At 72.4% G+C, this 57,671-nt stretch carries 44 protein-coding genes, 1 tRNA gene and 4 pseudogenes (2 of these 49 cut by a window edge); 22 read left to right on the forward strand and 27 right to left on the reverse strand.

Annotation, left to right across the window (positions count from 1 at the left end):
- From glmS to AC3EUJ_RS05295, 6 genes are all read right to left on the reverse strand, one after another.
- Nucleotides 1–490, reverse strand: the beginning of a protein-coding gene (gene glmS / locus AC3EUJ_RS05270) for a glutamine--fructose-6-phosphate transaminase (isomerizing) (protein WP_431959751.1). It extends 1,325 nt beyond the left edge of the window; 490 of the gene's 1,815 nt are visible here — the first part of the coding sequence; the start codon lies at nt 488–490; the stop codon falls past the left edge of the window.
- A gap of 43 nt (nt 491–533) precedes the next feature.
- Nucleotides 534–809, reverse strand: coding sequence for a hypothetical protein (locus tag AC3EUJ_RS05275; RefSeq protein ID WP_431959752.1), 276 nt, complete (start codon nt 807–809; stop codon nt 534–536).
- A gap of 73 nt (nt 810–882) precedes the next feature.
- Nucleotides 883–2,049 (reverse strand): acyl-CoA dehydrogenase family protein, encoded by a 1,167-nt coding sequence (locus tag AC3EUJ_RS05280; RefSeq protein ID WP_431959753.1) that lies wholly within the window; start codon nt 2,047–2,049, stop codon nt 883–885.
- Between the two features lie 8 nt (nt 2,050–2,057).
- On the reverse strand, nt 2,058–3,011 hold the full coding sequence (locus tag AC3EUJ_RS05285; protein WP_431959754.1) for a hydroxymethylglutaryl-CoA lyase: 954 nt from the start codon (nt 3,009–3,011) through the stop codon (nt 2,058–2,060).
- Nucleotides 3,011–5,011, reverse strand: coding sequence for an acetyl/propionyl/methylcrotonyl-CoA carboxylase subunit alpha (locus AC3EUJ_RS05290; protein ID WP_431959835.1), 2,001 nt, complete (start codon nt 5,009–5,011; stop codon nt 3,011–3,013). Before AC3EUJ_RS05290 ends, AC3EUJ_RS05285 begins: the two co-directional genes overlap by 1 nt.
- Before the next feature lie 22 nt (nt 5,012–5,033).
- Nucleotides 5,034–6,662 (reverse strand): carboxyl transferase domain-containing protein, encoded by a 1,629-nt coding sequence (locus AC3EUJ_RS05295; RefSeq protein WP_431959755.1) that lies wholly within the window; start codon nt 6,660–6,662, stop codon nt 5,034–5,036.
- A 140-nt stretch (nt 6,663–6,802) separates the two neighbouring features.
- On the opposite strand from AC3EUJ_RS05295, the gene AC3EUJ_RS05300 reads away from it, so the two are divergent.
- The 3 genes from AC3EUJ_RS05300 to AC3EUJ_RS05310 are packed head-to-tail and all read left to right on the forward strand — an operon-like array spanning nt 6,803 to nt 9,535.
- On the forward strand, nt 6,803–7,426 hold the full coding sequence (locus AC3EUJ_RS05300) for an SACE_7040 family transcriptional regulator (protein ID WP_431959756.1): 624 nt from the start codon (nt 6,803–6,805) through the stop codon (nt 7,424–7,426).
- Nucleotides 7,427–7,464: 38 nt separating this feature from the next.
- Nucleotides 7,465–8,622, forward strand: a complete 1,158-nt coding sequence (locus AC3EUJ_RS05305) for an acyl-CoA dehydrogenase family protein (protein WP_431959757.1) — start codon at nt 7,465–7,467, stop codon at nt 8,620–8,622.
- 31 nt (nt 8,623–8,653) lie between these two features.
- Complete coding sequence (locus AC3EUJ_RS05310; protein ID WP_431959758.1) at nt 8,654–9,535, forward strand: acyl-CoA thioesterase; 882 nt, start codon at nt 8,654–8,656, stop codon at nt 9,533–9,535.
- A 284-nt stretch (nt 9,536–9,819) separates the two neighbouring features.
- Here AC3EUJ_RS05310 and AC3EUJ_RS05315 read toward each other — a convergent pair whose 3' ends face one another.
- Nucleotides 9,820–10,629 (reverse strand): phosphatase, encoded by an 810-nt coding sequence (locus AC3EUJ_RS05315; RefSeq protein WP_431959759.1) that lies wholly within the window; start codon nt 10,627–10,629, stop codon nt 9,820–9,822.
- Between the two features lie 103 nt (nt 10,630–10,732).
- Nucleotides 10,733–12,229 (reverse strand): PucR family transcriptional regulator ligand-binding domain-containing protein, encoded by a 1,497-nt coding sequence (locus AC3EUJ_RS05320; protein WP_431959760.1) that lies wholly within the window; start codon nt 12,227–12,229, stop codon nt 10,733–10,735.
- A gap of 128 nt (nt 12,230–12,357) precedes the next feature.
- On the opposite strand from AC3EUJ_RS05320, the gene AC3EUJ_RS05325 reads away from it, so the two are divergent.
- The 5 genes from AC3EUJ_RS05325 (at nt 12,358) to AC3EUJ_RS05345 (ending at nt 22,038) form a co-directional block, all read left to right on the forward strand.
- Nucleotides 12,358–13,830: a sodium:solute symporter family protein gene (locus tag AC3EUJ_RS05325; RefSeq protein WP_431959761.1), complete on the forward strand. Its 1,473-nt coding sequence runs from the start codon at nt 12,358–12,360 to the stop codon at nt 13,828–13,830.
- Between the two features lie 52 nt (nt 13,831–13,882).
- Nucleotides 13,883–14,845, forward strand: coding sequence for an agmatinase (gene speB, locus AC3EUJ_RS05330; RefSeq protein WP_431959762.1), 963 nt, complete (start codon nt 13,883–13,885; stop codon nt 14,843–14,845).
- Entirely contained in the window at nt 14,842–16,449 is a 1,608-nt protein-coding gene (locus AC3EUJ_RS05335; RefSeq protein ID WP_431959763.1) for a thiamine pyrophosphate-binding protein, read from the forward strand. Before speB ends, AC3EUJ_RS05335 begins: the two co-directional genes overlap by 4 nt.
- Before the next feature lie 266 nt (nt 16,450–16,715).
- Nucleotides 16,716–20,492 carry an ABC transporter ATP-binding protein gene (locus AC3EUJ_RS05340; RefSeq protein ID WP_431959836.1) on the forward strand — a complete coding sequence of 1,259 codons (3,777 nt, stop codon included), beginning with the start codon at nt 16,716–16,718 and terminating at the stop codon, nt 20,490–20,492.
- A 136-nt stretch (nt 20,493–20,628) separates the two neighbouring features.
- On the forward strand, nt 20,629–22,038 hold the full coding sequence (locus AC3EUJ_RS05345) for a S28 family serine protease (protein WP_431959764.1): 1,410 nt from the start codon (nt 20,629–20,631) through the stop codon (nt 22,036–22,038).
- A 328-nt stretch (nt 22,039–22,366) separates the two neighbouring features.
- On the opposite strand, the gene AC3EUJ_RS05350 is transcribed toward AC3EUJ_RS05345, so the two are convergent.
- From AC3EUJ_RS05350 to AC3EUJ_RS05360, 3 genes are all read right to left on the reverse strand, one after another.
- Nucleotides 22,367–24,160 (reverse strand): glycoside hydrolase family 3 protein, encoded by a 1,794-nt coding sequence (locus AC3EUJ_RS05350; protein ID WP_431959765.1) that lies wholly within the window; start codon nt 24,158–24,160, stop codon nt 22,367–22,369.
- 83 nt (nt 24,161–24,243) lie between these two features.
- On the reverse strand, nt 24,244–25,227 hold the full coding sequence (locus AC3EUJ_RS05355; RefSeq protein WP_431959766.1) for a hypothetical protein: 984 nt from the start codon (nt 25,225–25,227) through the stop codon (nt 24,244–24,246).
- 70 nt (nt 25,228–25,297) lie between these two features.
- On the reverse strand, nt 25,298–26,203 hold the full coding sequence (locus AC3EUJ_RS05360) for a LysR family transcriptional regulator (protein WP_431959767.1): 906 nt from the start codon (nt 26,201–26,203) through the stop codon (nt 25,298–25,300).
- 113 nt (nt 26,204–26,316) lie between these two features.
- Here AC3EUJ_RS05360 and AC3EUJ_RS05365 point away from each other — a divergent pair, with 113 nt between their 5' ends.
- A complete protein-coding gene (locus AC3EUJ_RS05365) occupies nt 26,317–27,318 on the forward strand; it encodes an EamA family transporter (protein WP_431959768.1) in 1,002 nt (333 codons plus the stop codon).
- On the opposite strand, the pseudogene AC3EUJ_RS05370 reads toward AC3EUJ_RS05365, so the two are convergent.
- The 10 genes and pseudogenes from AC3EUJ_RS05370 to AC3EUJ_RS05415 form a co-directional block, all read right to left on the reverse strand.
- A pseudogene (locus AC3EUJ_RS05370) lies at nt 27,302–27,982 on the reverse strand (sugar phosphate isomerase/epimerase family protein); the annotation flags it as partial. The gene AC3EUJ_RS05365 and the pseudogene AC3EUJ_RS05370 overlap by 17 nt on opposite strands.
- Before the next feature lie 10 nt (nt 27,983–27,992).
- Nucleotides 27,993–28,904, reverse strand: a complete 912-nt coding sequence (locus AC3EUJ_RS05375) for a bifunctional helix-turn-helix transcriptional regulator/GNAT family N-acetyltransferase (protein WP_431959769.1) — start codon at nt 28,902–28,904, stop codon at nt 27,993–27,995.
- 122 nt (nt 28,905–29,026) lie between these two features.
- A complete protein-coding gene (locus AC3EUJ_RS05380) occupies nt 29,027–30,133 on the reverse strand; it encodes a LacI family DNA-binding transcriptional regulator (RefSeq protein WP_431959770.1) in 1,107 nt (368 codons plus the stop codon).
- Nucleotides 30,134–31,011: 878 nt separating this feature from the next.
- Nucleotides 31,012–31,455, reverse strand: a complete 444-nt coding sequence (locus AC3EUJ_RS05385; RefSeq protein WP_431959771.1) for a DUF937 domain-containing protein — start codon at nt 31,453–31,455, stop codon at nt 31,012–31,014.
- A gap of 64 nt (nt 31,456–31,519) precedes the next feature.
- Nucleotides 31,520–31,909, reverse strand: coding sequence for a D-ribose pyranase (rbsD, locus tag AC3EUJ_RS05390; protein WP_431959772.1), 390 nt, complete (start codon nt 31,907–31,909; stop codon nt 31,520–31,522).
- Nucleotides 31,906–32,808 (reverse strand): ribokinase, encoded by a 903-nt coding sequence (rbsK, locus tag AC3EUJ_RS05395; protein ID WP_431959773.1) that lies wholly within the window; start codon nt 32,806–32,808, stop codon nt 31,906–31,908. Before rbsK ends, rbsD begins: the two co-directional genes overlap by 4 nt.
- Before the next feature lie 44 nt (nt 32,809–32,852).
- A pseudogene (locus AC3EUJ_RS05400) lies at nt 32,853–33,725 on the reverse strand (D-ribose ABC transporter substrate-binding protein); the annotation flags it as partial.
- 101 nt (nt 33,726–33,826) lie between these two features.
- A pseudogene (locus AC3EUJ_RS05405) lies at nt 33,827–34,828 on the reverse strand (ABC transporter permease); the annotation flags it as partial.
- Nucleotides 34,818–36,338, reverse strand: coding sequence for a sugar ABC transporter ATP-binding protein (locus tag AC3EUJ_RS05410; protein ID WP_431959837.1), 1,521 nt, complete (start codon nt 36,336–36,338; stop codon nt 34,818–34,820). The pseudogene AC3EUJ_RS05405 and the gene AC3EUJ_RS05410, both read right to left, overlap by 11 nt.
- A 26-nt stretch (nt 36,339–36,364) precedes the next feature.
- A complete protein-coding gene (locus tag AC3EUJ_RS05415) occupies nt 36,365–37,378 on the reverse strand; it encodes a LacI family DNA-binding transcriptional regulator (protein ID WP_326575975.1) in 1,014 nt (337 codons plus the stop codon).
- Nucleotides 37,379–37,570: 192 nt separating this feature from the next.
- Here AC3EUJ_RS05415 and recD2 point away from each other — a divergent pair, with 192 nt between their 5' ends.
- The 5 genes and pseudogenes from recD2 to AC3EUJ_RS05440 form a co-directional block, all read left to right on the forward strand.
- The gene (recD2, locus tag AC3EUJ_RS05420; protein WP_431959774.1) at nt 37,571–39,790 is read left to right on the forward strand and encodes an SF1B family DNA helicase RecD2; all 2,220 of its coding nucleotides are present in this window, start codon (nt 37,571–37,573) and stop codon (nt 39,788–39,790) included.
- Nucleotides 39,791–39,921: 131 nt separating this feature from the next.
- A complete protein-coding gene (locus tag AC3EUJ_RS05425) occupies nt 39,922–41,211 on the forward strand; it encodes a citrate synthase (RefSeq protein ID WP_431959775.1) in 1,290 nt (429 codons plus the stop codon).
- A gap of 425 nt (nt 41,212–41,636) precedes the next feature.
- The gene (locus AC3EUJ_RS05430) at nt 41,637–42,383 is read left to right on the forward strand and encodes an SDR family NAD(P)-dependent oxidoreductase (protein ID WP_431959776.1); all 747 of its coding nucleotides are present in this window, start codon (nt 41,637–41,639) and stop codon (nt 42,381–42,383) included.
- A gap of 218 nt (nt 42,384–42,601) precedes the next feature.
- On the forward strand, nt 42,602–43,339 hold the full coding sequence (locus tag AC3EUJ_RS05435) for a DedA family protein (RefSeq protein ID WP_431959777.1): 738 nt from the start codon (nt 42,602–42,604) through the stop codon (nt 43,337–43,339).
- Between the two features lie 61 nt (nt 43,340–43,400).
- Nucleotides 43,401–43,580 (forward strand): annotated as a pseudogene (locus AC3EUJ_RS05440) (hypothetical protein); the annotation flags it as partial.
- 18 nt (nt 43,581–43,598) lie between these two features.
- Here the strand turns inward: AC3EUJ_RS05440 and AC3EUJ_RS05445 are convergent.
- Nucleotides 43,599–43,802 carry a MarR family transcriptional regulator gene (locus AC3EUJ_RS05445; protein ID WP_431959778.1) on the reverse strand — a complete coding sequence of 68 codons (204 nt, stop codon included), beginning with the start codon at nt 43,800–43,802 and terminating at the stop codon, nt 43,599–43,601.
- A gap of 194 nt (nt 43,803–43,996) precedes the next feature.
- On the reverse strand, nt 43,997–44,422 hold the full coding sequence (locus tag AC3EUJ_RS05450; protein ID WP_431959779.1) for a TetR family transcriptional regulator C-terminal domain-containing protein: 426 nt from the start codon (nt 44,420–44,422) through the stop codon (nt 43,997–43,999).
- A 255-nt stretch (nt 44,423–44,677) separates the two neighbouring features.
- Here AC3EUJ_RS05450 and AC3EUJ_RS05455 point away from each other — a divergent pair, with 255 nt between their 5' ends.
- Together AC3EUJ_RS05455 and AC3EUJ_RS05460 are read left to right on the forward strand one after the other, a co-directional pair.
- A complete protein-coding gene (locus AC3EUJ_RS05455) occupies nt 44,678–46,699 on the forward strand; it encodes a M3 family metallopeptidase (RefSeq protein ID WP_431959780.1) in 2,022 nt (673 codons plus the stop codon).
- 217 nt (nt 46,700–46,916) lie between these two features.
- Nucleotides 46,917–47,435: an FxLYD domain-containing protein gene (locus AC3EUJ_RS05460; RefSeq protein WP_431959781.1), complete on the forward strand. Its 519-nt coding sequence runs from the start codon at nt 46,917–46,919 to the stop codon at nt 47,433–47,435.
- 709 nt (nt 47,436–48,144) lie between these two features.
- On the opposite strand, the gene AC3EUJ_RS05465 is transcribed toward AC3EUJ_RS05460, so the two are convergent.
- On the reverse strand, nt 48,145–49,398 hold the full coding sequence (locus AC3EUJ_RS05465; RefSeq protein WP_431959782.1) for a hypothetical protein: 1,254 nt from the start codon (nt 49,396–49,398) through the stop codon (nt 48,145–48,147).
- Between the two features lie 118 nt (nt 49,399–49,516).
- Nucleotides 49,517–49,852 (reverse strand): hypothetical protein, encoded by a 336-nt coding sequence (locus tag AC3EUJ_RS05470; protein ID WP_488180942.1) that lies wholly within the window; start codon nt 49,850–49,852, stop codon nt 49,517–49,519.
- A gap of 242 nt (nt 49,853–50,094) precedes the next feature.
- On the opposite strand from AC3EUJ_RS05470, the gene AC3EUJ_RS05475 reads away from it, so the two are divergent.
- Both AC3EUJ_RS05475 and AC3EUJ_RS05480 read left to right on the forward strand, forming a co-directional pair.
- Nucleotides 50,095–50,229, forward strand: a complete 135-nt coding sequence (locus tag AC3EUJ_RS05475) for a hypothetical protein (RefSeq protein WP_431959784.1) — start codon at nt 50,095–50,097, stop codon at nt 50,227–50,229.
- Complete coding sequence (locus tag AC3EUJ_RS05480; RefSeq protein ID WP_431959785.1) at nt 50,190–50,648, forward strand: hypothetical protein; 459 nt, start codon at nt 50,190–50,192, stop codon at nt 50,646–50,648. The genes AC3EUJ_RS05475 and AC3EUJ_RS05480 overlap by 40 nt, the downstream gene beginning before the upstream one ends.
- Nucleotides 50,649–50,821: 173 nt before the next feature.
- Here AC3EUJ_RS05480 and AC3EUJ_RS05485 read toward each other — a convergent pair.
- A tRNA-Arg gene (locus AC3EUJ_RS05485) sits at nt 50,822–50,894 on the reverse strand.
- Nucleotides 50,895–51,197: 303 nt separating this feature from the next.
- On the opposite strand from AC3EUJ_RS05485, the gene AC3EUJ_RS05490 reads away from it, so the two are divergent.
- From AC3EUJ_RS05490 to AC3EUJ_RS05505, 4 genes are all read left to right on the forward strand, one after another.
- Nucleotides 51,198–52,871: a dynamin family protein gene (locus tag AC3EUJ_RS05490; protein ID WP_431959786.1), complete on the forward strand. Its 1,674-nt coding sequence runs from the start codon at nt 51,198–51,200 to the stop codon at nt 52,869–52,871.
- 4 nt (nt 52,872–52,875) lie between these two features.
- Nucleotides 52,876–54,474, forward strand: coding sequence for a GTPase (locus tag AC3EUJ_RS05495; protein WP_431959787.1), 1,599 nt, complete (start codon nt 52,876–52,878; stop codon nt 54,472–54,474).
- Nucleotides 54,475–54,589: 115 nt separating this feature from the next.
- Entirely contained in the window at nt 54,590–55,036 is a 447-nt protein-coding gene (gene ssb / locus AC3EUJ_RS05500; protein WP_431959788.1) for a single-stranded DNA-binding protein, read from the forward strand.
- 233 nt (nt 55,037–55,269) lie between these two features.
- On the forward strand, nt 55,270–56,682 hold the full coding sequence (locus AC3EUJ_RS05505) for an LAETG motif-containing sortase-dependent surface protein (protein WP_431959789.1): 1,413 nt from the start codon (nt 55,270–55,272) through the stop codon (nt 56,680–56,682).
- Between the two features lie 229 nt (nt 56,683–56,911).
- Here the strand turns inward: AC3EUJ_RS05505 and AC3EUJ_RS05510 are convergent, their stop codons facing one another.
- Nucleotides 56,912–57,671 carry the 3' portion of a DNA-directed RNA polymerase subunit alpha gene (locus tag AC3EUJ_RS05510; RefSeq protein ID WP_431959790.1) on the reverse strand. It continues 257 nt past the right edge of the window, so the window shows 760 of its 1,017 coding nt (coding positions 258–1,017); its start codon lies off the right edge, out of view; it ends in the stop codon at nt 56,912–56,914.

A 57,671-nucleotide genomic window follows, 5' to 3' on the forward strand; every position in this document is an offset into this window, starting at 1 on the left:
CGGCGTGCATGACGGCGATGCCGTACGTGCCCTCGATGACCTTCAGCGCCTCGCGGACCTTCTCCTCCAGGGACCCGGCCTGGGAGCGGGCGACCAGGTGGGTGATGACCTCGGTGTCGGTCTCCGAGGCGAAGACCACGCCGTCGGCCTCCAGCTTGGCGCGCAGCTCGGCGGCGTTGTCGACGATGCCGTTGTGGACGACGGCGACCTTGCCCTCGGTGTCGAGGTGCGGGTGCGCGTTCTCGTCGCTCGGGGCGCCGTGGGTGGCCCAGCGGGTGTGGGCTATGCCGGTGGTCCCGGCGAAGCGCTTGGGGATCCGCGCCTCCAGCTCACGGACCCGGCCCTTGGCCTTGACGGCCTTGAGCCCGCCGGATTTGCCGGCGACCACGACGCCCGCGGAGTCGTAACCGCGGTACTCCAGTCGCTGCAGCCCCTCCAGCAGCAGCGGGGCGACATCACGCTTCCCGATGTAGCCGACGATTCCACACATGTTTCCGTCCCTCCCGGTCGCACGCGGCGGCCCGGTCTCGCTGTCAGCCGTAGACGATGCGGCGCAGCTGCCGCAGTGAGTACTCGGGCGGGGTGACCGCCCGGCGCGGCAGCTCGGCCGTGATCCGTTCGAAGATCTCCGCGTTCTGCAGTCCCATGGCTTGCAGCTCACGGTGGCGGCGCCGTACGAAGTCCTCGGCTGTCTCGTCGAAGTACGCCAGAACGTCGAGGACCACCCGGGCGGCCTCGCCGCGTTGCAGCGGCGTGGTCCGCATCAGGTGGTCGACGAGGTCGTCATGGGCCGTCCGGCGTTCGAGCACCGGTCGATACTGAGGGAAGGAGGAGGCTGAGTGCAAGATTCCTGCCCGATATCGGGCAGAGGAGTGGCGAAAACTACGCCGGAAGGCCCAGCTCGCGTGCGATCAGCATGCGCTGCACCTCGCTGGTGCCCTCGCCGATCTCCAGGATCTTGGAGTCCCGCCACATGCGGGCGACCGGGTACTCGTTCATGAAGCCGTAGCCGCCGTGCACCTGGGTGGCCTCGCGGGCGTTGGTGACCGCGATCTCCGAGGAGTAGAGCTTGGCCATCGCCGCCTCCTTCTTGAAGGGCTCGCCGGCGAGCAGCCGGGACGCCGCGTCCCGCCAGGCGAGCCGGGCGGTGTGGGCGCGCATCTCCATGTCGGCGAGCTTGAAGGCGATCGCCTGGTTGCCGCCGATCGGGCGCCCGAAGGCCGTGCGCTCCTTGGCGTAGGCGACCGACTCGTCCACGCAGCCCTGCGCCAGTCCGGTGGCCAGCGCCGCGATGGCGATCCGGCCCTCGTCCAGGATGCGCAGGAACTGGGCGTAGCCCCGGCCCCGCTCGCCCAGCAGGTTGGCGGCCGGCACGCGGCAGTCGGCGAAGGACAGCTCCCGGGTGTCGGAGGCGTTCCAGCCGACCTTGCTGTACTTCTTCGAGACCGTGAAGCCCGGGGTGCCGGAGGGCACGATGATCGAGGAGATCTCCGGGCGGCCGTCCTCCTTCCGGCCGGTGACGGCCGTGACCGTGACCAGGGCGGTGATGTCGGTGCCCGAGTTGGTGATGAAGCTCTTGGTGCCGTTGATCACCCACTCGCCGCTCGACTCGTCCAGCCAGGCCGTGGTGCGGGTGCCGCCGGCGTCGGAACCGCAGTCCGGCTCGGTCAGCCCGAACGCGCCCAGCTGCTCGCCGGAGGTCAGCCGGGGCAGCCAGGCGCGCTTCTGCTCCTCGGTGCCGAAGCGGAAGACCGGCATGGCGCCGAGCGAGACCCCCGCCTCCAGGGTGATCGCCACGGAGGAGTCCACCCGGGCGAGCTCCTCCAGGGCGATGCACAGGGCGAAGTAGTCGCCGCCCATGCCGCCGTACTCCTCCGGGAAGGGCAGGCCGAACAGGCCCATGCGGCCCATCTCGCGGATGATCTCGTAGGGGAACTCGTCGTGCTCGTAGAACTCGCCGATCTTCGGCGCGACGACGTCATGCGCGAACTCCTCCACCGTGCGGCGGAGTTCCTCATACTCGGCGGGGAGCCGGTGGGCGGTCGTCATGGCTGTGGTCACTCCTGGTGGGAGAGGGCGCGGACGGTACGGGACGGGCTCGGTCGGCCCAATTGCTCCGCCATCCACACGCTGGTGGCGGTGAGGCGGCTGAGGTCGACCCCGGTCTCGACGCCGAGGCCGTCGAGCATCCAGACCAGGTCCTCGGTGGCGAGGTTCCCGGTGGCGCTCTTGGCGTAGGGGCAGCCGCCGAGGCCGCCGGCGGAGGCGTCGACGACGGTCACGCCCTGCCGGAGGGCGGCCAGCGTGTTGGACAGCGCCTGGCCGTAGGTGTCGTGGAAGTGGACGGCGAGCCGCTCGACGGGCACGTCCAGGCCGGTCAGGGTGTCCAGCAGCGCCACGACGTGGCCGGGGGTGGCGACGCCGATGGTGTCACCGAGGCTGAGCTCGTCGCAGCCGAGGTCGTACAGGCTGCGGGCCACCGCGGCGACCTGCGGGACGGGCACGGGGCCCTCCCAGGGGTCGCCGAAGCACATCGACAGATAGCCCCGCACCCTCGCTCCCGCCTCCTTGGCGGCGGTGACGACCGGCGCGAACATCTCCAGCGACTCGTCGATCGTGCGGTTGAGGTTGGCCTTGGCGAAGGACTCGGTCGCACTGCCGAAGACGGCGACCTCGCGCACCCCCAGGGCCAGCGCCCGCTCCAGCCCGCGCCGGTTGGGCACCAGCACGGGCAGCCGGACCGCGTCGCCCAGGTCGTCCAGCAGCGGCATCAACTGCTCGGCGTCGGCGAGCTGGGGCACCCACGCGGGGTGCACGAAGCTGGTCGCCTCGATGGTGGTCAGCCCGGCGTCGGCCAGGCGGTGCACGAACTCCGCCTTGACCTCGGTCGGCACCGTGGCCTTCTCGTTCTGCAGCCCGTCGCGGGCGCCGACCTCGTGGATGCGCACCCGCCGCGGGAGCCCGGCCAGCGGCACGGACATGGGCAGCCCGGGGATTCGCTCGACGGCCATCACTGGGCCTCCTCCTGGTGCGGGGCGACGACGGCGAGCACCTGGTCCATGGCGACCGTGCTGCCCGGGGTCACGTCGATCTCGGTGACGGTGCCGTCGTGCGGGGCGGTGATGACGTGCTCCATCTTCATCGCCTCCACCACGAGCAGGCTCTGACCCGCGACGACCTCGTCGCCCTTGGCGACCTTGACCACGGTCACCGTGCCCGGCATGGGCGCGGCCAGGGTGTCCACCCCGCCCGCGCCGGTTCCGCCGCGCAGCGCCGCCTCGACCGGGTCGTACGGCTGCAGGTGCCAGCCGTCACCGTCCCTGCCCAGCCAGTCGCCGGCGTGGTCGAAGGCGTGCGTGACGCCGTCCCACTCGACGGTGATCCGCTGCCCGGCGCCGGGGAGCAGCCGGGCCCGCACCGGCGCGGCGTCGTCCACACGCACCTCCGCGTCTTCGGCACGGCCGCGGACGCGGACCAGCACGGCCTGGCACCCGGACACGCGCAGCCAGTGGCCGGTCCAGGCGGGCTCCCCGCCGAGCCGCCACCCGCTCGGCACGGAGAACGGGTCCTGCCAGCCTCCGCCGGCCGCCGCCGGCTCAAGGGCCGCGTGGCGCAGCAGTGCGCTCGCCGCGTACACCTCGACAGGCACCTCGGACGGCACCAGAGCGGCCAGCTCCCGGTCGATGAGCCCGGTGTCCATCTCGCCGGAGACGACGTCGGGGTGGGCCAGGAGACGGCGCAGGAAGCCGGTGTTGGTCTCCAGGCCCAGCACCGTCGTCCCGGCGAGGGCGGCCCGCAGCCGGCGCAGCGCGGTCGGGCGGTCGGGGCCGTGGGCGATGACCTTGGCGAGCATCGGGTCGTAGGACGTGCCGATCTCGCTGCCGGTGCGGAGCCCGGAGTCGACGCGCACGCCTTCGCCGGCGGGCTCGTCCAGCGCCAGCACGGTGCCCGCCGACGGCAGGAAGTTGCGGGAGGGCACTTCGGCGCAGATCCGGGCCTCGACGGCGTGCCCGGTCAGGGCGACCTCGTCCTGGCCGAAGGACAGCCGCTCGCCTGCGGCGATCCGCAGCTGCCACTCCACCAGGTCCAGCCCGGTGACCAGTTCGGTGACGGGGTGCTCGACCTGGAGGCGGGTGTTCATCTCCATGAAGCAGTAGGCGGACGGGTCGGCGCCCGGGACGATGAACTCCACGGTGCCTGCGCCGACGTAACCGCAGGACAGCGCGGCCTGGACGGCGGCGGCGCCCATGGCGGCCCGGGTGGTCTCGTCCAGCAGGACCGAGGGGGCCTCCTCGATCACCTTCTGGTGGCGGCGCTGCAGCGAGCACTCGCGCTCCCCGAGGTGCACCACGTTGCCGTGGCCGTCGGCCAGCACCTGGATCTCGATGTGCCGGGGCCGGTCGATCCATCGCTCGACGAGCAGGGTGTCGTCCCCGAAGGAGCCGCGTGCCTCGCGGCGGGCCGCCGCGATCTCCTCCGCGAGCAGGGCGTCGTCGCGCACCAGGCGCATGCCCTTGCCGCCGCCGCCCGCCGACGGCTTCAGAAGCACGGGGGTGCCGATCTCCAGGGCGGCCGCCGTCAGCTGCTCGTCCGTCAGACCGCTGCCACTGCTGCCCGGCACCACCGGCACGCCGGCCTCGCGGACGGTCTCCTTGGCGCGGATCTTGTCGCCCATGAGCTCGATGGCCCGGGCGGGCGGGCCGATGAAGGCGAGCCCCGCGTCCGCGCAGGCGCGGGCGAAGGCGGCGTTCTCGGCGAGGAACCCGTAACCGGGGTGGACCGCCTGGGCGCCGGTGCGCGCGGCCGCCTCCAGCATCCGCTCGATCGACAGGTAGCTCTCGGCGGCCGCCGCGGGGCCGATGCGCACGGCGGTGTCGGCCTCGCGCACGTGGCGGGCCCCGGCGTCGGCGTCGCTGAAGACGGCGACCGAACGGATCCCGAGCCGTCGCAGGGTGCGGATGACGCGGACGGCGATCTCGCCGCGGTTGGCCACCAGGACGGTGTCGAACATCGCTGACATCACTGTGCTCCCCCTACATCCGGAAGACGCCGAAGCCCGGCGCCTGCGGATCGCGTTGCGGAATCGGCGCGTTGGCGCACGCGGTCAGGGCCAGTCCCAGTGCCTGACGGGTCTGCAGGGGGTCGATGACCCCGTCGTCCCACAGCCGGGCGGTCGCGTAGTAGGCGTTGCCCTGCTCCTCGTACTGGGCGCGGATCGGAGCCTTGAAGCCCTCCTCGTCCTCCGCGGCCCAGGTGTCGCCGGCCGCCTCGATCTGGTCGCGCTTGACGGTGGCCAGCACGGAGGCGGCCTGCTCGCCGCCCATGACGGAGATCTTGGCGTTGGGCCACATCCACAGGAAGCGCGGCGAATAGGCGCGGCCGCACATCGAGTAGTTGCCCGCGCCGTAGGAGCCCCCGATGACCACGGTCAGCTTGGGCACCCGGGTCGTGGCCACCGCGGTGACCATCTTGGCGCCGTGCTTGGCGATGCCGCCCGCCTCGTACTGACGGCCCACCATGAAGCCCGAGATGTTCTGCAGGAAGAGCAGCGGGATGCCGCGCTGGTCGCACAGCTCGATGAAGTGCGCGCCCTTCTGGGCCGATTCGGAGAACAGGATTCCGTTGTTGGCGACGATCCCCACCGGGTGGCCGTGGATCCGGGCGAAGCCGGTGACCAGCGTCGTGCCGTACTCGGCCTTGAACTCCGCGAAGCGGCTGCCGTCGACGAGGCGCGCGATGACCTCGCGGACGTCGTAGGGGGTGCGTGGATCGACCGGGACCGCGCCGTAGAGCCCGGCCGGGTCGACGGCGGGCTCCTCGACGGGCGCGACCGTCCACGGCAGGTCGGCGCGGGCGGGCAGGGTGGCCACGATGTTCCGCACGATGCGCAGGGCGTGCGCGTCGTCCTCGGCCAGGTGGTCGGTGACGCCGGAGGTGCGGGAGTGCACCTCTCCGCCGCCGAGCTCCTCGGCCGTGACCACCTCGCCGGTGGCGGCCTTCACCAGCGGCGGGCCGCCGAGGAAGATCGTGCCCTGGCCGCGGACGATCACCGCCTCGTCGCTCATCGCGGGGACGTAGGCGCCGCCCGCCGTGCAGGAGCCGAGGACGGCGGCGATCTGCGGGATGCCGCGCGCGGACATGGTCGCCTGGTTGAAGAAGATCCGCCCGAAGTGGTCGCGGTCGGGGAAGACCTCGTCCTGCCGGGGCAGGAAGGCGCCGCCGGAGTCGACCAGGTAGACGCACGGCAGCCGGTTGTCCAGGGCGATCTCCTGGGCGCGCAGGTGCTTCTTGACCGTCATCGGGTAGTACGTGCCGCCCTTGACGGTGGCGTCGTTGGCGACGATCACGACCTCGCGGCCGGAGACCCGGCCGATCCCCGCGACGACGCCGGCGGCCGGGGCCTGGCCGTCGTACATGCCGTCGGCGGCCAGCGGGGCGAGCTCCAGGAAGGGCGATCCGGGGTCGAGCAGCCCGTCCACCCGGTCGCGGGGGAGCAGCTTGCCGCGCGCGGTGTGCCGGGCGCGGGCCTTCTCGCCGCCGCCGAGTGCGGCCGCGGCGAGCTTCTCGCGCAGTCGCGCGGACAGCTCGGCGTGCGCCTTCTCGTTGGCGCGGTAGGCCTCGCTCGCCGGATCCGCGGCGCTGGCGAGGACGGGTGCTTCCATGTCACGGGCCCCCGGAGGAGTTAGCGGTCGTTAACGTGTTGTCGACCACGTTAGCGGTCGTTAACACGGCTGTCTAGAATGGTAGGACGATGAGACGGCGGGGGCATCCGCGGACCGGAGGCCTCGCGGAAAGGTGCGGTGTGGAGCCCACGAGGACTGCGGCCAGGGCGGCCGGCGGCAGGCGCGACCAGATCCTGAGGGAGGCCGCGCGGCTTTTCGCCGAGCGCGGGTTCCACGGGGTCGGCGTGGACGAGATAGGGGCGGCCGTCGGCATCAGCGGCCCGGGGCTGTACCGGCACTTCGCCGGCAAGGACGCGATGCTCGCCGAGCTGCTCGTCGGGATCAGTGGCCGGCTGCACGCGGCGGGCCGCATGCGCGTGGCCGAGGCGGACGGCGCCGCCGCCGCGCTGGACGCCCTGGTCCGCGGGCACATCGACTTCGCCCTGGACGACCGGGCGCTGATCATTCTCCACGACCGTGAGCTGGACCGGCTGCGCGACTCCGACCGCAAGCTGGTGCGCCAGCTGCAGCGGCAGTACGTCGAGCAGTGGGTCACGGTCGTCCGCGAGGTCCACCCGGGGGCGGCCGAGTCCGAGGTCCGCGCGGCCGTGCACGCCGTCTTCGGCCTGCTCAACTCCACCCCGCACCTCGGCCCGCACGGGGGGCTGCCCGGCCGCGCGGCGACCGCCGTGCTGCTGCACCGGCTGGCCCTGGGCGCCTTCGCCGCTCTGGACAGCGCGCACAACCGGGAAGTAACTTACTGAGCGCTTGCTTATCGCTCGGTGTGCAGAGGAGGCGCCACGTGCGTCGCACGGTATTCAACGAGGACCACGAGGCCTTCCGGGAGACGATCCGGGACTTCATCGCCAACGAGGTCGTACCCGTCTACCCCGAGTGGGAGGAGGCGGGGTACCCGCCCCGTGACTTCTACCGGCGCCTGGGCGAGCTGGGCATCTTCGGCATCGAGGTGCCCGAGGAGTACGGCGGGGCGGGCATCACGGGCTGGAAGTTCAGCGCCGTGGTGACCGAGGAGTGCGCCCGCGCCGGCGTCAGCTTCGGCAGCAGCGGCGTGCACACCGGCCTGGTGCTCCCGTACCTCCTCGAGTTCGCCAACGAGGAGCAGAAGAAGCGCTGGCTGCCCGACTTCATCAGCGGTGACATGATGACCGCCATCGCCATGACCGAGCCCGGCACCGGCTCGGACCTGGCCGGCATGACCACCAGCGCGAAGCTCTCCGAGGACGGCACCCACTACGTCCTCAACGGCGCCAAGACCTTCATCACCGGCGGCGTGGTCGCCGACCGCGTGCTGGTCGTCTGCCGCACCTCGCCCGCCACCCCGGAGGACCGTCGCCGCGGCCTGTCGATCCTCGCGGTCGACACCACGAGCGAGGGCTACGCCGTCGGCCGCAAGCTGGAGAAGATCGGGCTGCGCACCTCCGACACCGCCGAGCTGTCCTTCACCGACGTCAAGGTCCCGGTCGAGGACCTGCTCGGCGAGGAGGGCAAGGCCTTCTCCTACCTCGCCCACAACCTGCCGGTCGAGCGCCTCGCGATCGCCGTGGGCTCCTACGCCCAGGCCGACGCCGCCGTCCGCTTCGCGACCCAGTACGTGCGCGACCGCAAGGTCTTCGGCAAGGCCGTCGCCGAGTTCCAGAACACCAAGTTCGTGCTCGCCGAGTGCGCCTCCGACGTGGACGCCATGCAGGCCGTCGTCGACCGGGCGCTCGAGGCGCACGAGCACGGAGACCTCACCGCCGCCGACGCCGCCCGCGCCAAGCTCTTCTGCACCGAGACCGCGGCCAAGGTCATCGACCGCTGCCTCCAGCTGCACGGTGGCTACGGCTACATGCTGGAGTACCCGATCGCCCGCTTGTACGCGGACAACCGCGTGCACCGTATCTACGGCGGCACCAGCGAGGTCATGAAGTCGATCATCGCCAAGTCGATGGGGCTGTGACCGCACGGTCCGCCGACCCCGAGAGACACACGTGACCAACCACGCACTGCAGTCGCTGCTCGATCTGCTCGACCTCGAGCGGATCGAGCAGGACATCTTCCGCGGCGCCAGCCGCCCCGCCGTCGTCCCCCGCGTCTTCGGGGGCCAGGTCGCCGCACAGGCGCTGGTCGCGGCGGGGCGCACGGTCCCGGAAGGACGCGACGCCCATTCCCTGCACGCCTACTTCCTGCGCATGGGCGACCCGGGCGCGCCGATCGTCTACCAGGTCGACCGCATCCGGGACGGCCGCTCCTTCACCACCCGCCGGGTGGTCGCGGTACAGCACGGGCAGCCGATCTTCCACCTGTCCGCGTCCTTCCAGACGTACGAGGACGGGCTGGAGCACCAGGAACCGATGCCGCCGGCGCCGGAACCGGAGACCCTGCCCACCGGCGAGGAGCTGCTGCTCCCGCACCGGAACCGGTTCCCCGACCCCTCGGTCGTGGACCGTCTCCTGGAGGCGCGTGCCGCCGTCGACCTGCGCTACGTCGACGCCCCGCCCTTCCTCGCCGCCGGCGCGGGCCCGCGCGAGCCCCGTTCCCAGGTGTGGTTCCGCGCCAACGGCAAGGTCGCCGACGACCCGCTGCTTCACGTCTGCCTCGCCACCTATGTGTCGGACATGACGTTGCTGGACTCCGTGCTGCTGGCCCATGGGCGCGGCGGCTGGGCGGTCGGGGACGTTGTCGGCGCCAGCCTGGACCACGCCATGTGGTTCCACCGGCCGTTCCGCGCCGACGAGTGGCTGCTGTACGACCAGCAGAGCCCCTCCGCCTCCGGCGGGCGCGGGCTCGGCACGGCGCGCATCTACACCCAGGACGGGCGGCTGGCCGTCTCCGTCATCCAGGAGGGCGTGGTCCGCGTACCGCGGGGCTGAGTCACCGCGTCACCGGTCCACCTCCAGCGGCAGTGCCGCCCGCACCAGGAAGCCGCCGTCCGGCTCGGGGCCCGCGTTCAGGGTGCCGCCCAGGCCTCGGTCGCCGCGACGGTGACCAGGCAACCGTCGACGGTGGCCGGGGCAGCCGCACGCGGCGTCCCCGGCGCGAGCCCGGCCCGGTGCGCCAGGATCGCCGGCGACACCCGGTCGGGACGCCGCAAGGACGGCGGCCCGGGGCCCGTCCGGGAAACAGCCGGCCACGCCCGAGGGGGCGTGGCCCGCTGTCAGGCGGGACTGGTCAGGCCCGCCGCGTCCAGGAGGTAGGCCGTCATCGGGTCGTAGTGGCGCGGGTCGGTTACGTGGTCGTCGAGCGGGACGGTCACCGAGACGGTGCCCTCCGCCTCCGCGAGGAAGAGCGCCGGGTCGTTGCAGTCCGCGAAGCCGACGGCGTCGATGCCGCGCTGCCCGGCGCACCCCGCCCAGCCGTGGTCGGCGACGACCAGGCCGGGCAGCGGCCGGCCCTGCGCGGCCAGCGCGTCCAGGACCGCCGCCATCGGGCCGGGGGAGTGGGTGTGCCACAGCGTTGCGCCACGCTCCAGCATGGCCACGTCGCAGAACTGGAAGACGCCGCCCTCGTCGGTGGACAGCCCGTCAGGGATCGCGACGACCTCGGCCCCGGCGGCCCGGCTGGCCGCGGCCAGGGTGCGGTGGACGTCCAGTAGACCGCCGGGGTGGCCGGTGGCGAAGAGCACCCGCTGCCCGCCCTCCACGGCCTTGCAGAGCATCCGGGCGGCCCGGTCCAGGGCACTGATCGTCAGTTCGGGATCGATGGTGTCCTGCCCGCGGAGGTGGCCGGGGTCGGCGACGACCCCGCAGCGCTCGGCCATGACCGCCAGCACCGCCTCCTCGTCCGTCCAGCGGTCGCCGAACTCCAGACCGAACCAGTAGTGGCGGTCGCCCTCGGCGAGTCTGCGGTAGTGGGAGCGGTTGTTCTCGCGGGGGGTGGCGACGTCGCCCGCGATGCGCGTGCGTACGAGGTGGTCGGCGAGGGCCTTGCGGGACGGCACGGTGACATGGGGCAGCATGCCCCCCATTGTCGCCTGCTGTCGGACGTGCGTGCGGGGGGCCGCCGATCGACGCCGGTCCGTTACCTCCTGCCGGGGCGTCAGACAGCACGCCGCGGCGGGGCGGACGGGCTCACAGCCAGCGCAGCGCGAACCACAGCTCCATGCGTACGTCCGGGTCGTCCAGGTCCGCCTCCAGCAGGGCCGCCGCCCGCCCGACGCGCTGGCGCACGGTGTTGCGGTGCACCTCCAGCGCGACGGCCGTCCGGTCCCAGCTGCCGTGCAGACCGATCCAGGTGCGCAGTGTCTCCACCAGGGCGGGCGAGTCCGCCACCGGCGCCAGCAGTTCCCGCGCCCTGGACCTGGCGTCGTCCGGGGTGACCAGTCCGCTCATGCCGGGACCGGCCCCGCGGTGGGTCACCAGGGGCACCCGGGTGGCGACCGCCCGGCGCAGCGCGCCCGCGGCCTGGCCGTCCCCGGTGACGAGGGCGGCCACCGCCACCGGGCCGCTCACCCCGAGGGTCCACCCCGGCTGGGCGGTCACCTCGCGGCCGGCCGGCAGCAGCAGGCGTACGACGGCGTCGCCCGGCTCGATCAGCGCTGTGCCCAGGGCCGCGCCGAGGGCCGCGGCCGCCAGCGGTCCGGCCGGGCCGCCGCGCCTGTGGGCGTGCACGACGGCCCAGCGGGTCTCCGGCCCCAGCAAGGGGGCCGCCTCCTGCGGGTCCGCGCCCAGCAGCAGCCGTACCAGCGCCGCGGACCGGCCCGCCTCCGCGCTGCCCAGGTGCGGCCCGGTGAGCAGCGAGAGGAGCACCGCGGCGACGTTGGCGACCGCGTGGTCGCCCGGATCGGGGTGGCCAGTGGCCAGGACGAGCGCCGGCCGCTCGCTCGGGGCGCCGCCGGCGAGGGCGTACGCCGAAAGGCGCGTCCCGGCGTGGGTGTCGGTCGCCGAGGAGGGCGCGTGCGCGTCCGGCGCCGGGCGCACCACCCGGGCGAGCCGGGCCGCCGCCGCACGCGCTCCCGGGTCCGGGGCGGTTCCCGCGGCGTACACCTCGGCCCCGTCCGGAGCGATCAGCGCGGCCCATGCGCCCAGGCGGCCGGCGAGCCTGCGCAGGACCGAGGGCACGGGGTCGGGGCGCGCGGCGGCCGCGGCGAGGGCCTGCTGCGCCTCGGTGACGTGCCTCAGCTCACGCACGCGGGCCTCGCCCATGGCCTGCCAGACCGCCCGCGCGACCGCGGTGAAGGGGGTCCGCGGCGGCACCTCCACCAGCGGCAGGCCGTGCCGGTCGCAGGCGGCGACCAGCGCCGCCGGGGTCTCGTCGTGCACCGGGGCGAGGCCGAAGCCGAGCGCCGCCGCCCCCGCCTCGCGCGTGCGGGCCACGTAGCGGTCCAGGTAGGCGTCGGCACCCGCCGCCGACGCGAAGTGCACCCCCGCGGTCAGCAGCAGCTCCCCACCGAGCAGGTAGGGGAAGGGGTCCTCCATCTCACTGGTGTGCACCCACTGGACGCGGATGTCCCTGTCGGCCGCGGACGGGCCCGCGACCTGGCGCAGCCCGAGGTCGGGCAGGGCGAGCAGAGTGGCGAGCGGGATCGGCGGGGTGGGCGGCGCCAGGTCCTGACGCGGGGGAGCCATGTGTGTTTCCTCCATGCGGACCGGTTGCGGTGGATGAAACGTACACTTCAGCGCTTCTTCCCGGCCACCTATCGTCACCGCAGAGGAAAGCCCGCGGCTCCGCCCGCGCAACCGATGGAGGAGGGCTCATGGCCGTCGACTACGCCGTGATCATCGGCTATCTGGCCGGCATGCTCGCCGTGGGCTGGTGGGGCATGCGCCGCGCCAGGTCCAAGAGCGAGTTCCTGGTCGCCGGCCGCCGGCTGGGCCCGTCGATGTACTCCGGCACCATGGCCGCGATCGTCCTCGGCGGCGCCTCCACCATCGGTGGCGTCGGCCTCGGGTACCAGTACGGCCTGTCCGGCGCCTGGATGGTCTTCACCATCGGCCTCGGCCTGCTGGCGCTGAGCGTCTTCTTCTCCGCCCGCATCGCCCGCCTGAGGGTGTACACCGTCTCCGAGATGCTCGACCTGCGCTACGGCGGCTCGGCCGGCGTCATCTCCGGTGTCGTCATGTGGGCGTACACGCTGATGCTCGCGGTGACCTCGACCATCGCGTACGCGACGATCTTCGACGTCCTGTTCGGCCTGGACCGCACCCTGGCGATCATCCTGGGCGGTGCGGTCGTGGTCGCCTACTCCACGCTGGGCGGCATGTGGTCGATCACGCTCACCGACATGGTGCAGTTCGTGGTCAAGACCCTCGGCGTGCTGGTCCTGCTCCTGCCCATCGCGGTGGTCAAGGCGGGCGGCTTCGCGCAGATGAAGGCACAGCTTCCGACCGAGTACTTCGCGCCCCTGGGCATCGGCGGACAGACGATCTTCACCTATGTGCTGATCTACACCTTCGGCATGCTCATCGGCCAGGACATCTGGCAGCGGGTGTTCACCGCCCGCAGCGACAGGATCGCCAAGCTCGGCGGCACCGCCGCCGGTGTCTACTGCCTGGTCTACGCGATCGCCGGCGCCGTCATCGGCACCGCCGCCAAGGTGCTGTACCCGAACCTGGCGGCGCCCGACGACGCCTTCGCCACCATCGTGAAGGACGCGCTGCCGGTGGGCGTGCGCGGCCTGGTGCTGGCCGCGGCGCTGTCCGCGGTGATGTCCACCTCCTCCGGCGCGCTGATCGCCTGTGCCACCGTTGCCAACAACGACATCTGGTCGCGGCTGCGCGGCGTCGTCTCCCGCGGGCGGGACGACGAAGAGGGCGCGCACGACGAGGTCTCGGGCAACCGCGCCTTCATTCTGATCATGGGCGTGGCCGTCATCGTCACCGCCATCGCGCTGAACAATGTCGTCGAGGCGCTGACCGTGGCCTACAACCTCCTCGTGGGCGGCCTGCTGGTGCCGATCCTCGGCGGTCTGCTGTGGAAGCGCGGCACCGCGGCGGGCGCCCTCGCCTCGGTGGCCGTCGGCGGCCTGGCCGTCGTGGGATTGATGGCCTGGAAGGGCATCCTGGCCAACGAGCCCGTCTACTACGGCCTGCTCGCCTCCCTCGTCGTCCACATCGCGGTGAGCCTCGCCACCAAGCCGACCGACGCCGCCGTGCTGGCGGCCTGGCGGGAGCGGCTGGCCGGACGGACCCCCGTCCCGGCCGCCGAGGGAACCGTTCCAGTCGGATAAAGTCACAAAGCGAGCAGAGCGCAACGAAGCGTATGAAAGAAGGCAGTCACCCATGAGCAGCACCGAACCGCGCGGCCCCATCGACTCCTCCCGCACCCCGCGGTACGCCGGGCCCGCCACGTTCGCGCGGCTCCCGCGCCTGGACGAGGTCGGCGCCACCGACGTCGCCGTGGTCGGCGTGCCCTTCGACGCGGGTGTCTCCTACCGACCCGGTGCCCGCTTCGGCGGCAACGCGATCCGTGAGGCCTCCCGCCTGCTGCGCCCGTACAACCCCGCACAGGACGCCTCGCCCTTCGCGCTCGCCCAGGTCGCGGACGCCGGTGACATCGCCGCCAACCCGTTCGACATCCACGAGGCCGTCGAGACCATCCAGGCCGCCGCCGACGACCTGCTCGGCACCGGCGCCCGCCTGATGACCCTCGGCGGCGACCACACCATCTCGCTGCCCCTGCTGCGTGCCATGGCCCGCAAGCACGGTCCGGTCGCGCTGCTCCACTTCGACGCCCACCTCGACACCTGGGACACCTACTTCGGGGCCGAGTACACCCACGGCACCCCGTTCCGCCGGGCCGTCGAGGAGGGCGTCCTCGACACCTCCGCGCTCTCCCACGTCGGCACCCGCGGCCCGCTGTACGGCAAGCAGGACCTCACCGACGACGAGAAGATGGGCTTCGGCATCGTCACCTCCGCCGACGTCTACCGGCGCGGCGCCGACGAGGTCGCCCAGCAACTGCGCGAGCGCATCGGCGACCGCCCGCTGTACATCTCCATCGACATCGACGTCCTCGACCCGGCCCACGCCCCCGGCACGGGCACCCCCGAGGCCGGCGGCATCACCTCCCGTGAGCTGCTGGAGATCCTGCGCGGCCTGGCCTCCTGCCACCTGATCTCCGCCGACGTCGTCGAGGTCGCCCCTGCCTACGACCACGCCGAGATCACCAGCGTCGCGGCCTCCCACACCGCCTACGAGCTGACCACGATCATGACCCGGCAGATCGCGGCGAGCCGCGCATGAGCGAGCGGAACGGCGGAGACCTGGTCGTCGAATCCCTGGCGGCGTTGGGCGCGACGACCGTCTTCGGGCTGCCCGGGCAGCACGCCCTCGGCGCCTTCGACGCGCTGCGGCGCTCGAAGCTGGAGTACGTGGGGCTGCGCGTCGAGAACAACGCGGGCTTCGCCGCGGACGCGTACGCCAGGGTCACCGGCGGGGCCGCACCCCTGCTGGTCTCCACCGGCCCCGGCGCGCTGATGACGCTCGCCGCACTGCAGGAGTCGGCCGCCGCCTCGGCGCCGGTCGTCGCCATCGGCAGCCAGGTCCCGGTCGCCGGCCTCGGCGGTGGCCGCCACGGCTACCTGCACGAACTCGTCGACCAGAAGGCGTCGTTCCGCGACATCGTCAAGTCGGTGCACACCGTCCGCGCCGCCTCCCAGATCCCCTCGGCCCTCGCCGCCGCCTGGGAGTCGGCCCTGACCGCGCCGTACGGGCCGGTCTGGGTGGAGATCCCGCAGGACGTGCTGCTCGCCCCCGTGACCGTCCCGCCGGTCGGGGAGCTGGCCGCCGAGCCCCGGCCGCTGCACCCGCGCGCCGAGCTGATCGCCGAGGCCGCGGCGCTGCTGTCCCGCGCCGAGCGGCCGGTCGTGCTGGCCGGCGGCGGGGTGGTGCGCGCGGGGGCCGAGGCCGCGCTGCGCGCCCTCGCCGAGCGGCTCGACGCCCCCGTCGCCTGCACCTTCGGCGGCAAGGGGGCCTTCCCGTGGGAGCACCCGCTGTCGCTGCGGAGCTGGCTGGAGGACCGGCACACCACCGACTTCCTGGAGGACGCCGACGTCCTGCTGGTCGTCGGCTCCGGACTGGGCGAGCTCTCCTCGAACTACCACACCTTCCGCCCGCGCGGCAGGGTGATCCAGGTCGAGGCGGACCTCGGCAAGCTGGAGTCCAACCACCCGGCGCTCGGCATCCACGCCGACGCCCGGCTCGCCCTCGGCGCGCTCGCCTCCGCCGTCGGCGAGCGCCGCGACGCGGGTGCGCGCGAGGTGGTGGCGGCGCTGCTGGAGCGGGTCCGGGAGCGCATCGACGGCCAGGACCTCGGCCTGGAACGGCGCGTCCTCGCCGCCGTGCGGGACGCCCTCCCCGAGGACGCCCCCAGCTTCTGGGACATGACGATCCTCGCCTACTGGGCATGGTCCGCCTGGCCCGGCCCGATGCACTCCGCCCAGGGCGCCGGCGGCCTCGGCTACGGCTTCCCCGCCGCGCTCGGCGCGGCCGCCGCGGACCGCACCCGGCCCGTGCTGGCCGTCTCGGGCGACGGCGGCGCGATGTACTCGATCGCGGAGCTCGCCACGGCCAGGCAGTACGGCCTGCCCGTCACCTGGCTGATCGTCGACGACGGCGGCTACGGCATCCTGCGCGAATACATGACGGACGCCTTCGGCGAGGCCACCGGCACCGAGCTGGCCCGGCCGGACTTCGTCGCCCTCGCCGCATCCTTCGGCGTCCCGGCGGTCCGCACCAGCCCCGAGCGGCTCCGGGACGACCTCGCGGAGGCCCTCGCGGCGCCCGGCCCCTCCGTGGTCGTGCTCCCCGCCCGCTTGCGGATGTTCGCGCCGACGCACCTGGGGTGACCCGAGGGCCCGGAGGCCGGGACCCGGGCACAGGAACCCGGTCCCGGCCACAGGCGAAACGTTTCGGATCGCTTGGTCCCAGGACCTCCGCCCGGGCACTGTCGGACCTTCGCCGTAGTTTTGTTGCAGGAGGATGAAATCCGCACTCCAGGGCGTTGTGATCCTCCGGCGAGAAGGACGGGACAGGAGGACACCGGGTGGCGGCGAAGGACGACCAAGCGAAGGCCGGGAAGGCCGTGGCGGCCGAGGGCTGGCTGCGGCGGCTGATGCGTTACTGCTGGCGCTACCGGTGGAACGTGGGCCTCGCGCTCGGTTCCTCGCTCGCGGGCATGGCCGTGATGGCGCTCGTGCCGCTCGTCCCCAAGCTGATCATCGACGACGTCATCGTCAAGCACGACAAGCCGCTGGCCCCCTGGGCCGGTGTGCTGATCGGCGCCGCGATCGTGGTCTATCTCATGACGTTCCTGCGGCGCTTCTACGGCGGCAGGCTCGCCCTCGACGTGCAGCACGACCTGCGCACGGACATGTTCCACTCGCTCACCCGGCTGGACGGCGCGCGCCAGGACGAGCTCAACACCGGTCAGGTCGTCGGCCGGGCCACCAGTGACCTGCAGCTCATCCAGGGCCTGCTCTTCATGGCGCCCATGATGATCGGCAACGTCCTGCTGTTCGTCCTGTCGATCGTCGTGATGTTCGTGCTCTCGCCGCTGCTGACCGTGATCGCCCTCGCCGTCGCGCCCGCCCTGTGGTTCCTGGCCGACCGCAGCCGCAAGCGGCTCTTCCCCGCCACCTGGTACGCGCAGGGCCAGGCCGCCGCCGTCGCCGGGATCGTGGACGGCTCGGTGACCGGCGTCCGCGTCGTGAAGGGCTTCGGCCAGGAGCAGCAGGAGATGTCCAAGCTGCGCTCGGTCAGCGAGCGGCTCTTCGCCGGGCGCCTGCGCACCATCAGGCTCAACGCGCGCTACAGCCCCGCCCTGCAGGCCGTGCCCTCGCTCGGGCAGGTCGGCATGCTGGCGCTCGGTGGCTGGATGGCCGTACGGGGCCAGATCACCCTGGGCACCTTCGTCGCGTTCTCGACCTACCTCGCGCAGCTGACCGGACCGGTGCGCATGCTCACCATGATGCTCACGGTCGGCCAGCAGGCCAGGGCCGGGGTCGAGCGCGTCACCGAACTGATCGACACCCGGCCCAGCCTGGAGGAAGGCACCGGGCAGCTGCCCCGCGAGGCCGCGGCCACCGTCGAGTTCGACCACGTCAGCTTCGGCTACGACCGCACGCGCCCCGTGCTGGACGACTTCTCGCTCACCGTCGAGCCCGGCGAGACCGTCGCCGTCGTCGGGGCTTCCGGCAGCGGCAAGTCGACCGTCTCGTTGCTGCTGCCGCGCTTCTACGACGTGACGGGCGGCGCCGTCCGCGTCGGCGGCCGGGACGTGCGCGACCTCACCTTCGGCTCCCTGCGCGACGCCATAGGGCTCGTGCCGGAGGACAGCTTCCTGTTCTCCGACACCATCCGCGCCAACATCGCCTACGGCCACCCCGACGCCACCGACGAGCAGATCCTGACCGCGACCCGGCACGCCCAGGCGGACGCGTTCATCAGTGCCCTGCCCGAGGGGTACGACACCGTCGTCGGCGAGCAGGGGCTGACCCTCTCCGGCGGCCAGCGTCAGCGCGTCGCCCTGGCTCGTGCCATCCTCACCGATCCGCGGCTGCTCATCCTCGACGACGCGACCTCCGCCGTCGACGCCCGCGTCGAGGCGGAGATCCACGACGCGCTGCGCGAGGTGATGGCGGGCCGTACGACCCTGCTCATCGCCCACCGGCGGTCCACCCTCGCCCTCGCCGACCGGATCGCCGTGCTGGAGGCCGGCCGGCTGGTCGACGTGGGCACCCACGAGGAGTTGGAGGCGCGCTGCCCGCTGTACCGGCGGCTGCTCACCGACCCCGACGAGCTCGGTTCGGACGTCGTCACGCACGACCCCGCGGGCGAGGTCGTGCCCCTCACCCAGTGGCCCGGTGAGGCCGCGGCCGCGGACCCGGCCGCAGGTCCGGCCGCCGCGGCTCCCGCGCAGGGCGGTGTGACCGCGGCCCTGTGGCCGCAGGACCGCCGGCGCCGCGACGAGGACACCGGGCCGCTGCAGGCGGCGCCCTCCCCCGTCGTCGCGCGCGGCGGCCCCGGCGGCATGGCCTCGGCCATGGCCGGGATGCCCGCCACCCCCGAACTGCTCGCGCAGGTGGCAGCGCTGCCCCCGGCCCTGGACACCCCGGACGTCGACGAGGCCGGGGCGGCCTCGGTCGAGAAGGACTTCGGACTGCGCAGTCTGCTGCGCGGTTTCCGCGGCCCCCTGCTGCTGAGCCTGCTGTTCGTCGCCGTGGACGCGCTGGCCGGGCTGCTGCTGCCGGTCCTGATCCGGCACGGCATCGACTCCGGCGTGCGGCAGGCCGCGCTCGGCGCCGTCTGGACCGCCTCACTGCTCGGTGTCGCCGTCGTCGCCGCGCAGTGGATCGCGCAGTGGGGTTCCACGCGCCTGACCGGCCGCACGGGAGAGCGAGTGCTCTACACGCTCCGGGTGAAGATCTTCTCCCACCTGCACCGGCTCGGGCTCGACTACTACGAGCGCGAGCTGAGTGGCCGCATCATGACCCGGATGACCACCGACGTCGACGCGCTGTCGACGTTCCTGCAGACCGGTCTGGTCACCGCGCTGGTCAGCGTGCTCACCTTCCTCGGCATCCTGGTCGCGCTGCTGGTGATCGACGTCCAGCTGGCGCTGATCGTCTTCGCCACCCTGCCGGTGCTCTTCCTGGCCACCTGGGTCTTCCGCCGCAAGTCCGTGAAGGCCTACGAGCTGGCCCGGGAACGGGTCAGCGTCGTCAACGCCGACCTGCAGGAGCATGTCGCCGGGCTCCGCGTCGTGCAGGCATTCCGCGGCGAGCGCGGGGGCGCCGAGCGCTTCGCCGACCGCAGCGACGCCTACCGGCAGGCGCGCGTGCGCGGCCAGTGGCTGATCTCGGTCTACTTCCCCTTCGTGCAGCTGCTGTCCAGCGTCGCCGCCGCCCTGGTGCTGATCGTCGGCGCCCACCGGATCGGCGCGGGCACGCTCACCGCCGGCGCCCTGGTGGCGTACCTGCTCTACATCGACTTGTTCTTCTCGCCCGTGCAGCAGCTCTCGCAGGTCTTCGACGGCTACCAGCAGGCGTCGGTGTCCCTGGGCCGCATCCGCGAGCTGCTGCGGACTCCGACCGCGACGCCGCCCGCCGAGTCCCCGCGCGAGGTCGGCAGGCTGCGCGGCGAGATCGCCTTCCGCGACGTGCGCTTCCGCTACACCGAGGAGGGCGCCGAGGCGCTGTCCGGGATCGACCTGCGGATCCCCGCGGGGCAGACGGTGGCCTTCGTCGGCGAGACGGGAGCGGGCAAGTCGACCCTGGTCAAGATGGTCGCCCGGTTCTACGACCCCACCTCGGGCGCCGTCCTGGTCGACGGCCAGGACATCCGCGAGCTCGACCTGACCGCCTACCGGCAGCGGCTCGGCGTCGTCCCGCAGGAGGCGTACCTCTTCGAGGGGACGGTCCGCGACGCCATCGCCTACGGGCGGATGGACGCCACCGACGCCGAGGTGGAGGCCGCGGCCCGCGCCGTCGGCGCCCACGACATGATCGCCACGCTGGACGGCGGCTACCTGCACCCGGTCTCCGAGCGCGGCCGCAACCTCTCCGCCGGACAGCGGCAGTTGATCGCCCTGGCCCGCGCCGAACTGGTCGACCCCGACATCCTGCTGCTCGACGAGGCGACGGCCGCCCTGGACCTGGCCACCGAGGCGCTGGTCAACCAGGCCGCCGACCGGCTCGCCGTACGCCGCACCACCCTGGTCGTCGCCCACCGGCTGACCACCGCCGCCCGCGCGGACCGGGTCGTCGTCCTCGACCGCGGCCGGGTCGTCGAGGACGGCACGCACGAGCAACTCCTCGCCGCCGACGGCCGGTACGCCGATCTGTGGCGCACCTTCATCGGAGAGGACGAGAGCAGCGAGGCCGTCGCCTGAGGCGGCCGCCCCCGCGCGCCCGTGGCCCGGACCCGGTGGTCCGGGCCGCGGCTCTTTGCCCAACGCCCCCTGGCGGCAGGCCACTTCCTCCTCATAGGTTCACGGGCGACGCCCGTCGAACCCCGAAGGAGGGGGCATGCGCAACGCGCTCAGATGGCTGCTGGCGCTGGTGTTGCTCATCGGCACCGCCGGCGGTGGAGTCGCCACCGCGACCGCTGACGAGCCGGACATCAAGGACCGCATCCTGGCGATACCCGGGATGAGCCTGATCGAGGAGAAGCCGGTCACCGGCTACCGCTTCTTCGTCCTTAACTACACGCAGCCGGTGGACCACCGGCACCCGTCCAAGGGAACGTTCCAGCAGCGGATCACCGTGCTGCACAAGGGGACCGGCCGGCCCACCGTCTTCTACACCTCCGGCTACGGCCTGTCCACGACCCCCTCCCGCCGTGAGCCGACGCAGATCGTCGACGGCAACCAGGTCTCCATGGAGTACCGCTTCTTCACCCCGTCCCGCCCGGCCCCCGCCGACTGGTCGAAGCTCGACATCTGGCAGGCCGCCAGTGACCAGCACCGCATCTTCCGGGCGCTGAGCCGGATCTACGCCGGGAACTGGCTCGCCACCGGCGCCAGCAAGGGCGGCATGACGGCCACGTACTACCGCCGCTTCTACCCGCGCGACATGGCCGGCACGGTCGCCTACGTCGCCCCCAACGACGTGGTGAACAACGAGGACTCCGCCTACACCCGCTTCTTCCGCACCGTCGGTACCGCCGACTGCCGGGCGCGACTCGACGCCGTGCAGCGCGAGGCCCTCGTCCGCCGGGACGAGATCGTCGCCCGCTACCAGAAGTACGCCTCCGACAACGGCCTGACCTTCACCACCGTCGGCAGCGCGGACAAGGCGTACGAGAACGTGGTGCTGGACCTGGTGTGGGCCTTCTGGCAGTACCACCAGCAGGCGGAGTGCGCCGACGTGCCCGCGGCGACCGCGACCACGGACGCCATCTACTCCTTCGTCGACTCCGTCTCCGGCTTCGACTTCTACACCGACCAGGGCCTGGAGTACTACACGCCGTACTACTACCAGGCGGGCACCCAGCTCGGCGCCCCGACGTTCGCCACCCCGCACCTGAAGGGTCTGCTGCGCTACCCCGGGATCTACCAGCCGCGCTCCTACGTGCCGCGCTCCATCCCGATGCGCTTCCAGCCGCACGCGATGCACGACGTCGACTCCTGGGTGCGCCACCACGCCGAGCGCATGCTCTTCGTGTACGGGACCAACGACCCGTGGGGAGCCGAGCCGTTCCGCCTCTCGCGGGGCGCGCACGACTCGTACGTGATGTGGGCGCCCGGTGCCAACCACGGCGCGGTGATCGGCGCGCTGGGCGCGGCCGACCGCGCGAAGGCCACCGCTGAGGTGCTGGAGTGGGCCGGGGTCGCCCCCGCGGCCGTGCGTGCCGACCCAGAGGCCGCTCGGCCCCTGGCGGCGTACGACGCCAGGCTCGACCGGAGCACCGAGGCCGCCGGACGCCTTCCCTTCTGATCGGGCCCCAGAGCCGGCGGCCGCTCCCACGCCCGCCGGCGCGCCGCCCACACCGACGTACAGCGCCGTCCCCGCGGGGCAGGAGCGGCGGCCGCGGGCCACCTCCATGACCCGGAACCGTGGGGCGTGCGGCCCCGAACCGTCGCAGGGCGTCTCCTTCATCTGTCCCTTCCGGGACGGGTGGACGCAGTCGCCCGCGATCGTGCGGGGCCCGCCGCCCCCGCCCGGGTCTCCCGGGTGCGGGGCCGCCGGCTCGCGCGAGGCCCGTTCTCGGCGGGATAGGTGGCGTGGCCCGTTTCCGGGAGGGGCCGCCCCGCGCGCGGCGTGCTCAGTACCGCAGGCCCCAGCCGACGGGGTAGAGCGTTTGCGCCGGGTCGTCCGCCGCCGGCACGGCCACCGGCAGCTTCCCGGTGGGCCGTACCGCGCCCGCCAGCACTCGTGCCGCCGCCCGCATCGACACGTCCGTCCAGCCGTAGGTGGCCAGCGCGGCGGCCACCCCGTCCAGCCGGGCGATGTCGTACGGGTTGCGGATCGCGATCTGTACCACCGGCACACCCGTCGCGACCAGCGCGTTCACCAGCGCGACCTGGCCCGTCGACGCCCCGGTGACGTTGTACGTGGCGACCACCACGGCGTCCTTGTCGCCCGCGGCGGCCACCGCCCGGTCGATCGTCGCCTGCCCCGGCGCGGTCCCGGTCGACAGGACCTGCGCGGTGTGCCCGAGTCCGGCCAGGGCCGCGCCGAGCACTGCGGTGGGCGGGCCTCCGGTGCCCGAGGGCGCGGCCGGGTCGGCGCCGACGACCAGCAGCCGCCGGTGGGCGGGCAGCGGCAGCGCCCCGCCGTTCGCCAGCAGAGTGACGGTGTGTTCGGTGATCCGGTCGGCCTCGGCCAGGTGGCCGGGGGTGCCGACCACCCGGTCGACGCCGCGGTGCGTGACGTACGGGTCGTCGAGCAGCCCGCGTCGCGCCTTGAGCATCAGGACCCGGGTGAGCGACTCGTCGAGGCGTTCCTCGGTGAGCTCGCCGGACTTCACGGCGGCCAGGACGCCCTGCCACGCGGTCTCCAGGACCGGCGGGTTGAGCAGCTGGTCGGCCCCGGCCTTCAGGGCGAGCACCGGGACCCGGTCGTCGCCGTACTTCTGGCGCACGCCCTCCATGCCGAGGGAGTCGGTGACGACCACGCCGTCGTAGCCGAGTTCCTCGCGGAGGATGCCGGTGAGGATCGGCCGGGAGAGCGTCGCGGGGTCGCCGGAGTCGTCGAGGGCGGGGACCAGGATGTGCGCGGTCATGATCGAGTCGATGCCGGCGGCGATCGCCGCGCGGAACGGCGGGGCGTCCAGGCGCCGCCACTCCTGCGCCGAGTGCGTGATGACCGGCAGTTCGAAGTGGCTGTCGGTGCCGGTGTCGCCGTGGCCGGGGAAGTGCTTGGCGGTGGCGGCGATCCCGGCCCGCTGGTAGCCCTCCACCTGGGCGGCGACGAGCGCGGCGACGGCCCCCGGGTCGGCGCCGAAGGATCGCACCCCGATGACGGGGTTGGCCGGGTTGACGTTCACGTCGGCGACCGGCGCGTAGTTCTGGGTGATGCCCATTGCCGCCAGCTCGGCCCCGGCGACGGCCGCGGCCCGCCGGGCGTCCCTGGTGCTGCCGCCCGCGCCGAGCGCCATCCCGCCGGGGAAGAGCGTGGCGGGGGAACCGACGCGGGCGACGGCGCCGTGCTCCTGGTCGGTGGAGATCAGCAGCGGGATCCGGGAGGCCCGCTGTATGCCGTTGGACAGGTCGGCGATCTGGTGCGGATCACGGGTGTTGTGGGCCCACGCGAAGTAGATGATGCCGCCGACGTGGTACTTGGCGATCAGCTCGGCCGCGTTGGCGACCCCGATCTCCGCCTGGTTCGCGGCCACGTCGGCCGGATCGGGGGCGGTGGCCGAATGACCGTACACGCGCATCACGAAGAGCTGGCCGATCTTCTCCTCGACGCTCATGCGGTCGATGATCGCGCGGACGCGTCTGCGGTCCGCCGCGGCCGCGTTCGCGGTGCCCGGGACGCCGAGGGCGAGGGCGGTGGAGGCGGCCGCGGTGGCACCGAGCACCGTGCGGCGGGACGGGTGAGGACGGCTGTGCATTTGACGGACTCCTTCCGGCAGGAGGAGACGGGAAGCACCTGAAAGAAACTTTCAAGCAGATACGCTTAGCCGGAAAGTAATTGTCAGTCAATGAGTCGGGCGTGCGCGGGCACGAGACGGGACGGGACCGAGAGCACCGCCACGTAGTACTGCGCCTGGATGCAGCGAATGTGCTCGTCCCCGATCGGCGCCGCCGACAGCTCCCGGCGGCCGATCGTCAGAACGGCGCCGGTGGGCCGGCAGCCCGACAGCACGAAGCCGAAGCGCCGTTCGTCGCCGCGCCGCGGCTGGCCGGCCAGCTGCTTGCGCACCGTGTCAGCGTCCCTGCGGGGCAGGTTCGCGAGGAAGGCGTCGAGCTGACGGTCCGTGGTGACCTCGGCGCTGCGGCGGCCCCTCGGCGCCTCCGAGCCGTTGAGGCTGTTGAACGCCACCGTGCGCCCCGGGGCGGGCGGATCGGCCCGCGGATTCTGCTCCTGGGTGAAGCGCGGCTCCTTCGGCATGCGGTCGCGCGGCACCTCGAAGAGGACGATCACCTGATTGGCGACCAGGCACCGGCCCATCGGGGTCTGGGCGAGGCCCAGCAGCAGCCGGCTGCCGTTCCGGAAGAGGACGGCGTCCTTCGTGCTGTTGCAGCCGGTGGTGCGGCTCCAGGCGACCAGGACCGAGCGTGAGAAGTCGGTACGGGCGGCGCGCGAGGCGATCGCGTCGGCGATCCGGGGGTCGGACTTCATGAAGTAGCCCGGGAACCGGGCCAGGTCGCGCTCGTTGTCGAGGACCGTGTGCACCGCGGGCACGCCGCGCGTGGTCTGCTCGAAGTACATGCGGCGGGTGGAGACCGCTCCGCCGGCCGGCGGGGACCCGGCGGTGGACGGGGCCGGGGCCGCCGGGGCGGAGGCCGTCGGCGTCGGAGGCGGCGTGACGACGGCGGAGGGGGCGGGGCCGCCACCGGCGTTGTCGAAGGGGGGCGCACCGGTGGCGGACTGCTGCCGGCCGCAGGCGGCGGAGAGGGTTGCCAGCGACGCAGCCAACAGCGTGACCGACACCGCTTTGCGGAGACTCAGACTCACCGGCAGCACATCGGTTGGACGGGAGCGGGACCGATACGGTTCCCTGCGCGTGGGCGACATCCGCCCATGGTCAGGCAACGACCCGGGGGTAGTGCGCCCGCAACGCCCGAACGGTCTCGGTGATCGCCGGACGTCGCGACGCCCCCGTCCGCCACAAGGCGTAAAGCCGCCGCACGGGCGCCGGTTCCAGCGGCACCACGACCACCCCGTCCGGCACCGGCCCGCGCCCCAGCCGCGGCACGAGCGCGATCCCCAGTCCGGCCGCCACCAGCGCCAACTGTGTCTGGTACTCGGCGACCTGGAACGCCAGGTCCGGCTCGGTGCCCGCCTCCCGCAGGGTCCGCACCAGCCAGTCGTGGCACACGTGCCCGGGCGGCTGGCAGATCCACCGCTGGTCGACGATGTCCTCGCGGACGAGCGCTCCGCGCGCCGCCAGCGAGTGCCCGGCCGGGACCAGCACGTCGCAGTGGTCCTCGCCGATCACCACCCGCTCCAGGCCCTCGGGCGCGGGCAGCGGGGCGATGTCCCAGTCGTGCACCACGGCCAGGTCGACGACACCGCGCGAGACCAGGTCGACCGAGAGGTGGGCGCCCTCCTCCACCAGCCGCAGTTCCAGCGACGGGTGGTCGGCCGTCAGCCCGGCCAGCACTTCCGGGAGCAGCCCGCGTGCGGCGGTCGGGAAGGCGGCCATGGTCAGCCGTCCGGTGGGCCGGCCGCGCCGCTCCTCCAGCGCCACCTCGGCCCGCTCGACGATCGCCATCAGCTCCTGCGCGGTCTCCGCCAGCAGCTGGGCGGCCTCGGTCAGCGCCACGCCGCGGCCCTGCCGCTCCAGGAGCGTCGTCCGGGTCTCCCGCTCCAGCTTCGCGATCTGCTGGGAGACGGCGGACGCGGTGTAGCCGAGGGCGGTGGCCGCGGCGCCCACCGATCCGTGCACATGCACGGCGTGCAGCGCCCGCAGCCGGGCCAGGTCCAGCATCCGTTCACCTCGTCATCCCGGGTGCGCCAATGACGCACTGTTCAGCAAAACTGAAGTTGACAGTGCAGCGATAGTCGCTGGTGCTTAAGAGTATGGTGCCCGATGCTGGAGCGATGCGACCGGTACACCTCGCCCTCGCGGTCCTCGTCGCCGCGGTCTGGGGCGTCAACTTCGTGGTCATCGAGGTCGGGCTGGGCCACTTCCCGCCACTGCTCTTCTGCGCCCTGCGCTTCCTGGTAGCCGCCGTGCCCGCGGTCTTCTTCGTGCGCCGTCCCGGCGTCGCGCTGCGCTGGATCCTCGCCGTCGGACTCGTCCTCGGCGTCGCCAAGTTCGGCCTGCTGTTCATCGGCATGAACCAGGGCATGCCCGCCGGGCTCTCCTCGCTGGTGCTCCAGGTCCAGGCGGTCTTCACCGCCCTCCTCGCGGTCGTCCTGCTGGGCGAGCGGCCCGGCCGGCTGCGGATCGCGGGCATGGGCGTCGCGTTCGCGGGAATCGGCGTCGCCGCGTACGACGAGGGCACCTCCGGGCCGCTCGGCGCGTTCGTGCTGGTCGTCGCGGCCGCCGCCTTCTGGGGGCTGTCCAACGTCCTCACCCGCCGCGCCGCCCCGCCGGACGCGCTGAGCTGGATGGTCTGGGTCAGCCTCGTCCCGCCACTGCCGCTGCTCGCCCTCTCGCTGGTCTTCGAGGGCCCCGCCGCGGACGCCGCCGCGCTGCGCGGCCTCGACTGGAGCGGCGCCGGAGCGATCGTCTACGTCGCCTGGATCACCACCGTCTTCGGCTTCGGTGCCTGGGGCTTCCTGCTGCGGACGTACGACGCCTCCACGGTGGCCCCGTTCTCCCTGCTGGTCCCGGTGTTCGGCATGACGTCGGCGGCCCTGTTGCTGGACGAGGGAGTCGGCCCGCTGCGCTGGACGGCCGCCGTGCTGCTGGTGGGGGGCGTCGCCGTGACGTCGCTGGGCTCGATCCGGCCGGGCGCCGGCCTCAGGCCGACTCGCCGAGCAGCCGCAGCAGATGTGAACGTCCCCGCGACAGCAGTTCCGGCAGCGCCCGCACCTGCGGGTACCAGCGCTTCTCGTACTCCCAGCACAGCCAGCCGTCCCAGCCCGCGCGGCTGAGCAACTCCACCGTGCCGGCCAGCGGCAGTGCCCCGTGCCCGAGCGGCAGCGGGGTGGTGTCCTGCGCGGAGGAGACGTCCTTGACCTGCACATAGCCCAGGTAGGGCGCGAGTACCGGGTAGGTGTGCTCGGGCTGTTCGCCGCCCAGCCAGGGGTGCAGCACGTCCCACAACGCGCCCACGTGGTGATGACCCACCAGCCCCAGGATCCGTGCGACGTCCGCGCCGGTCCGGTGCGAGTCGTGGGTCTCCACCAGCACCCGCACGCCCGCGTCCGCCGCCTGCGGGGCCACCGCTGCCAGCCGGCGGGCCGCCCGGGTGTCGGCGGCGTCGCCGTCGTCGTCACCGGCGCCGGGGAACACCCGTACGTAGGAGGCGCCGAGGTCGGCGGCGAGGCGCACGTGGTCGCGCAGCCCGCGCAGCGCGGGGGCGTCCTCACCGGGCGCGGCCACCTGCACGTAGGAGGCGACCGCCAGAACCGCGACTCCGGAGCCGCGGAACTCCCGGGCCACGTCGGCACGCTGCCGTTCCGTCAGGCCGCTGTGCACCGGCTCCTCGTGGCCCGCCCGCAGCTCCACGCCGTGGTAACCGTGCTCCGCGGCAAGCCGGACCACGTCCGGCACGGGGAGCCCCGGCACGCCGAGGGTCGAGAACGCGAGCTTCACTTCTCGGACGTTACAGCACCAGTCGCCAATCCTGCCCGACGAGATCGCGGCCGAAACTATGGTGCGGCTTCTCCCCGACGAGCTCGAAACCGGCCGCCTCGTAGATCCGCCGGGCGGAGACCAGCACGTCGTTGGTCCACAGCACCAGCTCGTGGTGGCCGGCCGCGCGCGCGTGCCCGACGCAGGCCTGCACCAGCCGCCGGCCGATGCCGTGGCCCCGGGCGGCCGGCTCCACCAGCAGCAGGCGCAGCCGTGCCGTGCCGGGCGCCTCGTCGCGGACGCAGAAGACGCAGCCGGCGCGCTCGCCGTCCAGTTCGGCGATCCACGCCCGCTCGTGGCCGGCGGCGACGATCCGGGCGACGAGGGTCTCGTACTCGGCGTTCCAGCCGTACTCCTCGGCGTAGACCTCGGCGTTGCGCTGGACCACCCAGCCGAGGTCCCCTGGGCGCGGCTCGCGCAGCCGGACCCGCGGCACGCGCGGGGCCCTGCGCGCGGCCGGCCCACCGAGGACGTCGCGGACCGTACGCATGGCCTGCGTCAGGCGTTCGCGCTCGCGCGGGGCGAGCCCGCCGACCATGGACGCGACCGCCTCCCGCGACCGGTCCTCCAGGAGCCGGGCCGCCTCTTTGCCTTCGGGTGTCGGCTCCACGCGCTGCCGCCGGGCGTCCCGCGGCGAGGGCGCGCGGGTCACCAGTCCCCGGTCCTCGAAGGCTGCCAGCAGCCGGCTGAGCTGCCCGGCGTCCACGGACAGGGTCGTGCGCAGGTCGGCGGCGTCCAGCCCACCGTCGGCGGCGTGGGCGAGCTCGTAGAGGACGCGGGCCTCGGTGAGGGTGTACGGGGTGTGCAGATGGCGGCTGTAGTCGAGCGCGCCGATCAGGTTGGTGTAGAAGCGGTTGAACGCCCGGATCTCCTGGACGGTCATGGGCGGCCCCCTCGAAATTCTTTGACTGCGTCAAAGGTATCCCCGCCGGGGCGGTTCCGCACGGGCACCGGTGCGCCTGGCGCGCCTCCCGCCGTTCCGCCGTTCCGCCGTTTCGCGCGTTCCTACGCGCCGCTTCGCGGTGCCGCCGTCGAGGCCCGCACCATCAGCTCCGTCCGTACGGTTGCGAGCCCGCCGGGAGGCGGCGTCTGACGCCCCATGACCAGCCGCCCGGCGCGGGCGCCCGCCCCCTGCAGCGGTATGCGCACCGTCGTGAGCGCGGGCACGGCGTCCACGCTGAAGGGCAGGTCGTCGAAGCCGGCGACCGATACGTCCTCGGGGATGCGCAGTCCGCGCTCGCGCAGCGCGGCGCAGACGCCGAGTGCCACCGTGTCGTTGGCGGCGACGACCGCGGTGATCCCCGGCTCGCGGCGCAGCAGCTCCAGTGCCGCGTCGTACCCGGAGGAGCGGTCGTAGTAGCCGTGCACGGTGAGGCGTTCGAGCTCGGCGGAGGAGCCCGCGAGCCCCGCCTCGGCCAGGGCGGCGCGGTGGCCCTCCAGGCGGTGCCGGGTGGTGCTGCGCCCCTCGGGGCCCGCGACGTAGCCGATGGTGCGGTGGCCGAGGGCCAGCAGGTGCTCGGTGAGGCGTTGCGCGCCGCCCCGGTTGTCGAAGGCGACGGTCATCACGGCGTCCGCGGCGGGGCCGGCCAGGCCGACGAGTTCCGGTACGGGCGGGCGGCCGCACAGCACGATCCGGGTGCCCGAGGCGGCGAGCCGGGCGAGGCGGCCGGCGACGGCGGCGCTGTGCCCGGTGCCCTCCACGGCGCCCCCGGTGAGCACCACGCCCGCGGCGCGCTGCCGCTCCAGCAGGGTCAGGTAGTTGAGCTCGGCCTCGGGGGAACCCCCGGTGTTGCAGACCACAGCGAGCTTCCCGGCGCCCGCGGGCGCACCGGACGGTTGCTCGGCGCCGCCGCTGATCTCGCTCTGCACGGCGCTGGCGATGAGCCCGAAGAAGGGGTCGGCGACGTCGTTGACCAGGACCCCGACCAGGTCGGAGGTGGCGGCGGCCAGGGCGCGGGCGTGCCCGTTCACGACGTAGTCGAGGTCGTCGACGGCCCGCAGGACCCGCTCGCGCGTACTGCCCGCGACCGGGTAGTTGCCGTTCAGGACACGCGAGACGGTCGCGGCCGACACTCCGGCGCGCGCCGCCACGTCGGCGAGGGTCACTGCCATCTCGTCTGTTTCCTCCGGGTCGGTCCTCCCCGGGCCCTCCGCCCGTAGCGGCACATGTTCTCACCTCGGGGGCCGCCGGGGGAGCGGAGTCGCGCAGTACCTTTCCGGGGGCCTTCCGCCGCTCTGGGGTCATTCTGCGAGAAAGGGCTTTCTGTCGTCATTTCAAGGGTCGCGAGGTGCCGTCGGCGCCGACGGGCGGACCCGCTTGTGAACCTTGCTCCCACCCTGCCGTCGCCGGCGTCGCCGGCAGCGGTTCCGCCGGGCCCGCCTGCCCGTGCTGGAGACCCCCCGGAGGTGCGGTCAACGGCTGTGCCGACTCGGCCGCGTGCGACGCGGGAGGCGAACCGGCGCCGGAAGGCGGACGGCCGCGCACGAGGCACCGGCCCGGCTCACGGCCGCCCGCACCTCGTCCCACTCGCCCCGCGGGAGGCAGGGCGTTCCGCGTCACCCCGCTCCCCGAGGCCGCGCTCCTGGGCCGTGGCCGGCCCGGCGACGGCTGCGTGGACCTGCGCGGGTTCCGCGAGCGGGCGGACGCGGCCGGCCACGCGGTAGCCGTCGAGGCGAGATCTCCGACCCGCGTCGTGGGTGCGCGACGGAGCCGAGGTGCCGGCCGAGACGGCCGTCCGGTACCGCCGGCACGTGCTCTGAGAAATCCCTGAGAATTTCTTCCGGAAGCCGTACAACCCTCCCCGGGGCCGGTGTGTCTACCTAGCGTCAAGACCCGGAGGGGGGCCTCACATGGGTCTTGAGTGGGGGAGAGCGCGACACCTGGAGGGGGCTCGGGGTTTCGCGCAGAGGGAGGGAACGCCAAAGGGGTCCGGCCGAGCCGGACCCCTTTCGCCATGCCTGCTCCGTCCGTTCCGCCCGGCCGCCGCGGTTCAGCGCTTCTCGCGGGCCCGCCGGGCCAGCACGGCCGCCATCACGGGGATCAGCGTCTCCAGCGCCGCCGTGACCGCCTCGACCGGAAGCCCGGTCCGCTTGGCCACTGCCCGTGCCGCCGGGGTGGCGACCTTGGTCAGTACGGCCGCCAGGACCCCACGGCCCGGTTCCTGCCCCGTACCGCCCTGCATCCCGGCGAAGCCCGCGGCGGCAGCGGGCAGCGGCTCGGGCTCGTTCGCGGCCTGCTCCATGGCCTGGCACAGCTCCGCGGTGCCGCCGGGTGTCACCACGTCGTCGGTCAGCACCCCCGTGATCGAGGCCACCGCGCTCCCCACGACCCGCTGCGCCTGTGCGGCGTCGGTCCCGAGCAGCTCGGTGATCTCCCGGAGCCGGTCGTCCCCCAGCTCCTCCAGCACCTCGTCCTTCAGCGGTCGGTCGCTCATGGTCGGGACGCTACGCGGGATCCGCCCGCCCGGCCCGCCGACCGCAGCCGGAAGGATGTACGCCTTAGAAGGGCACGCCGCAGCGCAGGATGACGTTGGCGTACGGCCGCGACTCGCCTGTGCGGACGACGAGGCGGGCCTGCCGGGTGCGGGCCTTGAACTCCTCGTGCGGCACCAGCTCCAGGTCCGGGAAGGCCCCGTCGAGCTGGGCGGTCACCTCGGGATTGTGCTCGCGGACCTCCCTGGCCGCGATCGCCCCCTCCACCACCAGCTCCTCCAACAGACCGTCGAGGACCTCGGAGAACGACGGCGTGCCGGCCCGGAACGCGAGGTCGACGACGATCGGCCCGGGAGGGATCGGCAGCCCGGCGTCGCAGACCACGACCAGGTCGGTGTGGCCCAGCACGGCCAGGGCGCCCGCGAGATGGCGGTTGAGGATTCCGGACTTCTTCACAGCTGACCCACTTCTTCGAGGGTGGGGAAGGATTCCTGCGCACCCGGCTTCGTGACGGCGGCGGCGCCCACCCGCACCGCGAACCGCACGGCGGTCACCAGGTCGTCGCCCGCGCCGAGACGCCAGGCCAGTGCTCCCGTGAAGGAGTCGCCGGCACCGGTGGTGTCGACGGCCGCCACACGCGGGCTGGGTATGCGCACGGTGCCGTCCGGCGTCGCGGCGAGGGCTCCCGCCGCGCCGAGCGTGACGACCACCGAGCGCGGCCCGAGGGCGAGCAGCCCCGCCGCCCACGCCTCGGGGGTGTCCCCGGCCTCCGGGCCGAGCAGGACGCGCGCCTCGTGCTCGTTGACGACGATGGGGTCGCAGCCGGCGAGCACCTCCCGCGGCAGCGCGGCGGGGGGCGAGGGGTTCAGCACGACCCGCGTGCCGGACTCCGTGGCCGTCGCCACCGCGGCGGCCACGGACTCCAGGGGGATCTCCAGTTGCAGGGAGACCACCCGGGCGCCGGCCAGCAGCTCGCGCGCGCCGGTCACGTCCGCCGCGGTGAGCCGGGCGTTGGCGCCCGGCGACACCACGATGCTGTTGTCGCCCGAGGGGTCCACCGTGATCAGCGCGACCCCTGTGGGGGTGCCGCCGTTCAGGACACCGGTGGTGTCGACGCCGGCCGATCTCAGCGAGCCGGTGAGCAGCCGCCCGTGGGCGTCGTCGCCGACCCGCGCCAGGAGCGCCGTACGCGCGCCCAGACGGGCCGCGGCGACGGCCTGGTTGGCCCCCTTGCCACCCGGGTGGGTGGCAAGGTCCGAGCCGAGGACCGTCTCACCGGCCGCCGGGCGGCGGTCGACGTGGATCACCAGGTCGGCGTTGGCCGACCCTACGACCAGCAGGTCGTAGCCGTGCATCTGCGTGTTCCCTTCGGGGTCCGGCCGTACCGGGGTGCGGACTGTCAGGAGGAGAAGTCGGCGACGTTCTGCTCGGTGACGACCTTGACCGGAACCTTCACCAGGCTGCCGAGCTTCTCGCCCTTGGCGGCCTTCACCGCGTTCTGCACGGCCAGCTTGCCGAGTTCCTTCGGCTGCTGCGCCACGGACGCGAAAAGGGTGCCGCCCTTGACCGCGTTGAGGCCGTCGGGGGTGCCGTCGAAGCCGACGACCTTGACCGACTTGCCCGCCTTGTCGCCGAGCGCCTTGATGGCGCCGAGGGCCATCTCGTCGTTCTGGGCGAAGACGCCGGTGACGTCGGAGTGGGCCTGCAGCAGGTTGGTCATGACGTCCAGGCCCTTGGTGCGGTCGAAGTCGGCGGCCTGCTGGGCCACGACCTTGATGCCCGGGTAGGCCTTGATGCCCTCGTTGAAGCCCTGGCCGCGCTCGTTGGCCGCGGAGGTGCCCGCGGTGCCCTGGAGGACGACCACGGTGCCCTTGCCGCCCAGCGACTCGGCCAAGGTCTTGGCGGCGAGCCGGCCGCCCTCGACGTTGTCGGAGGCGACGGTGGTCGCGAGCTCGGCCTTGTTGACGCCGCGGTCGGCCGCGACGACGGGGATGCCGGCCTTGTTGGCGGCCTTGACCGAGGGGCCGGCCGCGTCGGAGTCCACCGGGTTGACGATGATCGACTTCACGTTCTGGCTGGTGAAGTTCTGCAGCTGGTTGGCCTGCTGCGACGCGTCGTTCTGCGCGTCGGTGACGGTCAGGTCGACGCCCTCCTTCTTCGCCTCGGCCTGCGCGCCCGCCTTCAGCTGCACGAAGAACGGGTTGTTGAGGGTGGAGACCGACAGGCCCACCTTGACGTCCGAGGAGGAGCCGGAGCCGGAGCCGGAGTTGCAGGCGGTCGCGGTGAGCGCCAGGGCGGCGACGGCGACGGTGGTGGCGGAGATGAGCTTGGTGCGCATGGGGGCTTCCTTGCTGGTGCGGTGCGGAGAAGAGGAGGGGGTCTGTGGTGCGCGGCGCGCGGTCAGGCGCGGCGGCGCAGGGTGTCGAGCAGGACGGCCAGCGCGATGACCGCGCCGATGACGACCTGCTGCCAGAAGGCGGAGACCGACAGCAGGTTGAGGCCGTTGCGGAGGACGGCGAGGATCAGCGCGCCGATCAGGGTGCCGGACGCCTTGCCGACACCGCCGGAGAGGCTGGCGCCGCCGATGACGACCGCCGCGATGGCGTCCAGTTCGTAGCCGTAGGCGGCCTGCGGCTGCGCGGAGGCCAGACGTGAGGCGAGCACGATGCCCGCGACCGCCGCGAAGAGGCCGGACAGCGCGTAGATGATGATCTTCTGGCGCTTGACGCGGATGCCGGAGAGGCGGGCCGCCTCCTCGTTGCCGCCGATCGCGTACATGGCGCGGCCTATGTACGTGCGGCCGAGGATGATCGCCGTGGCGGCGCCGGCGACGATCATGACCAGGACCGGGACGGGCAGCCAGCCACCGATGGTGTCGCCCAGGTGGGAGACGGAGTCGGGGAAGGCGATGGGGCTGCCCTGGGAGATGACCAGGGTGAGGCCGCGGCCGATCGACAGCATCGCGAGGGTCGCGATGAACGGCGGCAACTTGCCGAAGGAGATCAGCAGGCCGCTCAGCAGACCGCTGGCGACACCGGTGGCGACGGACAGCACGACCGCCAGCCACACCGGCAGGCCCGCCGAACTCGCGCTCCAGGCCAGCACCGTCGCGGACAGCGCCGCGACCGAGCCCACCGACAGGTCGATGCCCGCCGCGACGATCACAAAGGTGGAGCCGAAGGCGAGGATGGCGACGACGGCGGCCTGGACGCCGACATTGAGCAGGTTCTGTGTGGACAGGAAGTCGCCCGAGAGGAACGACAGGGCCACGAGCAGGACCACCAGGGCGCTGAGCGCGCCGTTGTTGAGGAGCACACGGCGTGCCGCGGCGACGCCGCCCGTGTCCGTACTGCTTTTGAGCGTGTCAGTGGCCACGGGAGCCCTCCACATCCTTCGTTGCTGTTGCGTTGCCGCCCTCGGCGGGCGCTGTGCCGACGGCCAGGGCCATGACGGAGTCCTGGGTGGCCTCGTGCGCGGGGAGTTCACCGGCGAGCCGGCCCTGGGACATCACCAGGACGCGGTCGCTCATGCCCAGCACCTCGGGGAGGTCGCTGGAGATCATCAGCACCGCGTGACCGGAGGCCGTGAGTTGGTTGATGAGCTGGTAGATCTCGACCTTGGCGCCGACGTCGATGCCCCGGGTCGGTTCGTCGAGGATGAGCACCTTGGTGTCGGCCAGCAGCCACTTGCCGATGACGATCTTCTGCTGGTTGCCGCCCGAAAGGGTGCGCACGTGCTGGTGGAGCCCGGCCATGCGCACCTTGAGCTGCCCCGAGATGCGGTCGGCGGCCTTGCGCTGCCCGGCCCGGTCGACGAACCCGGCGCGGGTGGCCCGGCCGAGGGTGACCAGACCCAGGTTCTCCTGGATGGTGGCGTCCAGCACCAGACCCTGGCCCTTGCGGTCCTCCGGCACCAGGCCGATGCCCGCGTCCATGGCGGCGTTGACGTCGTGGCGGCGCAGCCGCTTGCCCAGCACCTCGACCGTGCCGGAGTCGTACGGGTCGGCGCCGAAGACCGCGCGGACGACCTCGGTACGCCCGGCGCCGACGAGCCCGGCCAGGCCGACGACCTCGCCGGCCCGCACCTCGAAGCTCACGTCGTGGAAGACGCCGCCCCGGGTGAGGCCCTCGACCCGCAGCAGGGGCGCGCCCGCTTCCGCGCGCTCGCGCGGGTACTGCTGCTCGATGCTGCGGCCCACCATCAGCCGGACCAGCTCGTCCTCGGGGGTGCTCGCGGGCACCTGGGAGACACTGCGGCCGTCGCGCAGGACGGTGACGCGGTCGCCGAGGGCGGCGATCTCCTCCAGGTGGTGGGTGATGAAGACGATGCCGACGCCGTCCTCGCGCAGCTTGCGCACGATCCGGAAGAGCTTGTCGACCTCCTCGCTGGTGAGCACCGCGGTCGGCTCGTCCATGATCAGGACGCGCGTTTCCAGGCTGAGCGCCTTGGCGATCTCCACCATCTGCAGGCGGGCGATGCCCAGCTCCGAGACCGGGGTGCGCGGGTCGACGTCGACGCCGACCCGGGCCAGCAGGGCGGCGGCGTCCGCGTTCATCTGCTTGCGGTTCACCAGGCCGAGGCGGCGCGGCTGGCGGCCCAGGAAGATGTTCTCGGCGACGCTCAGCGCCGGGACGAGGTTGAACTCCTGGTAGATGGTGGCGATACCCAGCTTCTCGGCGTCCTGCGCGCCGTGGATGCGCACCTCCTGGCCGTCGACGAGGATCCGGCCCCCGTCGGGGCGGTTGGCGCCGGAGAGCATCTTGATCAGGGTGCTCTTGCCCGCGCCGTTCTCGCCGAGCAGGACGTGCACCTCGCCCGCGCGCAGATCGAAGTCGACGCCGTCGAGGGCCACCACACCGGGGAAGACCTTGCGGACACCCTCCATGCGGAGGAGCTCGGGGCTGCTCGTGCTCAACGGGGACTCCCTTCGGACGCGCCGCAGGAGCGGCGGACAACGAGGCGGGCGGACACGGTGACCGACGGCGCCGGCCTGCCCTCCACCCGGTCGATCAGCGACCGCACGGCCGCGCGGCCGAGCTCGCCCGTGGGCTGGGCGATCGCGGTGATCGGCGGATCGGTATGGAGGAACCACGGGATGTCGTCGAAGGCGGCGAGCGCGATGTCGTCGGGCACGCGCAGGCCGCGGGCACGGATCTCGTCCATGGCGCCGAGCGCCATCAGATTGTCCGCGGCGAAGACGACGTCCGGCGGGACCGGCAGGTCCAGGAAGCGGGCGGTGGCCCGGCGGCCGCTGTCCGCCTGGAAGTCGCCCTGGCCGATGTACTCGTCGGGCAGCGGCAGGCCGAAGGCCGCCAGCGCCTCGCGGAAGGCCCGCACGCGCTCGCGGCCGGTGGTGGTCGCGGCGGGGCCGGCGATGATCGCCAGCCGGCGGTGGCCCAGGCCGTGAAGGTGGGCGACCAGGTCGCGCACCGCGTCGCAGCCGTCGGTGCGGACCACCGGGACGTCGTTGCCGATACCGGGGATCCAGCGGTCGACGAAGACCATCGGCGTGCCGGAGCGCACCGCGTCCAGTATCAGCGGGGAACCGCCGTCGGTGGGGCTGACCAGCAGTCCGTCGATGCGGCGGTCCAGCAGCGTGCGGATGTGGTGGTCCTGCTGCTCCGGCCGCTCGTCGGCGTTGCCGATGATCACGCTGTAGCCCAGCGCCCTGGCCTCGTCCTCCACGGAGCGGGCGAGCTCGGTGAAGAAGGGGTTCAGCACGTCGCTGATGACCAGGCCCAGCGTCCGGGTCTGGTCAGTGCGCAGCGAGCGCGCCACCGCGTTGGGCCGGTAGCCGAGTTCGGCCACCGCCTCCAGCACCCGGGTGCGGGTGTCGGGGCGGACCGCGGGGTGGTCGTTGAGCACGCGGGAGACCGTCGCGACGGAGACACCGGCGCGTGATGCCACGTCCTTGATGCTCGCCACCCGTCCCACCTCCTCGTGGAATCGATTACAAGGAGGATTGGAATCGATTACATGCTCCAGGGCAAGAGCACGAAACCGGATTGTTATATTCCAGGGCCCGGCCGGACGGAGTTGTCCACAGCCCCCGGCGGCCTGTCGGGGCCGGGCGGTACGGTCGGATCACATCGCAGATCCGGGGAGGTGGCCCGCGCCGTGGGGGAGTTGAGACTGGCCGTCGTCGAGGGCGTCCTGGAGCGGATCACGTACGCCAATGAGGAGAACGGGTACACGGTCGCCCGGGTCGACACCGGCCGGGGCGGCGGCGACCTGCTGACCGTGGTCGGCTCGCTGCTGGGCGCCCAGCCGGGCGAGTCGCTGCGCATGGAGGGCCGTTGGGGTTCCCACCCGCAGTACGGCAAGCAGTTCACCGTGGAGAACTACACCACCGTCCTCCCGGCCACGATCCAGGGCATACGGCGCTACCTCGGCTCCGGGCTGATCAAGGGAATCGGCCCGCGGATCGCCGAGCGGATCGTCGAGCACTTCGGCACCGACACCCTGGAGGTCATCGAGCGGGAGCCGGCCCGGCTGGTGGAGGTCCCGGGCCTGGGTCCCAAGCGCACCAAGCTGATCGGCGCCGCCTGGGAGGAGCAGAAGGCCATCAAGGAGGTCATGGTCTTCCTCCAGGGTGTGGGCGTGTCCACCTCGATCGCGGTGCGGATCTACAAGGAGTACGGGGACTCCTCGATCTCCGTGGTGAAGAACCAGCCCTACCGGCTGGCGGCCGACGTCTGGGGCATCGGCTTCCTCACCGCGGACCGCATCGCGCGGGCTGTCGGCATCCCGCACGACAGCCCCGAGCGCGTCAAGGCAGGCCTGCAGTACGCCCTGTCGCAGGCGACCGACAGCGGCAACTGCTTCCTGCCCGAGGAGCGGTTGCTGTCCGACGCGGTGAAGCTTCTCCAGGTGGACACCGGCCTGGTGATCGACTGCCTCGCGGAGCTGGCCGGCGAGGAGGGCGTGGTCGTCGAGCCCGTGCCCGCCCCCGACGGCGGTGAGGACCCGGTGCGCGCGGTGTATCTGGTGCCCTTCCACCGGGCGGAGATCTCCCTGGCCGGCTCGCTGCTGCGGCTGTTGCGCGGTACGGAGGACCGGATGCCCGCCTTCCGCGATGTCGACTGGGACAAGGCGCTGACCTGGCTCGCCGGACGGACGGGTGCGGACCTCGCCCCCGAGCAGCAGCAGGCGGTGCGGCTGGCGCTCACCGAGAAGGTCGCCGTGCTGACCGGCGGCCCGGGCTGCGGCAAGTCCTTCACGGTCAGGTCCGTGGTGGCGCTGGCGCAGGCGAAGAAGGCCAAGGTCGTGCTGGCCGCGCCCACCGGCAGGGCGGCCAAGCGGCTGGCCGAGCTGACCGGGGCCGAGGCCTCGACGGTCCACCGGCTGCTGGAGCTCAAGCCGGGCGGCGACGCCGCCTACGACCGGGACCGGCCCCTCGACGCCGATCTGGTCGTCGTCGACGAGGCCTCGATGCTCGACCTGCTGCTGGCGAACAAGCTGGTCAAGGCCGTGCCGCCGGGGGCTCACCTGCTCTTCGTCGGCGATGTGGACCAGCTGCCCAGCGTCGGCGCCGGTGAGGTGCTGCGCGATCTGCTGGCCGAGGGCGGCCCCGTCCCGTCGGTCCGGCTGACCCGTATCTTCCGGCAGGCCCAGGAGTCCGGCGTGGTGACCAACGCGCACCGGATCAACTCCGGAGCCCACCCGGTCACCCAGGGGCTGGACGACTTCTTCCTCTTCGTGGAGGAGGACGGTGAGGAGACGGCCCGGCTCACGGTGGACGTGGCGGCCCGCCGCATCCCGCGCCGGTTCGGCCTCGACCCACGCCGCGACGTCCAGGTGCTCGCCCCCATGCACCGGGGCCCCGCGGGCGCCGGCGTGCTGAACGGGCTGCTGCAGCAGGCCGTCACCCCGGCCCGCCCCGACCTGCCGGAGCGGCGGTTCGGCGGCCGCACCTTCCGCGTCGGCGACAAGGTGACGCAGATCAGGAACAACTATGAAAAAGGCGCCAACGGCGTCTTCAATGGAACGGTGGGGGTCGTCACCTCCCTGGACACCGTGGAGCAGCGGCTCACCGTACTGACCGACGAGGACGAGGAGATTCCTTACGACTTCGACGAGCTGGACGAGCTGGCGCACGCCTACGCGGTGACGATCCACCGGTCACAGGGCAGCGAGTATCCCGCCGTGGTGATCCCTGTCACCACCGGGGCGTGGATGATGCTCCAGCGGAACCTGCTCTATACCGCTGTTACCCGGGCAAAGAGGCTGGTCGTGCTCGTGGGTTCCCGCAGGGCGATCGGCCAGGCGGTCCGCACGGTCTCCGCAGGCAGGCGCTTCACGGCGCTCGACCACCGGCTGGCGCGGGCGGCAAAATAGGCACTGGGTGCCACCATTCGGCTCCTCGGCCGACCCCGAGTGCACGTGGTCACGCCAAATGGGGGACAGTAGGGGTAGTCAGGGCACCTACAAACCTCGAAGAAGAGGCACGACGTCGGTGAGGGAATGACGTGAGCGACAACTCTGTAGTACTGCGGTACGGGGACAGCGAACACAGCTACCCGTTGATCGAGGGCACCGTTGGTGACAACGGCTTCGACATCGGCAAGCTGCGAGCCGACACCGGCCTGGTCACCCTGGACAGCGGCTACGGCAACACCGCGGCCTACAAGTCCGCGATCACCTACCTCGACGGCGAGCAGGGAATCCTCCGCTACCGCGGTTACCCCATCGAGCAGATCGCCGAGCGCGGCACCTTCCTGGAGACCGCGTACCTTCTCATCAACGGTGAGCTCCCCACCGTCGACGAGCTCGCCGCCTTCCGCGGCGACATCACCCAGCACACGCTCCTCCACGAGGACGTCAAACGGTTCTTCCAGGGCTTCCCGCGGGACGCCCACCCGATGGCGATGCTGTCCTCCGTGGTCAGCGCGCTGTCGACCTTCTACCAGGACAGCCACAACCCGTTCGACGAGAAGCAGCGCTACCTGTCGACGATCCGGCTCATCGCCAAGCTGCCGACGATCGCCGCGTACGCCTACAAGAAGTCGATCGGACACCCCTTCGTCTACCCGCGCAACGACCTCGGCTACGTCGAGAACTTCCTGCGGATGACCTTCGCCGTGCCCGCCGAGGAGTACGAGCTCAACCCGGTCGTCGTCGACGCCCTGGACAAGCTCCTCATCCTGCACGCGGACCACGAGCAGAACTGCTCCACCTCCACCGTCCGCCTGGTCGGCTCCTCGCAGGCCAACCTGTTCGCGTCGATCTCCGCGGGCATCAACGCCCTGTGGGGCCCGCTGCACGGCGGCGCCAACCAGAGCGTCCTGGAGATGCTGGAGGCCATCCAGGCCGACGGCGGCGACGTGGACGCCTTCATCCGCAAGGTGAAGAACAAGGAGGACGGCGTCCGGCTGATGGGCTTCGGCCACCGGGTCTACAAGAGCTTCGACCCCCGGGCGAAGATCATCAAGGCCGCCGCCCACGACGTGCTCTCCGCCCTCGGCAAGTCCGACCAGCTGCTGGACATCGCGCTGAAGCTCGAGGAGCACGCCCTCAGCGACGACTACTTCGTCTCGCGCAACCTGTACCCGAACGTCGACTTCTACACCGGCCTGATCTACCGGGCCATGGGCTTCCCGACCACGATGTTCACGGTGCTCTTCGCGCTCGGCCGGCTCCCCGGCTGGATCGCCCAGTGGCACGAGATGATCACCGAGCCGGGTTCCCGGATCGGTCGTCCGCGCCAGGTCTACACGGGCATCGTCGAGCGGGACTACGTCCCGGTCGAGGCCCGCTGACGCCCCGCGCCCCGCGCACAGAGAAACGCCCCGCGCCGAATCCCCCCACGGGTTCGGCACGGGGCGCTCCCGTTTCCCGGAGCGGATCCCCCCACGGGTCCGTACCGGGCGTTCTTTGGGTGCGCTCGCCCAGCCGGGCCAAGCCACCCGGGAGGGCCGCTCAAAGCTCTCCGGGCAGTTCGCCCCGGCATGGCGACCGGGCTGTCCCCCAAAGACAACCCGCTCATCATCTCACCGAGTCCGCCGGGAGCCCGGTGTCTTCGCTGGGATAGACCCCCTCGTAAACCAAAAGGTTACGTTCCAGCCAGTGTGACCTCAGTCTCGGCTACGCATCTCCTACGTCATCCGCATCATGACAGACCCCCGTGTCGGTCGCGTGGCCCCCGTCCCGTAACGTGCTGTCCCTCCTCGAGGGGCGGAGCGTGATGTCGCAGAACGCAAGTGTGGGCCGGCACGTCGTGGTGACCGGCGGGGGAACGGGCATCGGCCGGTCGGTGGCCACCCTCTTCGCCGAGGCCGGCGACCACGTGACCATCGTCGGCCGGCGGCGCGAGGTGCTGCGCGCCACCGCCGATGAGCTGCGCTCCCTGCACGGCTACGACGTCACCCCGGTCGTCTGCGACCTCGCCGACCCCGACGACGTGGAGGCGACCCTGGAGCGGCTCCCCCGCCGTATCGACGTCCTGGTCAACAACGCGGGCAGCCGGGAGCTCGCGATCGGGGCCGGCCCGCACGGGGTGCTGGCCCGCTGGCGCGGCGACTTCGAGCGCAACGTCCTCACCGCCGTCCTGGTGACCGAATCCGTACGTGACCGGCTCCCCGAGGGCGGCCGGGTCATCACCGTCACGTCCGTGGCCGCGCTGCGCGGCGGCGGCTCCTACGGGGCCTCCAAGGCCGCCCTGCACGCCTGGAACCACTCCCTGGCAGCCCAGCTCGGCCCGCGCGGCGTGACCTGCAACATCGTCGCCCCCGGCACGGTCGCGGGCACCGAGTTCTTCGGCGCCCGGCTCGACGCCGCCGAGCTGACGCGCAGGGCCGGCCGGACCCTGGTGGGGCGGGTGGGACGGCCCGAGGACGTCGCCTCCGCGGTGGTCTTCCTCGCCTCCCCCGAGGCCGGCTTCATCACCGGCGAGATCCTGCAGTGCAACGGCGGCGAACTGCTCGGCCGCTGAGCCGCGGGACCGCGGCCCCGGGGAGTACGCCGGGCGTACTCCCCGGGCCACAGCCGGCCCTTCCGGCCCCGTACCTGAGGATGAGGTGCCCCAGGGAAAACCCTGGGAATGCCCCGATCCCGGCGAAACCGCCTTGCCCCCTGCGTCGCGGCCCTGCGAGCGTTGAGGCCTGGGACGGGACGCGGGGGACGGGCCGGGGCGGGAAGAGGGGCGGCCGCATGGACGTTGGACGGATCGTGTCGGCCCTCGACTTCACCGCGGGCCTCGAGGGGTATCTGCGGGACGGCCACGTCCTCTGGGCGTACGCGGTGCTCGCTGCCACCACCGCGCCGCCTCTGGTGCCCAACGCGGCGCTCCTGGTCGCCGGAGGTGTGCTCGCCGCCCAGGGGCGGCTGGACATCGCCCTCGTCCTGCTGGTCGTCGCCGGCAGCGCCCTCGCGGGCGACCTGCTGATCCACCGCACCGGCCGCGCCGTCAGCGGCCGAGTGCTGACCCGGCTCTACCGGCGGCCGCGGCGCCGGGCGCTGCTGGAGTGGGCCAGCGTGCGGATACAGCGGCACGGCGTGCCCTTCGTGATCGCCGTCCGCTTCCTGCCCAGCGGGAGGGTCGTCGGCGGCCTCTCGGCGGGCATCGTGCGCTACCCGGCCCGCCGCTATCTGATCGGCGCGGGTGTGGCCGAGGGGGTCTGGGCGACGTACTCGGTGGGCCTGGGCTACTTCGGCGGTCTCGCCATGTCCGACTCGCTCTACGCCGTCGCGCTGGGCCTGGGCGTCTCGCTGGCCGTGGCCGGAATCGGCGGTGTGGCGCAGAGGTTCTCCGGGCGCCGCTCGGCCCGGGCGGGTACGGCGTCCCCCGGACGTGTGGTGGCCACCGGCGGCCCCGCGGGCCCGGAGGGGGACGCGCCGGAGGCGGACGCCCCGCAGGGGGAGCCGGCGGACCGGGCGCTGCGGGGCTGAGGCCGGCCGCCGCGGGAGCGGGCCGTGCCGGCCTTCGTCTCAGGGCGAACGCGATGGTGGGCGGACCCTGCTCGTGCCCGCCGTGATGCGGCTGACCGGGTGGGCCACCTGGTGGGCGCCGCGGCCGCTGAAGGCGCTGCACGACCGGTTCGGGCTGAGCGAGGGCGAGGACCCGGGCCGGGCCCCCGCGCGGGAGGAGCCCGTACCGCACCCGCACCCGGAGCCGGCCCGCCCGGGCTGATCGGCGGCGGGGCCGACGTCAGCCGAACTCCCGGCGTCCGCGGTTCCCGGGGCGCCGGGAGTTCCACAGACGGACCGTGTCCGCGTACCAGAACGGCTTCCCGCCCTCCACGACATCGGGGGGCGGCAAGTGGCCGTGCTTGCGGTACGAGCGCACGGTGTCGACCTGCACCCGGATGTGAGCGGCGATCTCGGCGTACGACCAGAGGGTCCGGTCCGTCATCTTCCACGCACCTCCCATGCGCCGGCCTCGGGGACGGCCGGCCTCGCCGGGACAACGACATGCGATCAGGCGCGGAAGGGGCTGTTGATCGTCTGTGACGCGAAGCCCGTGTAACGGTGACAAACGTGGCGGACGCGTGACCGGCCTCCCCGATTGTCGGAGAAGCCGTCCGCGTGCGGAATGCCCAGCCCCCCTCAGCCCTCGAACCGAGCCGGCAGCGAGGGGACTTCCGCGTCGGCCGACCTCCCGTCGGCCAGGGCCCTGAGGCGGTTGATGGTGGCGGTGCCCGCCCGGGCGTGGGCCGTGGCGTCGTCGAAGAGCCCCGACTGCAGGGTGCCGGTGTCCCTCAGCGCGATCAGCTCGAAGGCCAGCAGCGGGATGTCGGCGTCCGCGCGCAGCCGGTCCGCCCGCCGGGCCTGGGCGGCCACATCGTGCACCGGCCCGGTACGCGCGTCGAACTCCGCCGACACCGCGAGCAGGAAGCAGCCACCCGGGAAGACCCGCCGCCGCGAGCGGTCCAGCCACGACTCGCACAGCCGCCGCACCCGCGTCAGCCCCGCGGGCAGCTCCCGCGCCGGCTCCACCACCTGCCGGATGTGCCCCTCGCGGGCCGCCCGCACGGTGGCGAGCTGCAGCTCCTCCTTCGAACCGACAGGGCGAACCCCCGCTCCTGCAGAGCCCGAGCTCGGTCGCCGGCCGGCCCAGCGACAGCCCCTCCAGACCCTCGACCGAGGCGATCGCCATGGTGCGGTCGAGCACCAGCCGACGGGTCCGGTTGCCGCGCTCGACCCGGCCGTCCGTAAGCGTGGCCGCCATCCGGGCATCCTAGGGAAGGGCACGTCCGGGCGGCAGGCACCGGGCGTAAGGTCGGTGGCGTGACCTCGACGAATCCCTTCCTCAGTCCGAGCACCCTTCCGTACGAGCTCCCGCCGTTCGCGGACATCCGCGAGGAGCACTACCTTCCCGCCTTCGAACAGGGGATGGCCGAGCAGCTCGCCGAGACCGAGGCCATCGCGGCGAACCCCGAACCGCCCAGCTTCGAGAACACGATCGTCGCCCTGGAGCGTTCCGGAGACCTGCTGGACCGCGTGTCGAAGGTCTTCTTCAACCGCGCGAGTGCCGACACCGGCCCGGGCATCCAGGAGATCGAGGCCAGGATCAACCCCGCCCTCGCCGCCCACGCCGACGCCATCCACCTCGACCCCGCCCTGTACGCCCGCGTCAAGGCGCTGTACGAGGGGCGGCAGGAACTCGGTCTGGAGGCCGAGGGGCTGAGGCTGCTGGAGCGCTACCACACCCGCTTCGTCCGCGCGGGCGCCGAACTCACCGAGGAGGGCCGCGAGCGGCTGAGGGCGCTCAACGCGGAGATCGCGGAGGCCTCCACCGCCTTCGAGCAGAACCTTTTCGCCGACACCAAGGCCGCCGCCCTCGTCCTCGGCAGTGCCGACGAGCTGGCCGGTCTGTCCGCCGACGCCGTTGCCGCCGCGGCCGCCAACGCCACTGCCCTCGGCCACGACGGCAAGTACGTCATCAGCCTGAAGAACTTCTCCAACCAGTCCGAGCTCGCCGCCCTCGACGACCGGGCCCTGCGCCGGCGCCTGCTGGAGGCCTCGCTCGGCCGCGGCCTGACCTCCAACCGCGAACTCACCGTCAGGCTCGCCCGGCTGCGCGCCGAGCGCGCCGCCCTGCTCGGCTACGAGAACCACGCCGCGTACGTCGTCGCCGACCAGACCGCCGGCACGCCCGAGGCCGTGACCTCCCTGCTCGCCCGTCTGATCCCGCCCGCCGTCGCCAACGCCGAGCGCGAGGCCGCCGCCCTGGCCGCCGCCTCCGGGCTGGAGGATTTCGCGGCCTGGGACTGGACGTATTGGTCGGAGAAGGTCCGCAAGGCGGAGTACGACATCGACACCGCCGCCATGCGCCCCTACTTCGAGCTGGACCGGGTGCTGCGGGACGGCGTCTTCCACGCCGCCGGCCAGGTCTACGGACTGAGCTTCACCGAGCGCCCCGACCTCGCCGCCTACCACCCCGACGTCCGGGTCTTCGAGGTCTTCAACGCCGACGGCTCGCCCCTCGGCCTCTACCTGGGCGACTACTTCGCCCGCGCCTCCAAGCGCGGCGGCGCCTGGATGAACAGCCTGGTCGACCAGTCCGCGCTCTTCGGCCGCAAGCCGGTCGTGGTCAACAACCTCAACGTCGCCAAGCCCGCCGACGGCGAGCCCGCGCTGCTCACCTACGACGAGGTCAACACTCTCTTCCACGAGTTCGGCCACGCCCTGCACGGTCTGTTCTCCGACGTCCGTCACCCCTTCTTCTCCGGTACGGCCGTCCCGCGCGACTTCGTCGAGTACCCCTCCCAGGTCAACGAGATGTGGGTGACCTGGCCGCAGGTGCTGGCGCACTACGCACGCCACCACGAGACCGGCGAGCCCATGCCCGCCGACCTGGTGGCCCGGATGGAGGCCGCGGAGCGCTTCGGGCAGGGCTTCCGCACCGTGGAGTACCTGGCGGCCGCCGTCCTCGACTGGGCCTGGCACACCATCCCCGCCGGTCACGACCCCGGCGACACGGAGGAGTTCGAGGCCGCCGCCCTGAAGGAGGCCGGGCTCGCGCTCCCCGCGATCCCGCCGCGCTACCGCAGCACCTACTTCGCGCACATCTTCGCCCACGGCTACAGCGCCGGGTACTACTCGTACATCTGGAGTGAGGTGCTCGACGCCGACACCGTGGAGTGGTTCAAGGAGAACGGCGGCATGCGGCGTGAGAGCGGCGACATCTTCCGCCGTGAGCTGCTCTCCCGCGGCGGCAGCGTCGAGCCGATGGCCGCGTTCGAGGGCTTCCGGGGCCGTGCGCCGCGGATCGAGCCGCTGCTGACGCGTCGCGGCCTGACCGGCTGACCTTTCCCGGGCCGGTGGCCGGCGAGGCACGGCGTCTCGTCGGCCATCCGGTGAGCCATGGCCCGTTCCGGACGGCACGATCAGACCCTCGGCACAGACTTATCAGGAATGATCTATACCGGATCGGTCACGAGCACGTTACAGACAGCTCTTGTCTCTGCGCGCATGGTGAAGCTCTGCCACGGTGTCTTCACATCCGAGCCTCAGGGGGTTCACCATGTCTCAGTCGTCGCACGCCTCGCCACCGGGCCACTACCCGCCGCCCCAGGATCCGGACTGGAGCCGGCCACCGAAGAAGTCGGGCGCGGGGAAGATACTCGGCTTCGGGATCGCCGCCATCGTCGTCGTGGTCGGCGGCAGCGTCGCCTTCGCCCTCAACACCGGGGACGACAAGGGTGGTTCGGGGGACGACTCCACCGCGGTCAGCGCGTCACCGGCCGAGGCCGACGGCCGCACATCGGCCCCGGGTGACGCGAAGGTCACCTCGTGCGGTCTCGCCGGCTTCAGCAAGTGGCCCAGCGCCGAGGTGACCATCACCAACCACAGCTCGGAGACCTCCGACTACCAGGTGCAGATCGAGTTCGTGGACGCCGGCGGAGCGCGCATCGCCCAGGCCGTCGCGACCGCGACCGGCGTGGCCGCGGGGAGCCAGGAGACGACGAGCGCCCAGGGGTCCCAGCCCGCCGCCGGCGATATCGACTGCAAGATCACCGAGGTCCTGCGCAAGGCGAACTGACCTCTCGCCGCGCTGCCGCCGAGGGGGAGCGCGCGGCATGTTCCGCCGTCTCCTTCGGCACCGGTGACTCCGGTTCGCACTCCGACCCCGCGGTACGGGACCGCGGGGTCCGGCCGCCGGGGCGGCTGATGGCGCCCGGGAGGTTGGGCCGGACCCACGCCACCCGGTGACGAGGCCCCCCGCGGACCGGCGGGGAGCGGCGGGCCCGGGGGCGGTTCGCACGGGGTTCACCGCCCCGAGGGCGGGAGCGGGATTCCGTGAGGGTTCCGCATACGGTCCCGACCCCTTCCACGCCGTGCCGAAATGGCGGAGAAGCGTCACATTCCGACAGCCCGTCAGGCGGCCGTCATCAAACAATCAGGACTCCCGTTCGACGGACTCGTTCGAACACCAAGAAGTCAACAACTTCTCCAGCCGTAGCTGCCATTCGAAACTTCCGAATGGTTTTGTCAAAGTGCTGGCAGGCAAGGGTGCCCCCGACAGGACTCGAACCTGCGGCCAAGCGCTTCATGCTCGCCCCCCCCGGAACCTTCGGGCACGACAGAGCCCCGCCGTGGCGAAGCGACGGGGCTCGTCTCGTTCCCTGAACCGAGACGGGCTTTCCATGGAAGGGGAGTCACTGGCCCCATGCCCACATCAAACCCAGACAGCGAGTAGTCACATGACCGGCCGAACAAGTCCTAGCGTGAGGCCGGACAGCCGACGCGCTTCAAACGTCGACATCACGGCCTCGCCCCAATGGCTCGGAGACAACGACGTCGAGGAAGTTTGCGTCCCGGAACGCCCTCAGCGCCCTCCCCCGGGTACCGCCCAACTTCTGCAGAACCTCGTCCTTAGTCAGACCCGTGCCGCGAAGCCCGGCACACTGCCGGGCCAGTGCCAGCCGCTCCGGATGGTCTTCCGGGGCTTCGTAGAAGACCGCGTCCTGCAGCAGCTCCTTGACGGACTCGAGGGACCGTCCCATGACGCGTCCGATCTCCGCCCTCGCCAGGCCCGCTCTCTTGTGCCTCAGAGCCTCCGCCGCCGCAAGGCGCCGCTCCTTCTGCAGGTCCTCATTGCGTCGGAGCGTGATCCCCGCGGCCTTGCGGACACGGTAGAGGAGACCCTCGACCTGTTGAGGAGACAGGCCGAGCCGCGCGGCGATGTCACGATTCGCCACACCCTCCCCGTGCAGCCGCAGCGCCTGCTCCTCGCGATCCAGACGAAGCAGCCGTTCCTGCTCCCGCTCCTGCTTCCTGCGTCGCCCGATCTCGTCCTTGAACGCACGCCGCAGGGAGGCCTTCACCGATCGGGCCCAGCGGAGCTGTTCGTGCTCCTCCCGCATCTGCTCCCGGACGAAATAGCCGTACCAGAACGGCATCCGTTCGCCCAGACCACCATCGGCACTCCCGCCCCAGCGGAACATGGGGTACTGCTCGCGCCTTCTCAGCAACACTTTCAGGACCGACTCGTCCGGGGTGTAGCCGCCGTCCTGCCGCATCAGGAGCCGCTGCTTGTCGGTGAGTCCCTCCATGACACGGGTCCAGGCCGTCCGGAGTCCGGCGGCCTCCGCCAAGGTCACGAGCGTCTCCCAGTCCCACTTGGGCACGGTGAGCCCAAACTGGGTACCGTCATCGGTTTCCCAGCGGTTTACCTCCGCCGCGACGTACACGGCGAAGTCGGCAGCGTTCCACGCCCGTATGACGTCCTGCCATATCTTCGCGGCCGTCGCGGGCAGGTAGGCAACCCGCTGACCCCCCACGTCGAATGCCACCGCCCGCGCGTCCCACCGATTGGACGGTTCGGGCACAAGCTCGGCTTCGACGCTCTGGCCGACGGAGAACCTGCTCAGCGATTCCTGGAAGTAGTACGCCCCAGACGCGTAGTACTGTCCGGCCGGGCGGCCGTAGTCGTTGAGCAGAATGCGGCCGGCAGGCCTGATGTACTCCCCGGGCTGACGCATATGGATTCCCACAGCGCTCATCCCCCCTCGCATCGCGCGTACCCTTCTGTGAACCGGTCCGGCCGGCCCCTGAAGGTGTCTTCCGTTCGGTCGGTTCACTCTGGCGAGACGGCCTCCGACCTGCACTATCGCGGCGATCCTATGCCCGGTCTGGGTCCCACCGGCAGGCCGGACCCGGCGTCGGCGACTGCGGGCCCTGCTCATCAAGGCCGGCCGTCAACGCGAGATCACCCCCGAAGTCGAACGCCTCCACCGCCTGCTGCGCGAACCCCAGATGCAGCAACCGCCACTGGTCGAACAGGCCATGGGCGCCAAAACCCAAGCCTTGCTCCGACAGTTCAACGCGGCCTGCGCCAGAGCCGATGAACTCGAAGCCGCCACCATCGCGGCGTTCGAGGCCCACCCGGATGCCGAGATCATCACCAGCTTCCCCGGCCTCGGACCCTGCCTCGATGTCATGTACCTTCATCGCCACGCCGTACCCGAGAGTCATCGACTCCAGGTGTTGGAGGGAACTTCCCCGCACCACATCCCCGGGCGCAGCCGTACCTCGTCGAGGAAGTCGTAGACATCGGTCAGCTCTGTCAGATGCCTGGGGGTTACGCCACGAGTCTCCTGGGCTGGATCTGGCGCCGTCCCCGCGGTGGCCGGCGGGTGCACGCCTTCTTCTCCACGCTCTAGTAGTACGCGGGGCCCCGGCCGGAGGAAGCAGTGGCCATGCGTGTTCTGGACGCCCGGCTGCCCGTGGAGGACGACGAAGACCAGTGGGGCGAGCTGCTGCTCCACACCGCTCGGCCGGAGGTGGGGAAGCAGTGGACGGATACGGCAAGGTCCATGAGGTGCGCGGGCTGAAGGGCAGGGCCAAGGACGACACCCGCGTCGTACCGTGTCGTCCGGCGCTGACGCGCATCCTGCGGGAGCACGTGAAGGCCGAGGGCCTGAAGCCCGGGGATCTGCTCTTCCCGGGGGAGCACGGGGACACTCTCGCGGGGTCGGTTTTTCGCCGCGCCTGGCGCACCGCTCGGCAGCAGGTGCTCGCGCCGGCAGAGTTCGCCTCGCCGCTCGGCAAGCGCGTCTATGACCTGCGGCATACCTGCCTGACGTCGTGGCTCAACGCGGGCGTCCCGCCGACGCAGGTCGCCGAGTGGGCGGGCAACAGCGTCCCCGTCCTGCCTGCCACCTACGCGCGTTGTATCTCCGGTCAGCTAAGGGATCACCAGAGGCGGATCGAGGCCGGGGGAGACCTCCCCGAGCCGGACGAAGATCGCTGAACCGGTTCCGGAACTTCGACACGTATTCGACAGAGCCACCCGCGCAAACCCGGCGACAGCCGGACGGCGCCGGAGGGTTCTCGTGATCACCCGCGTGGTCAGGCGCAGCTGCGTACCGCGTGGCAAGGTTCTGACCGGCAAAAAAGCCCCTCCATGTGGAGGGGCGCAGTGGGTGCCCCCGGCAGGACTCGAACCTGCGGCCAAGCGCTTAGAAGGCGCCTGCTCTATCCACTGAGCTACGGGGGCCGGACGTTGGCCGCGACCGAACCCGCCCCTTGTGTCGACGGTTGCGTGACCTTGCCGGGGACAAGGATAGGGCGCGGCTGATGTGCGGCCGGTTGCTTCGCCTTCATGACACGTTGTGTAGGTTCGGTGAAGCGGTCTGATAATCGCAGGCAGGTGCGAATGTCGCACCAGTTTTGACGCCTCAGCCGACGGCTGTTGTGCACTCGTTATGCCGGTGACTCTTCCGACCCTTCCGTCCCGTTCGGCCCTCTTGCGGGCCGAAAGGCGTGAACTAGGTGGAATACGCTTCAAAAACCCATCAAAATGGGGCATTCTGCCACTGTGGCGATCTTGGATGTACGGCCCGAACTCCTCGACGCGCTGTCGGCGCTGCGCGACCGCGTCGCGAACGCGCGCTTTCCCCTCCCCCTTCCCGGAGCCGAGAGGGCCCGCCGCACACGCCAGGAACTGCTCGCGCAACTCGACGACTATCTGGTGCCCCGGTTGAAGGCGCCCGAAGCGCCGCTGCTGGCGGTGGTGGGCGGTTCGACCGGAGCGGGCAAGTCCACGCTCGTGAACTCGCTGATCGGCCGGCGTGTGAGTGACGCGGGTGTGCTGCGCCCCACGACGCGCACACCGGTGCTGGTGTGCCATCCCCAGGACCGTGCCTGGTTCGCCGATCCGCGGGTGCTGCCGGGCCTGGCCCGCGCCTGGGCGCCGCGGCCCCGGACCGCGGCCGACGCCGAGGGGGAGGAGGAGACGGAAGGGAACGACGAGGACCGCGAGGCGGAGGAGGCCAGGCTGTGGCTGCGCCTGGAGACCGACGACACGCTGCCGCGTGGACTCGCCCTGCTGGACGCGCCCGACATCGACTCCCTCGTCTCCCGCAACCGCGAACTCGCCGCCGAACTGCTCTGCGCGGCAGACATCTGGATCCTGGTGACCACCGCGGCGCGCTACGCCGACGCTGTGCCGTGGCACCTCCTGCGCACGGCCAAGGAGTACGACGTCACCCTGGCCACCGTCCTGGACCGGGTGCCGCACCAGATCGCCGAGGACGTCTCGCAGCACTACGCGGCCCTGCTGACCCGGGCCGGTCTCGGGGACGTGCCGCGGTTCACCGTCCCCGAGCTGCCCGAGTCGGCGGGGGCCGGCGGGCTGCTGCCGCACACCGCAGTGGCGGCGCTCGGCAGCTGGCTGGCGCACTGTGCCGAGGACCCGGCCGCGCGGCACCAGGCGGCTCAGCGCACCGTCTCCGGGGTCCTGGGCTCGCTCGGCAACCGGCTCCCGGAGCTGGCCGGCGCCTCCGCCGCGCAGCATGCCGCGGCCGTGCGCCTGACCCGCCACGTGGACGACGCCTACGACGAGGCCGAGTCGCGCGTGCGGGAGGCCGTCGACGGCGGGGCGCTGCTCGCCGGGGACGCCCTGGCCAGCTGGCGCGGCTATCCGGACTGCGGCCCGGCGGCCCTGCTGTCCGCCCTCGCCGAGAGCCTTGCGGTCCTGCTGCGGACCGAGGTCGCGGCGGCCGACGAGCGGACCCTCGACGCCTGGCGCGCTGACCGCGCCGGCACCGTCCTGGCGGAGGACGCCGACTCGGAGTCGGCGTCGGCGTCCGGCGACGCCGCCGAGCGGATCGAGGAGGCTGTCGACACCTGGGGGTTCACGGTGAACCGCCTCGCGCACCAATCGGTGCGCGGGAACACGGAGGGCGTCGACCCCCAGAACGCGGCGGCTCTGATCGCGGTCGCCGTGCTCGGTGGCCGCAAGGGCACGGTCGCGGGCGAGCGGCTCGCCTCCCTCGTCGGCGCGCACGCGGCGCTGCGGGCCGGCGACCGGGCGCGCGAGGAGCTGGACCGGCTCGTCGCCGACGTGCTCGACGCCGAGCGGGAACTGCGGGTGCTCCCCGTGGAGGCGCTGGATGTGACGGCGGGCCAGCAGGCGTCGCTGATCGCGGAGCTTTCCGTGGTGCAGAGGTCGTACGGACTCCAGGAGAGGTGATCAGGTGCTCACGCAGCGGGTGGACGCGCTGTCGGAACTGCTCGGGCTGTCGCGCACCCGCGTGAGCCACGAGGCGCTCGACGGGGCCGGGGAGCTGCTGGAACGGGTCGGCGACCGGCGCCGGCTCTCCGCGGACCACACGGTGGTTGCGCTGGCCGGGGCGACGGGCAGTGGGAAGTCGTCCCTGTTCAACGCGTTGACCGAACTGGACTTGTCGCGGATCGGCGTTCGCCGGCCGACCACCTCGGCCCCGGTCGCCTGTGCCTGGGACCCCCGGGGCGCCTCCGGGCTCCTGGACCGGCTCGGCATCGCACCCAAGGCGCGGTTCGCCCGGCACAGCGTCCTGGACGAAGGGGCGGAACGGACGGACGACGGGCCCGCCGGCCTGGTCCTGCTCGACCTGCCGGACCACGACTCGGCGGCGACCGCCCACCGCGACCAGGTGGACCGGGTGCTGAAGCTCGTCGACGTGATCGTGTGGGTGCTCGACCCGGAGAAGTACGCGGACGCCGCGCTGCACGAGCGCTACCTGCGGCCGCTGGCCGGGCACGCCGACGTGACCGTCGTCGTCCTCAATCAGATCGACCGGCTCCCCGAGGAGGCCGTCGAACAGGTCCTGGACGACCTGCGCCGGCTGCTCGACGACGACGGGCTCGCCGTCGGCGAGCACGGCGAGGACGGCGCCATGGTGCTGGCCACCTCGGCACTGAACGGTGACGGAGTGCCGGAGCTGAGGTCGGCCATCGGCCAGGTCGTGGCCGAGCGCGCGGCCGCGAGCCGGCGGCTGTCCGCGGACGTGGACGGGCTCGCCGAGCGGCTGCGCCCGCTGTACGTCTCCGAGGGGGTGACGGGGCTCACCGACCGGGCCCGCGAGGACTTCACGGCGAGCCTCGCGCACGCCGTGGGCGCCGCGGCGGCGGGCCGGGCGGCGGAACGCGCTTGGGCCAGGGCCGCCGACGAGGCCTGCGGCACCCCGTGGCGGCGGCTGCGCCGGGGACGCGGCGCGCAGTCGTGCGACGGCACCCTGGACGGACGGCGCCCGGCTTTGTCGGCGTCCCGGGCGTCCGTCGACGAGGCGGTGCGCGCGGTCGCGGCGGAGGCCGTGGCGGGGCTGCCCGCTCCGTGGGCGCAGGCGGTGCGTGAGGCCGCGCGCCGCGGTGGCCGCACGCTCCCGGAGGCGCTCGACGCGGCGGTGGAGCGGGCGGCGCCGGACGAGCCGCTGCGTCCCCGGTGGTGGTCGGTGGTCGGCACGGCGCAGTGGCTGCTGGCGCTGCTCGCGACGGCGGCGCTGGCGTCAGGCATCGTGACGGCGGCGGACGCGCTGCGGCTGCCGTGGTGGCTGCCGCCCGCGCTGCTGGCCGTCGGCGGCCTGGGCGGTCCGCTGCTCACCCGGGTGAGCCGGTTCGCGGCCCGCGGCCCGGCCCGGCGGTACGGCCAGGCCGCGGAGCGGCGGATGGCCGACGCGGCGGCCGACTGCGGGCGGGCGCGGGTGCTGGAACCGCTGGCGGCGGAATTGCTGCGTTACCGGGAAGTGCGGGAACAGTACGGCGTGCTCGCCGGAAACCACTTCCGGATGGCGGAGTTGTCCACAACAGGCCAGTAATCCACAGGTTGAATCCGGTTTCTCCACGGCGGGCGCGGCAGGGGCACCATGGAGCCATCGCGGGGCCGGCGGCAGGGGGCTGCCGGCCGGCGACGACAACGGGGGAGCATCGGCAATGAACGACACACTGGTCACCGTCGTGGGGAATGTGGCCACCAGGCCGGAATTCCGGAAGACGCCCACGGGCGTCCCGGTCGCCAGGTTCCGGCTGGCGACGACCGCGCGCCGCTGGGACCGGGAGCGCGGCGGCTGGTCCGACGGGCACACCAGCTTCTACACGGTGTGGGCCTGGCGGCAGCTGGGGGAGAACGTGGTGGCCTCGGTCGGGGTCGGCGAACCGCTGCTCGTGCAGGGGCGCCTGAGAGTGCGTGAGGAGGAGCGCGACGGTCAGCGCTGGATCTCGGCCGACGTCGACGCGATCGCCTGCGGGCACGATCTGACACGCGGCACCTCGGCGTTCCGGCGGCTGTCCGCGGCCCATCCGGAACTCTCGGTTCCGAATTCCGCCGCGGCCGCCGGTGAACCGTTCACCGGCGATCCGCTGGCCGCGCTGTCCGGATAAACCGGACAGCCGGGCGTTCGGCCGGCGGTAAAACGTCGATGATTTATCGACAATTTCGCGTTCATGCCTACGCGTGGGTAACGATTGAGATTCGGATTCCCGGGCGGCCGTGAATCCTGGTGGCTTTGGTGCGGTTGGTTCCTAGGATTCAGCGGTACCCCGGCTTTCCGCGGGGATCCACAGCTGTCGGCGAGGCCTGCCCCCACGACCAGCCTCGCCCGGAGGGGAAATTCATGTTCACTGTACGGAGGCGGGGGACTGCCCGTCTTGCCGTAGCGATGGTGGCCTCCGGCCTCCTCGCCGCGGGTTCCATAGCCGTAGCCGGGTCCGCCATCGCGGACGACGCGACCCCCACCGCGCCCGGTGCGACGGCCACGCTCGGCGGTCTGAAGACCTTCGACGCCGCTGTCATCAACGACGGCGGCAAGAAGGAGGACGTCAGCGCCGGACTCTTCGAGATGTCCGTCGACGGCGGCGGCACGATCCAGACGTACTGCATCGACCTGCACAACCCGACCCAGGGCAAGGCCGCTTACAAGGAGGTCTCCTGGGACGAGTCGAGCCTCCATGACAACCCGGACGCCGGCAAGATCAACTGGATCCTGCAGAACTCCTACCCGCAGGTGAACGACCTCGCGGCGCTGCAGAAGACCGCGGCCCTGTCCGGCCCGCTCACCGAGAAGCTCGCCGCCGCCGGCACCCAGGTGGCCATCTGGCGCTTCTCCGACAAGGCCGACGTGACCGCCGTCGACCCGGTCGCCGAGGAGCTCGCGGACTGGCTGCAGGATCACGCAAAGGACCTCAAGGAGCCCGCGGCGTCGCTGACCCTCGACCCGCCGGCGGTCTCCGGCAAGGCCGGTGACCTGCTCGGTCCGATCAAGGTCCACACCAACGCCTCCACCGTCCAGGTGAGCCCCGCGCCCGGCAACCCCTCCGGCGTCAAGGTCACCGACAAGAACGGCACCGCGGTCACCTCCGCGAAGGACGGCGACGAGCTCTACTTCGACGTCGCCGCCGGTACCGCCGACGGCACGACCTCGCTGACGGCCACCGCGAACACCAAGCTTCCGGTCGGCCGCGCCTTCACCGGGGTCGACAGCACCACGCAGGTCCAGATCCTCGCCGGCTCCAGCGACAGCTCGGTCTCCGCGACCGCGACCGGCACCTGGGCCGCCAAGGGCCCGATCCCGGCGGTCTCCGCCGAGGTCAACTGCGCCAAGAACGGCCTGGACGTGACGGCCGCCAACGAGGGTGACCAGCCGTTCACCTTCAACCTGGCCGACAAGGAGTACACGGTCGAGGCCGGCAAGTCCGAGACCATCACCGTGCCGGTGGCCGAGGACCAGCACTACAAGGTCACCATCACCGGCCCCGAGGGCTTCGAGAAGACCTTCGAGGGCGTCCTCGACTGCCAGACCGCCGGCAACGGCGGCGACACCCCGTCCTCCTCGCCGAGCCCGGCCACGGCCGGCGGCTCCTCGGAGGGCACGGGTGACACCGGTTCCACCACCGGCGGCAACCTCGCCGAGACCGGTTCGAGCAGCGCCACCCCGGTGATCGCCGGCATCGCGATCGCCCTGGTCGTCGTCGGTGGCGGCGCGGTCTTCTTCCTCCGTAAGAAGAAGTCGGCCCCCTCCGCCGAGTGAACTGACCCCACAGGCCGCTCCTGAGTGAAGGGGGCGGAGGTCGACAGACCTCCGCCCCCTTCACCGTTCGTTCCGCGGGTGCGCGCCGCGGACTAGACGGCCGGCCAGGCGGCGCCAGGCAGCGAACGGCCCCCTCGGAGCGATCTCCGAGGGGGCCGTCACATGCTCAGGCCCGGGCGTCCGCGTCCCGGCCGGTGCGGCCCGGGCCCCCGGCGACCTGGCGCGGGGTTCAGTACTGGTCGGTCTCCACGAACCCCGCATCCGCGCGGTCGTCCGCGCCGAAGGCGGCGGCGGTCGGGTCGAATCCGGGCGGGCTGTCCTTGAGGGCCAGGCCAAGGCCGGCCAGCTTCGCCTTGACCTCGTCGATCGACTTCGCACCGAAGTTGCGGATGTCGAGCAGGTCCGCCTCGGAGCGCGCCAGGAGCTCACCCACCGAGTGAACACCCTCGCGCTTGAGGCAGTTGTAGGAACGGACGGTGAGCTCGAGCTCCTCGATCGGCAGCGCCATGTCGGCGGCGAGGGCGGCGTCCGTCGGGGACGGGCCCATGTCGATGCCCTCGGCGTCGACGTTCAGCTCGCGGGCGAGACCGAACAGCTCGACGAGGGTCTTGCCGGCCGAGGCCACGGCGTCACGGGGACGCATCGCGGGCTTGGTCTCGACGTCGACGATCAGCTTGTCGAAGTCGGTGCGCTGCTCGACACGGGTCGCCTCGACCTTGTAGCTGACCTTGAGCACCGGGCTGTAGATGGAGTCGACCGGGATACGGCCGATCTCCTGCCCCTGCTGCTTGTTCTGGACGGCGGAGACGTAGCCGCGACCGCGCTCGACGGTCAGCTCCATCTCCAGCTTGCCCTTGCCGTTCAGCGTGGCCAGGACGAGGTCGGGGTTGTGCACCTCGACACCGGCCGGGGGCGCGATGTCGGCGGCGGTGACCACACCCGGGCCCTGCTTGCGCAGGTACATCACGACCGGCTCGTCGTGCTCCGAG

Source organism: Actinacidiphila sp. bgisy160 (genome assembly GCF_057707815.1).

What these genes read in the sequence shown, in the direction of transcription:
- AC3EUJ_RS05345 (WP_431959764.1), top strand. Translation starts at nt 20,629, where the DNA reads ATGCGCAACGCGCTCAGATGGCTGCTGGCGCTGGTGTTGCTCATCGGC.
- AC3EUJ_RS05295 (WP_431959755.1), bottom strand. Translation starts at nt 6,662, where the DNA reads ATGGAAGCACCCGTCCTCGCCAGCGCCGCGGATCCGGCGAGCGAGGCC.
- AC3EUJ_RS05335 (WP_431959763.1), top strand. Translation starts at nt 14,842, where the DNA reads ATGAGCGAGCGGAACGGCGGAGACCTGGTCGTCGAATCCCTGGCGGCG.
- AC3EUJ_RS05435 (WP_431959777.1), top strand. Translation starts at nt 42,602, where the DNA reads ATGGACGTTGGACGGATCGTGTCGGCCCTCGACTTCACCGCGGGCCTC.
- AC3EUJ_RS05430 (WP_431959776.1), top strand. Translation starts at nt 41,637, where the DNA reads ATGTCGCAGAACGCAAGTGTGGGCCGGCACGTCGTGGTGACCGGCGGG.
- AC3EUJ_RS05375 (WP_431959769.1), bottom strand. Translation starts at nt 28,904, where the DNA reads ATGACCGTCCAGGAGATCCGGGCGTTCAACCGCTTCTACACCAACCTG.
- AC3EUJ_RS05465 (WP_431959782.1), bottom strand. Translation starts at nt 49,398, where the DNA reads ATGAGCGCTGTGGGAATCCATATGCGTCAGCCCGGGGAGTACATCAGG.
- AC3EUJ_RS05340 (WP_431959836.1), top strand. Translation starts at nt 16,716, where the DNA reads ATGCGTTACTGCTGGCGCTACCGGTGGAACGTGGGCCTCGCGCTCGGT.
- AC3EUJ_RS05385 (WP_431959771.1), bottom strand. Translation starts at nt 31,455, where the DNA reads ATGAGCGACCGACCGCTGAAGGACGAGGTGCTGGAGGAGCTGGGGGAC.
- AC3EUJ_RS05410 (WP_431959837.1), bottom strand. Translation starts at nt 36,338, where the DNA reads ATGGAGGGTGTCCGCAAGGTCTTCCCCGGTGTGGTGGCCCTCGACGGC.
- AC3EUJ_RS05490 (WP_431959786.1), top strand. Translation starts at nt 51,198, where the DNA reads ATGGGGCATTCTGCCACTGTGGCGATCTTGGATGTACGGCCCGAACTC.
- AC3EUJ_RS05325 (WP_431959761.1), top strand. Translation starts at nt 12,358, where the DNA reads ATGGCCGTCGACTACGCCGTGATCATCGGCTATCTGGCCGGCATGCTC.
- AC3EUJ_RS05320 (WP_431959760.1), bottom strand. Translation starts at nt 12,229, where the DNA reads ATGGCTCCCCCGCGTCAGGACCTGGCGCCGCCCACCCCGCCGATCCCG.
- AC3EUJ_RS05360 (WP_431959767.1), bottom strand. Translation starts at nt 26,203, where the DNA reads ATGCTGGACCTGGCCCGGCTGCGGGCGCTGCACGCCGTGCATGTGCAC.
- AC3EUJ_RS05445 (WP_431959778.1), bottom strand. Translation starts at nt 43,802, where the DNA reads ATGACGGACCGGACCCTCTGGTCGTACGCCGAGATCGCCGCTCACATC.
- AC3EUJ_RS05350 (WP_431959765.1), bottom strand. Translation starts at nt 24,160, where the DNA reads ATGCACAGCCGTCCTCACCCGTCCCGCCGCACGGTGCTCGGTGCCACC.
- AC3EUJ_RS05280 (WP_431959753.1), bottom strand. Translation starts at nt 2,049, where the DNA reads ATGACGACCGCCCACCGGCTCCCCGCCGAGTATGAGGAACTCCGCCGC.
- AC3EUJ_RS05365 (WP_431959768.1), top strand. Translation starts at nt 26,317, where the DNA reads ATGCGACCGGTACACCTCGCCCTCGCGGTCCTCGTCGCCGCGGTCTGG.
- AC3EUJ_RS05315 (WP_431959759.1), bottom strand. Translation starts at nt 10,629, where the DNA reads ATGGGGGGCATGCTGCCCCATGTCACCGTGCCGTCCCGCAAGGCCCTC.
- AC3EUJ_RS05505 (WP_431959789.1), top strand. Translation starts at nt 55,270, where the DNA reads ATGTTCACTGTACGGAGGCGGGGGACTGCCCGTCTTGCCGTAGCGATG.
- AC3EUJ_RS05475 (WP_431959784.1), top strand. Translation starts at nt 50,095, where the DNA reads ATGCGTGTTCTGGACGCCCGGCTGCCCGTGGAGGACGACGAAGACCAG.
- AC3EUJ_RS05460 (WP_431959781.1), top strand. Translation starts at nt 46,917, where the DNA reads ATGTCTCAGTCGTCGCACGCCTCGCCACCGGGCCACTACCCGCCGCCC.
- AC3EUJ_RS05380 (WP_431959770.1), bottom strand. Translation starts at nt 30,133, where the DNA reads ATGGCAGTGACCCTCGCCGACGTGGCGGCGCGCGCCGGAGTGTCGGCC.
- speB (WP_431959762.1), top strand. Translation starts at nt 13,883, where the DNA reads ATGAGCAGCACCGAACCGCGCGGCCCCATCGACTCCTCCCGCACCCCG.
- AC3EUJ_RS05290 (WP_431959835.1), bottom strand. Translation starts at nt 5,011, where the DNA reads ATGTTCGACACCGTCCTGGTGGCCAACCGCGGCGAGATCGCCGTCCGC.
- rbsK (WP_431959773.1), bottom strand. Translation starts at nt 32,808, where the DNA reads ATGCACGGCTACGACCTGCTGGTCGTAGGGTCGGCCAACGCCGACCTG.
- AC3EUJ_RS05285 (WP_431959754.1), bottom strand. Translation starts at nt 3,011, where the DNA reads ATGGCCGTCGAGCGAATCCCCGGGCTGCCCATGTCCGTGCCGCTGGCC.
- ssb (WP_431959788.1), top strand. Translation starts at nt 54,590, where the DNA reads ATGAACGACACACTGGTCACCGTCGTGGGGAATGTGGCCACCAGGCCG.